Source organism: Tenacibaculum sp. IMCC1 (genome assembly GCF_054906355.1).
On record NZ_CM142818.1, the window covers coordinates 2,423,772 to 2,480,995 of the forward strand.

A 57,224-nucleotide genomic window follows, 5' to 3' on the forward strand; every position below is an offset into this window, starting at 1 on the left:
GTGATTTAACAACTATCGTTCTTTGTGAATTTTTATTTACAAACAATTCCTTTTTTTCCTAAGAATTCAATGTCTCTTAAAAAGCCTTTTTGAATGGTTTCTGCTTGAAAAATAAAAGTTTTATCATGTAGTCTGTTGTCTTCAAAAAATGTTACCTGAAAACGGTTGTCTAAATCGAACAATTCAGGTTGCATTAATTCAAACTTTTGATAACTATTTGCAGGAAGAGTATCTATTTTTCTTCTGAAAATAGAAGTAGTTTTAGTATCTGAAAATCCTTGTGAAACAATTACGACCATTTCTAAATCAACATCTTTTCTGTTTAGAATATATACATTCCAATCCTCTTTACCATCAATTTCATTAGTTTCTAAAACTACTGCGATTTCTACACCTGTTACCTTAGGGATTTCAATATCTTTTCTCATTGAAAACTTTTTAAAATGGAAAGACGAAAGTTTAACGCTTTCGTCTTTTATTTTTTGAATTTATCTTTAAAATTAAATTACAGATTTAAACTGTTCTAAGAAACGTTTGTCATTTTCATAGAACATACGAATATCTGGAATCTGGTATAACAACATTGCAATACGTTCAATACCCATTCCGAAAGCATAACCACTATATTTTGTAGGGTCGATATTACAGTTCTTTAAAACATTAGGATCTACCATACCGCATCCCATAATTTCTAACCAACCAGTTCCCTTGGTAATTCTGTAATCGGTTTCAGTTTCTAATCCCCAGTAAATGTCTACTTCTGCACTTGGCTCAGTAAATGGGAAGTACGACGGACGTAAACGTATTTTAGATTTACCAAACATTTCTTTGGTAAAGTATAATAAGGTTTGTTTTAAATCGGCAAAAGAAACGTCAGTATCTATATATAACCCTTCTACTTGGTGGAAAATACAGTGTGCACGTGCTGAAATATCTTCGTTTCTAAACACACGTCCTGGAGAAATTGTACGAATTGGAGGTTCGTTGTTTTCCATATAACGCACCTGAACTGATGAGGTATGTGTTCTTAGTAATGTGTCAGGATTCTTTTCAATAAAGAAAGTATCTTGCATATCACGTGCCGGGTGATATTCTGGTAAATTTAAAGCAGTAAAGTTGTGCCAATCATCTTCAATTTCTGGTCCTTCAGAAACAGTAAAACCAATACGGTTAAATACTTCTATAATTTGATTCTTTACTAAAGAAATCGGGTGTCGAGAACCTAAGTTGATTGGTTCAGATGGACGCGTTAAATCACCATAAATACCTTTTTCCTCAACAGCATTCTCAATAGCCTCTTTTAAAGAATTTACTTTATCTTCAGCTGAAGTTTTAAGTAAATTTATGGTTTGCCCAAATTCTTTCTTTTGGTCGTTAGGTACATTTTTAAATTCAGTAAATAAATCTTTTAAAATTCCTTTACTTCCTAAATATTTAATTCTAAATGTTTCAATTTCTTCTTTTGAAGTGGTATTAAAAGCTTTTACCTCTTCAATCAATTCTTTTACCTTGTCTAACATAATCTTTCCAAAAGTTAAGGTGCAAATTTACGTTTTTTTGTCTAAAAAAAAGGACTTTTAATAGGGTTTGCATAAACACCAATAAAATAAGGGAAATAAACGGTAAAATAGAAATTAACGAATAGTAAAATAATTATATTTGCATAGTAAAATTGTTAATATTATAAAATAACAGAACAACAACTAAGTTTATGGAATCTAACATACAAGCATTTATGGATTACGTAAAAGAACGTAATGCATACGAACCAGAGTTTTTGCAAGCTGTACATGAAGTAGCAGAAACAGTAATTCCGTTTATAGAAAATAATCCAAAATATCAGGGTAAGAAATTACTAGAGCGTATGGTTGAACCTGAACGTACTATTATGTTTAGAGTGCCTTGGGTTGATGATAACGGAGAAACTCAAGTAAACAGAGGATATAGAGTTGAGTTTAACTCAGCAATTGGTCCTTATAAAGGAGGGTTACGTTTTCATCCTTCAGTAAACTTATCAATCTTAAAATTTTTAGGATTTGAGCAAGTTTTCAAAAACTCATTAACAACCTTACCAATGGGTGGTGGTAAAGGAGGATCTGACTTTAACCCTAAAGGAAAGTCTGACCGTGAAGTAATGGCTTTTTGTCAATCATTTATGACAGAGTTAGCACGTCATATTGGTCCTGATACTGATGTTCCTGCTGGAGATATTGGTGTTGGAGGTCGTGAAATTGGTTACATGTTTGGTCAATACAAGCGTTTACGTAACGAATTTACCGGAGTATTAACTGGTAAAGGAGCTTCTTGGGGAGGTTCATTAATCCGTCCTGAAGCTACAGGTTATGGTGATGTTTACTTTGCAGAAAACATGTTAAAAACCAAAGGAGATTCTTTCGAGGGTAAAACTGTAGTTGTTTCTGGTTCTGGTAACGTAGCGCAATATGCTACTGAAAAAGCAACTCAATTAGGAGCTAAAGTGGTTACTTTATCTGATTCATCAGGTTATATCTATGATGAAGATGGTATTGATGCTGAAAAATTAGCTTTTGTACAAGAGTTAAAGAATGTAAAACGTGGAAGAATCCATGAATACGTAGAAAAATACCCATCAGCAAAATTCTTCAAAGGTGAAAGACCTTGGGGAACTAAGTGTGATGTGGCTTTGCCATGTGCAACTCAAAATGAGTTAAATGGAGATGAAGCAAAAGTATTAGTTGATAATGGATGTATTTGTGTTGCAGAAGGAGCAAACATGCCATCTACTCCAGAAGCTATTGAAGTATTCCAAAATGCAAAAATCTTATTTGCACCAGGTAAAGCTTCAAATGCAGGAGGTGTAGCAACATCTGGATTAGAAATGTCTCAAAACTCTTTACGTTTGTCTTGGACTCGTGAAGAAGTAGATAGTAAGTTACATTCTATTATGAATAATATTCACGAAGCTTGTGTAAAATATGGTACACAAGAAGGTGGGTATGTTGATTATGTAAAAGGAGCAAATATTGCTGGTTTTGTTAAGGTTGCTGATGCAATGTTGGATCAAGGAGCGGTATAATTTTATAGATAATAACATTAAAGCCTCATAGAAATATTTCTATGAGGCTTTTTTATTAGGGGATAATCGGTAAGTAATTACTTACTACTACTTTTCTGTATAGTTAAAGGCATTTTATAAATATGGTTTTTTAACTTAAATTCATTATTTATAAACTTATAATTTAATCTGCTTTTTACATAGTGACAAACTTGTTCAGTATCACAGTTAACATTCAAAATAACTATTTCTCCGTTTTTGTTTATTAAAAATTCTACGGTAGTTTTTACTTCTTTATCTAGAACAAAGTTAGGGTTACCTAATAGTTCAACGATTTTTGTTCTAATTTTCTCTTTTGCAGGATTTTCGTTTGTTGAAAAAACTGAAGTACTCATTAGAGTGACGAACATTAATACAAATAACTTTTTCATTTTTTAGAGTTTTAGGGTTTGTTTTAAGTTTGTTTGTTAAAATTTAACACTGTAAAAGTATTGTAAATGAGGCTTTTAATTGGATGTTGGTAATTAATAAAATATTGTTTTAAAGTAAAATAAATAAGCGCCTTATAACTGTTTTACAAATAATTAATATTGAATATATTTCTTTTTTTAAGTTTCTTTTTTGATGAATTTTAAACAGTTTAGTGATTTTTATTAAAATATATAAGATTGTTTTTTAAAATTTATCGAATACCTAAATACATAAGGTTAGCTTTATGTTATAAAGCTTGCTTGATTTTTGTATTTTCGAATGATAATTTTTTTAAATGACAGCAAATAAGAGAAAAAATAGATATACGATTGCTTTTTATAATGTTGAAAATTTATTCGATACTGTAGATAATCCAAATACTTTTGATGATGATTTTACACCAAATGGTAAACTAAGATGGAATAGGAAAAAGTATGGTCATAAACTTAGAAAAATAACATCTGTTATTAGTCAGTTAGGAAATAACCAATCAGCATATCCACCTGTTATTATTGGATTGGTTGAGGTTGAAAATGCCATTGTTGTAAACAATTTAGTAAAGCACAAAAACCTGTCAAGATTTAATTATGATTATGTTCATTACGATTCACCAGACGAAAGAGGTATTGATGTTGCTTTGATGTATAACAAAGATTTTTTTAAGGTTATATTTTCAGAAACGCATTCACTTTTATTAAACGATGAAGAAGGTGGGGTAGATTATACGCGTGATTTATTAGTGGTTAAAGGGATGCTTAATGATGAAATAGTATACGTTTTAGTTAACCATTGGCCTTCACGTAGAGAAGGGGTGTCAGAAACTGAAAATAATAGGATAAAAGCAGCCCAATTGACTCGAAGTGTTATGGATAAGATTAAAGAAGAAGAAAGTACTGCAAAGTTTATTATTATGGGAGATTTTAATGATAACCCCGTAAATAAAAGTGTTGAAGAGTATTTGATGTCAGATGATTTGTATAACCCAATGAAGCCTTTATATAAAAGAGGTAAAGGAACAACCACTCATTTCAAAGAATGGCATTTATTTGATCAGATTATGTTTTCTAGAGATTTTTTTGATGAGAAAAAAAGTAAGTACACATTTTTAGATGCAAAAATTTATAATAGAGATTGGTTAAAAATATTCAATGGGAAATATGAAGGAAGTCCGTTTAGAACTTTTATAGGACCTTTTTATAAGGGCGGGTTTTCAGATCATTTTCCTGTTTATATTACTCTAGAAAAAGATAGATAAAAAAATCCTGAGAGTTTTCTCAGGATTTGTATTTTGAATAAAATCAATTGTTACTCTACAGTAACCGATTTTGCTAAGTTTCTTGGTTGGTCAACATTTTTATCCAACATTACTGCTATATGGTATGAAAGTAACTGGAGTGGTATTGTAGTTAATAAAGGAGAAAAAGCTTCTTCTGTATCTGGTATTTCAATTACATGGTCAGCTATTTCCTTAACTGTTTCATCACCTTCCGTAACAATTGCTACTATTTTACCGCTACGAGACTTAATTTCTTGAATATTACTTACTACTTTTTCGTAATGTCCTCTACTTGTTGCAATGACAAAAACAGGCATGTTTTCATCAATTAAGGCAATCGGCCCGTGTTTCATTTCAGCAGCAGGATACCCTTCAGCATGAATGTAAGAGATTTCTTTTAGTTTTAAAGCCCCTTCTAAAGCAACAGGAAAGTTAAACCCTCTACCTAAATACAAACAGTTTTTAGCGTCTTTATATACGGTTGCTATTTCTTTAACTTGGGAATCAATTTTCAATAAACTCTCTACCTGAGTAGGAATTTGTTGCATCGTTTGTAAATAAGTATTTACTGCAGATGTTGATAAAGTTCCTTTAGCTTGTGCTAGTTTTAAAGCAATTAGAGAAAGTACTGTTATCTGTGTTGTGAACGCTTTAGTTGAAGCTACTCCAATTTCTGGACCAGCATGCGTATAAGCACCAGCATGTGTTTCCCTAGCAATTGAAGAACCTACTACGTTACAAATACCAAAAACAAAAGCTCCTTTAGATTTAGCAAGTTTAATAGCAGCTAAAGTATCAGCTGTTTCACCAGACTGAGAAATGGCAATTACTACATCTTTTGGGGTAATAATAGGATTACGATATCTAAACTCTGAGGCATATTCAACTTCAACAGGAATACGTGCCATATCTTCAAAAAGGTATTCTCCAACCAATCCTGCATGCCAGGAAGTACCACAAGCTACAACGATAATTCTGTCTGCATTTAAGAATTTAGACATATTATCATCAACACCAGCCATTCGTATAATTCCCTCATTGGCTAGCATTCTTCCTCTATAAGTATCTATAATAGCTTTAGGTTGTTCATATATTTCTTTCAACATAAAGTGATCATAACCACCTTTTTCTATCTGTTCAAGACTTAATTGTAGTTTTTGAATATTCGCATCAATTTCTTTATCACTCTCAATTTTACGAACTTTAATCCCTTTGTCTTTTTTTATAATAGCTAATTCACCATCTTCAAGGTAAATAGCATCTTTTGTATATTCAATAAAAGGAGAAGCATCAGAAGCTACGAAAAACTCTTCGTTGTTTTTTCCAACCCCAATAGCAATAGGGCTACCTAATCGAGCTACGACTAATTCATTAGGTTTTGTTTTGTCAAAAACAGCAATTGCATAAGCTCCAATTACATTGGTTAAAGCTAATTGAACAGCTTTTCCTAATTTACATTCCTCGCTTTTTTTTATTTCTTCAATAAGGTTTACTAAAACCTCAGTATCGGTATCACTTTTAAATTCATAGCCTCTAGAAAGCAATTCTTTTTTAATGGTATCATAATTTTCTATAATTCCATTATGAACAATTACAAGATTTCCAGATTGAGAAAAATGAGGATGAGAATTTACATGATTAGGAACGCCATGTGTTGCCCAACGAGTATGTCCTATGCCTATTTTTCCATTTTTTCTTTTTTCTTCTTTGTTTGTAATTATTTCTAAATCAGAAACTTTTCCTTTGGTTTTTGATAAGTGCATTGTTTCACCATCATACATCATGATTCCCGCACTATCATAACCTCTATATTCCAAACGTTTTAATCCATTAATTACAATTGGATAAGCTTCTCTATGTCCAATATATCCAGTAATTCCACACATACAACTTACTTTTCTTTTGAATATGATATTTTTAAAACAGCTCTTTTAGTTCCGTTAGTAGTCTCATTACCATCTAATAATGTTACAGCCCTTGGGTTCCAGTTATAGGATTTAACAGAGGTTGTTAAAACATTATTAACTACAGGGGCATCTGTAGGATTGTATACTTTTAAAACTAAAGGATCAGTAGTTGTGTTTTCTTCAGCTGATAGTAATTTAGAAATGTAATCGGTAATTCTAAAAGTATATTTTTCAGGGTTATCATCGTCAGTTTTCTTTAAAGACCCCCCAAAAGAAGCAGCGTCAACATAAGCATCTGTTAACTGAGTTGGTGAAATGCCGCCTGTCTCGTTTTTCTTATTTTGATATAAGAATAATTGCTGAGGAATAACATTGGCATCATTGTTAATTGTTTGATTTATATAAAAAGTAAGTGAGGCATCGTTGATTAGCCAGTTATTACTTTTTAACTCTTGAACTTTTGTATCGTCTAAAATTTCAACTTTTGCCATACTTCCTGCTGTTCCTTGAATAACAAAGTTGTTAGTGGGAGCAGGATTTGCAGCAGGAGTCATTTTATAAATACTGTTTCTTACTCCTGCAAGGGGGAAGGAATATTCTTTTTGTATAGTGTCTTTTACTGTAGTTCCATCTACTACTGATTTAGTGTAGTAAAAATCTACTGAAGGAGTCGGAGAAGCTGCGAGATTCAGAGGGACTAAAGAACCATCGTTTCCAGTAGCCATAATTTTTAAACCCCTGAAGTAATTATCAAAAGCCTCTTTTGAAGCAAATTCTCCATTTTCAAATTTATCCCAGAATAAAGTTTTCATTTTTGCTAAATCTAAAGGAATTGCTAAAAATGGAACTTTAAGCTTTTGTGAGTTTTCTGCTTTAACGGTGTATTTATAAGTGGTTGTGTTTGTTAATGAAGAAGATCTGTCAATTCTATCAAAAATGAATGTAGTGTCTGTAGCTTTAGGTTTCATTTCATAAACTCCATCTTCATTTAAAATAGTATTACCTAAGTATTCACTATCAGAAAAAAAAGTGTTTCTTTTAGAAGGGTCACTTGGGTTTAGTGTATTTAAATAGGTTTCATTTTGAAATACTTGTATAGAAGTAGCAATATTTGGGTTACCTAATACCGAATCTAATTTAAAAGTAGTAATACCATTTGTAGTACCCTTAGATGTTGCTTGGTACGGAATTTTTAAAATTACTTTATCTAAATTAAATATGGTATCACCATCGGTAACATTTTCTTTGTTTTTTAAACCAGATAAATAACCAAGTTGAGAAATGATTGACGCTTCAATTTTTTCAGCATTAGGATTGTTATACACTCCTAGCCAATAATCACTAATAGTAGCGTTAATATTATCAGCTTGTACATTTTTTGTGTCTATTGGAGTTATTTTAACATCCAATAGAATTTCTCCTGTTTCAAACTTGTCATTATTAATAACATTTGTCCCAACTTCACTAAAGTCTTTTTCACAAGATGTAATAGTTGCTAAACATAGCAAGCTAATACCAAGTACACCAATTTTTCTAATCATTATTCGCTTAATTCTAAAACGTTCTCTTTATAAAATTCTAAATATGCTTCAGTTAAGGTTTCTTCCGATTGAAAATCTAAAACTTTTACATTATTGTCATTAATATAGGTTTCAACTTCTTCCGGTAAAACTTCACTGCCTTTTATGATAGCATCTGAGTTTTCAATAGCACTTTTCAAAATGTTTAAATGACTCGGTGTTTCGATAGTTGCTACCTTTGATTCCTCAATCTTATCAAAACGAACTTTATTAGCCATTTCTTTATTTAAATCTTCAATGTCGCTGTTGTAAAGCGAAGTTACAATCTTACTTTCTGCAAACAAAGGTTCTTCTTTATAATATTCTCTTAAATATAGAGGTAATAAAGATGCCATCCATCCATGAACATGAATAATGTCAGGAGCCCAGTTTAATTTTTTAACGGTTTCAACTACACCTTTAGCGAAGAAAATCATACGCTCATCGTTATCTTCAAAAAGCTTATCGTCTTCGTCAGAATAAACTGCTTTACGCTTAAAATATTCATCATTGTCAATAAAGTATACTTGCATTCTTTCTTTAGGAATGGATGCAACCTTAATTATTAAAGGCATATCCATGTCGTTAATAATTAGGTTCATACCCGATAGACGAATAACTTCGTGTAACTGATGCCTTCGCTCATTAATCACCCCAAATCGAGGCATGAAAATACGGGTTTGAATTCCTTTAGAATGTGCATTTTTAGCAACGTTAAATGCGGTAGACGATAATTCTGTTTCTGGTAAATATGGTGTTACCTCTGATGAAACATATAAAATTCTCTTATCCTTCATTAAATCGGTCTCTTTTATTGAAGGTGCAAAAATACGAAAATTAATGCAAAAATCGTGTTAAATTGCTAATTTTGCATGCATTTCAATTAAATAACAATGAAAATTTTCACAAGAAAATCTGAAATAAAAGAGTTTTTATCATCTCAAAAAAAGGATAAAAAATCAATCGGGTTTGTCCCAACTATGGGGGCTCTTCATCAAGGGCATTTATCGCTTATTAAAAGAGCAAAAAAGAAGAATGATATTGCAGTAGTTAGTGTTTTTGTAAATCCTACACAGTTTGATAATAAAGAAGATTTAGATAAATACCCCAAGACTTATGAAAGTGATGTGGAGTTGTTAACGTCTGCTAATTGTGATGTGTTATTCTTTCCTTCAGTAGAAGAAATATATGCTGAAAATATAGTTTCTAAAAACTTCGATTTTGATGGATTAGAATATCAAATGGAAGGAAAGTTTAGAGATGGTCATTTTGATGGTGTTGGAACAATAGTAAAAACGCTATTTGAAATTGTAGAGCCAGATACTGCTTATTTTGGTAAAAAAGATTTTCAGCAACTTCAAATTATCAAAAAGCTAGTTGAGAAATACAAACTCCCAGTAAAAATAAAAGGAAGACCAATCTTTAGAGAAGATGATGGGTTGGCTATGAGTTCTCGAAATACGAGATTAACAAAAGAATACCGTGAAGCTGCACCATTTATTTATAAAACATTAAAAAAAGCAAAAAAGAAATTTGGAGTAAAAGATCCAAAAGAGTTAACAAAATGGGTAAAAAAACAATTTAAAAATCATCCGTTACTTGAATTAGAATATTTTACCATTGCAGATGAAAAAACATTGCAAACGGTAACAGAGACTAAAGAAAATATGAAATATCGTGCGTTTATAGCTGTTTTTGCTGGAGACATTCGCTTGATAGATAATATTCGTTTAAAGAGTTAATGTTTGAGCTTAAGAATGAGCTTTGTAATAATGTTAAAATCATCAAAAAACAATCTAGTATTCATTAAAAAACAATTATTTTTGCAGTATGTTAGTACAAGTAGTAAAATCTAAAATACACCGTGTTAAAGTAACCAACGCGGATTTAAATTATATAGGAAGTATCACCATTGATGAAGATTTAATGGATGCTGCTGGAATTATTGAAGGAGAACGTGTGCAGATTGTGAATAACAATAACGGAGAACGTTTAGAAACCTATGCAATTCCAGGACCAAGAAAGAGTGGTGAAATTACTTTGAATGGAGCGGCAGCTCGTAGGGTTCAAAAAGGAGATGTACTTATCTTAATTGTATATGCTTTTATGGAGTTAGAAGAAGCCAAAAAGTTTAAACCACAATTAGTATTTCCTAACGAAGAAAATAACTTGCTAGAATAGTTTGAGTATATCAGTAAAGAAAATCACAAAAATACTATTACCTCTCATTTTGGGAGGTTTTTTAGTTTGGTATTCATTGTCAAAAATTTCAATTGAAACCTTAGTACAATACTTTAAAGATGCTAATTACGGATGGATAGCTTTAGGGCTGTTTTTTGGGGTGTTAAGTCACTTATCTCGTGCTTATCGTTGGAAGTTTTTATTAGAGCCTATGGGGTATAAACCAGATTTTGGCAATAGTACTATGGCGGTTTTAGTAGCGTATTTGGTAAACTATGCAGTCCCAAGAGCAGGAGAAGTGTCTAGAGCCGCAGTGATGACTAACTATGAAAACATTCCGTTTGAAAAAGGTTTTGGTACTATCGTTGCCGAACGAATGGCAGATTTACTAATGATGTTGAGTATTATAGTAATTACACTTTTTGTACAATTTGATTTTATTTATGAGTTACTGACTAAAAATTTTGATCCAATTAAAATAGGAGTTCTTATTGGTGGCTTGGTTTTAGTGTTTATGATTTTTACAAGGTTTGTAAAAAAAGCGCAATCAGGAATTGGACTAAAAATCAAAAATTTTGTAGCAGGATTAATTGAGGGAGTAACCAGTATTTTGAAAATGCAACATAAATGGGCATTCATATTTCATACCGTGTTTATTTGGGTAATGTATGTACTAATGTTTTGGGCAACTATACCAGCAATTGAAGGGTTACAAGTTCCATTAGGTGGTGTTTTAATCGGGTTTATCGCTGGTGGATTTGCGATTGCGGCGACTAATGGAGGGATAGGATTGTATCCTGTTGCCGTAGCTGGAGCTTTGGCTTTATTTGGAATTGCTGAAGAACCTGCAACAGCCTTTGGTTGGATTATGTGGACAGCTCAAACGGCTATGATTATTGTCTTTGGAGGGTTAGCATTTTTGTTCTTACCCATCTATAATAAAAACAAATAGTTTTCTTTTCTTTGTAAGTAAATCTTACAAATCGAATGGCAAAAACCAAAACAACTTTTTTCTGTCAAAACTGTGGTGCGCAACACGCGCAATGGGTAGGGCAATGTGGCTCATGTAAAGAATGGAACACTATTGTTGAAGAAGTGATTCAAAAAGAAGAAAAAAGAAGTTGGAAATCGCCATCAAACACACAAAAAAGAATAGCGAAACCTTTACGAGTTGAAGATATTCAATTGAATCCAGAAGAGCGATTTGGCACCAAGAATCAAGAGTTAGACACTGTTTTAGGTGGCGGATTGGTGAAAGGAGCGGTAGTGTTATTAGGCGGAGAACCAGGAATTGGAAAATCTACGTTGTTGTTACAGATTGCTTTACAAATTCCACAAAAAGTGTTGTATGTTTCTGGGGAAGAAAGCCAGTCGCAGATTAAAATGAGAGCTGAGCGTATCGAAGGGAAAAATCCTAATTGTTTAATTCTTACAGAAACCAACACCCAACAGATTTTTAAAAATATAGAAGAGGTACAACCTGACGTATTGGTGATAGATTCTATCCAAACTTTACATACGGATACAATTGAAGCGTCACCAGGAAGTATTTCCCAAATACGAGAAACTTCCGCAGAATTGATAAAATTTGCAAAAGAAACGGCAACTCCAGTTTTGTTGATCGGACATATTAATAAAGAAGGACATATTGCGGGGCCTAAGATTTTAGAGCACATGGTGGATGTAGTGTTGCAATTTGAAGGAGATCGAAATCATACCTACCGAATTTTACGTTCACAAAAAAACCGTTTTGGTTCTACGGCTGAATTAGGGATTTATGAAATGTTATCGGATGGATTGCGAGAAGTATCGAACCCTTCAGAAATCTTAATTTCAAAAAAAGACGCTGATTTAAGTGGAACTGCAATTGCATCTACTTTAGAAGGAATTCGTCCGTTAATGATAGAAATTCAAGCGCTTGTTTCAACAGCGGTTTATGGAACTCCACAACGAACTACAACGGGTTACAACTTGAAGCGCTTGCACATGATTTTAGCTGTGTTAGAAAAACGTGCGGGATTCAAATTAGGAGCGAAAGATGTGTTTTTAAATGTTACCGGTGGAATTCATGTAGACGATCCAGCAATAGATTTAGCGGTAGTGGCAGCGATTTTATCATCAAATCAAGATCTAGCCATCAATCCAGATGTGTGTTTTGCAGCTGAAGTTGGTTTAGCAGGAGAAATTCGTCCTGTTTCTAAAATAGATCAACGAATTACCGAAGCTGAAAAGTTAGGGTATAAAACCTTTGTAACCTCAAAATACAACAAGATTACGAGCAAAAACCATTCTATAAAACTGATTTTAGTCAGTAAGATTGAAGAAGCTTTTGCAACTTTATTTGCGTAAATTTATTTAAATGTGAGTTAGATTGTTAAAATGTCACGTCGAGTGATTCCGATACTATATCGGAATTGTATCGAGACGTCATTAGTTGGTTCTCGATACACCTCCCTTTGGTCGATACTCGAACTGACAGCATTTTTGTATTGTTTATATTAAATTATTCTTTCTTTTTCTTTCCAAAAAGTCTGTTGAAAAATCCTTTAATTCCTTTTTCTCTGTAAGGAGGACAGTCGATTGAAGAAGAAATCTCTTCTGGAATATCGAAAGGAGTTAAATATTTATTTCTTAACTCAGGATTGTTTTCTATTTCTTTTAGAATGTTAGCTACAATAGGCAGTGCCAAAGAAGAACCAGAGCCATTTCCGCTAGTAAAATACACGTCATTTTTAGAAGTCCCAACCCAGGTTCCGAGAACAATATTTGGTGTGTATGCCATAAACCAAGCATTGGTGTAGTTTTGTGCGGTACCTGTTTTACTGGCTAACGGACTTTTAATTTTATACCTGTTTCTTATGCTAGCTCCTGTTCCTTGCTCTACAGCTTGTTGTAAAATAGTGGTTAAGGTTTGCGCGCCTTCTTTAGTAAATACTCTTTCTGCCTTTTGCTTTTCACTTTCGTAAATGATATTTCCTTCTTTATCGGTAATTTTATGAATCATGTACAAATCATTCATTTTACCTTTATTGGCAAAGGCACCGTAAGCTCTTGTGGCTTCAAATAGCGATAAATCTAACGTTCCTAAAGCAATAGAAGGAGCGTCGTCAGTAACTTCTGGGAATAGTAACTTTTTACAAGTGTCAATCAGCCACTCTTTTTCTAGTTTAAAGTATAGGTTTACACTAGGAATGTTCATAGACTTTATCAACGCATACCACATGGCAACTTTTTTATCAGGAGTTGAGCTATGGTCGGCATTTTTCGGTTCCCAATTATCGTATTCAGGATAGGTTTTTTCCTCGTTTTCAAAATAATCACACGGAGAAATTCTATTTTCTAGTGCTGTAGCGTATAAAAATGGTTTGAAGGCAGAGGCTATTTGACGGTGTGATAACACCATATCAAAAGGAAGTGTGTTAAAGTTATTTCCGCCAACCCAACTGATTACTGCGCCATTCTTCGGATTCGTAACTAATACAGAAGCATTTAGCATTTTATCATAATACCAAAGACTATCAATTTTATTACCAGTAATGGTTTTTGTGCTATCCCAATCAAAAAGTTGAATAGTTCTGTTTTGTTTATCTTTTTCTGTAAACTGCTGCTTTTTTAACCATCTATTTTTTAGTCTGTTTGAAGCTAGCTCCTTATTCAACTGTTGTTGCTTGATGATGAGTTGCTCTTTAGCAGATTTTTCTGCAATTTTTTGAATATCGTAATTCAGTGTTGTATGAATTTTTAATCCGTCGGTTTCTAAATTATAAGAAGTATTGGTGCTATCATTTATTTTTTTTACAATTTCTACTGCTTTTTTCTTCACTTGATAGGTAAAATAACCAGCGGTGGCATTTACATCAAGGTTTTTGTAGTTAAGTGTAATAGGTAGTTTTTGTAAACTGTCGGTAACTTTATTACTTAAATAGGTTTCGCTATTCATTAACTGAAGAACTGTATTGCGACGTTTTTTTGCGTTCTCTGGATTTAATCTTGGGTTGTAATAGGTGTTAGCTTTTAACATTCCTACCAATACGGCTGATTCCTCAATGTTTAATTCGCTAACTGATTTGTTAAAAAATCGATTAGCAGCCGATTCTATCCCAAAATTGTTTTCTCCAAAAGGAACCGAGTTTAAATACAATAACAAGATCTCATCTTTGCTGTACAGTTTCTCCATACGACTGGCAATGATGAGCTCCTTGATTTTGTTGATAGGCATGCTCAAAAAACCATGGTATTGCCTTCCGTATAGGTTTTTAATTAACTGTTGTGTAATGGTGCTTCCGCCACCACCTGAGGCGTCTTGTAGTAAAATACTTCTAAAGAAAACACGTGCATAGCTTTGACCATCGTAACCGTTATGTGAGTAAAACCGTTTATCTTCTGTAGCTATTAAAGCTTCTTTTAAATGATTTGGGATTTGTTCTAGTCGAACATTGGTTCTATTCTCAGCAAATATTTTCCCGATAATTACTTCGTCTGATGAATAAATTAAAGAAGCTTCTTCATTGATGATAGATGTCAATTCTTCTTTATTAGGGAGCTTCCCAAAGACTTCAAAATATACTAACGAAAATAATACTACTACTAAAAGAACTCCAAATAGTATTAATCCTGTAGCATATTTTAACAAAAGAGTTAATTTCTTATTTCCTTTAAGTTGAAGTTGTATTTCTTTCAATATTTTCATTGTACAAAATAACGAATTCTAGTTGGTGAAATTGTGAAGTTAAAAAAATAGATTCTTAAACTTTTGTGAAGCTAAAACTGCAGAACTACTAGTGAAATAGAAGAAGTTTTTATTCGTTTTGTTTTAGTTTTTTTTTTCTTTTCCAATAATTTTTAGATGCAGGAAGAGGTTCATTATTTGGTCCTTTTATAAACATAGGTGGGTTTTCAATTTTTTTATTTTGTTCCATATATTCCTTTAGACTAAACTGAATATCTATTATAGAGTCCGTTGTTTTTTTTAATAGCCATAATAAAACAAAGGAAATAGACAAGTCATTTTCTTTTGCTAAATCCTTTAATTCTTTGAAGTTTCTATTAAAAGAGTGAGAAGATATAATTTTTGTCTTAACTTTCTCTTTCATAACTTCAATTGATAAAGATGATTTTCTAATATCATTTCCATAATGTATTATGTTAGACCTGTGGTCATATAATCGTCCAACAAAGGTTCTGTCCAATTCATTTATTAGGTCGCTAAAATTTAAATTAGATAGTTCGCTTTTACCTCTCACTGACCTAGCTAATTGAGTCCATTTAAATTTATTGTCGCCTTTTAAGCTTAAAAAAACAACCAAATTGCTAACATAATCGAATGTAGATATGATGTGAAAAATAACACTATCAAATAAGGCTGAAATATCTAATTTACGTTGTTCGAAATGACTGTGGATGTTTATTCCTAAATTTTCTTCCGAGTATATTATTGATAACTCTTGGTCAAGTGAGTTAATAAGGTTTATCAGAATATTGATGTGTAGTTTGGTAGCTTTTAATCTGTATTGAATTTTATCGCGTAAAGCATATATTTTATTATCACTAAAATTTGAGTCTAAATAATATTTATAGTCCATTCCTATTGCAATCATATTGCTGTCAATAGATTGGAAATCAATAAGAATTTTTTTCATTTCCAGTTTTAAATCAACTATGTTTTTGTAAGGTCTTTTATTTTTCAATAAGATTTGGTATTTTTTGTATTTACTATAACCGTAGCTATTAATAACTGATCATGTAACATAGCGAAGTTATTAAAAAGAAAATCAGAATCAAATAAAAATTAATAATCAGTTTGCTGATAGAGAAAACTCCTCATAAATTATGAAGAGTTTTATGTTTATAGTGTTATTGATAACGGATATTGAATGAAGTCTTAAGGATAAGAGTTACTCAGTTGAATGAGATTTCTCGCTATCGCTCGAAATGACAGTTTTTATTGCTTGTTTTTAACAACACCCTCCACCGTCGTAATGATAGGTAGATTCTGAGAAAAATATATCGTCTCTTCCTAATGCTTTTAAAGCTGCGGCTGTTTTATCACAAATCGCTAAGGGTTGATTTTTTAATAAGGTATGTCCTGCGCCATCATCAAAATAGTCTTCATCACCAAAGTAAATGGCAGCTTTACCTGTAAATACACATGGACCATCAGCAGGCATTGGATCTTTAATCGCAGCTACTTCAATCGATTCGATATAAATCAATTCATCCGTAGGATAATTTTTGGGATCTAAAATTCTATATGGTTTACGCGCTCTTATTTCAATGGTTCCAAAACCAGCATCCGTCATCATTTTTACGTATTCTGTAATCGGTAAACTTCCGCTTAAACATAAGGCACGTAAACGTTCGTCATTACGCAAGGTTTCGTTCATGGGGTGCTCACACGTAGGGTCGCTCATAACCAAACGTCCGTGAGGCTTCAATACACGGTACATTTCAGCAATGGCTTTCTTTAGTTCTTCTGCTTTAAAAATGTTAAACAAACAGTTTTGAGCAGCCACATCAATCGAATTATCTTCTACAGGCAAGTGTAACGCATCTCCTTTTCGTAAATCGACAAACTCACTTTTGAACCAAGGATTTTGAGCTTCTGCTTCCACAAAATTTTTTCGAGAAGCCTCTAGCATTTCATCTACCACATCAATTCCAATCACTCCGTTTTTCTGACGTGAGAAATAAGAGAATTGTAACAATTCCATTCCGCCACCAACACCTACATATAATATTTTAGGATTGTTGGTTAAATCACGAGCATGTACGGTAGAACCACATCCGTAGTTCATTTCTTGCATGATTTTCGGAATTTTTAATCCTGGTAACTCCCAAATAGGGTTTGTTGTACAGCATAAACCAACATCAGGGGTTAACGCTGCTTCTTTGTATACATTTTTGGTGGTTTCTAAGTAACTCATATTTTTTAAGATTAAAGACCGCTACGCTGTTAGATAAAAGAATAAAGACTTGTGTTGTTTGTCTAGGTTCTTGATTCTAATAGTCTTACTTTATAATTTGTTTTGTTATTTCGAGCCTTTCGACTGCCGCTTAAGACATGCTAAAGCGAGAAACCTCAAGGTTGGATGCTACTTCCATTAAAAAGATTCCTTCACTATGTTCGGAATGATGTTATAATTCATTAATTAATTCTTTAAAAAGCGTGATCATTTTAGGTTCTGCTTTTCCAGCAACTTCAATAATTTCGCTAATATTTACAGGTTGTAAGTTTTTTGGGTCACACTCATCGGTTAATACCGAAACAGCGGCACACGGAATGTTGAGTTGTTTTGCTACGATAACTTCAGGAACAGTGCTCATTCCTACCGCATCTACTTCTAAAATTTGTAGCATTCTATATTCAGCTCTAGTTTCCAATTGCGGACCTACAACACTAGCATATACACCTTCTTTCAGGTCTATGTCGTTAGCTTTAGCAATAGCTTTCATTTTTGTGTTCAGTTTTTTTGAATATGGTTCTAACATATCGGCAAAAATATTTCCAAACTCATTAGCTCCTTTAAAGGCTAGGGGAGAACCACCTTGTAAATTCAAATGATCTTCAAGCAACATCAAATCTCCTTTTTTATAAGAAAGGTTGATAGCGCCTGCAGCATTAGAAACTAACAAAGTTCTAATACCTAGTGCGTGCATAGTTCTAATACCGTAGGTCACTTCCCATAGATTATACCCTTCGTACATATGAAAACGACCAGACATCACTACCACTTTTTTACCCGATAAGGTTCCGTAAATTAATTTTCCTGAATGAAATTCTACAGTTGCTTGTGGAAAGTGTGGAATGTCAGCATACGGTACTTCTTGTTCAATGGTTATTTCATCGACTAATTCCCCTAAACCTGTTCCTAAAACAATTCCTATTTCTGGGTTGGTAATTCCTTTGTGTTGAAGAAATTCTTGTGTTTCTTGTAGTTGTTGTTTTTTTAGCATTTTATATTGTGTTTGTCATTGCGAGCGATAGCGAAGCAATCTTTAAGTTATGACTTCGAGATAGGCAGGTTACTTCGTTCGTATACTCCCTTGTAATGACGGTTAGTTTAAAAATTGATTGAATACTGGGTTGTTTTTGATGTCGTCAAAAACATCTACATCATTTAAGGTTTCTAACAAATGTACTGATTCGTTTTGTAAATCGTTTAAGGTATCTTTTCTAACAGTTGAGGTTCCCCAGTCTTTATTTTGAAAAATATTAGCATGGAGTTTTTTCATGCCTAATAGGTAATAACCACCATCTTCTGCAGGCCCCATAACTACATCATTAGAATTCAATTTTTCAAAAGCTTCATTGATGTGTTCGGAAGTTAAATCAGGTAGATCACTACCAATAATTACAACTTTTTCATATCCAGTAGAAAATGCTTGTTGAAAAGCGTTGTGCATTCGTATACCCAAATCGTTTCCTTCTTGCAGGTGCTTTTGATATACTGGAGCATTCCAAATATCATTTTCACGAACTTTTACCGAGTAGTATACAGCTTTATCGCAAGTTAAATTTTGGGTAACTTGTTTTGTGTGTTCTAATAAGAATTTATAAATATCTAACGCAGCTTCGTCTCCAATTGTTTTAGCTAAACGTGTTTTTACTTTACCTAATTCTGGATTTCTGGTAAATATTAGAAGAAGATTTCTCGACTGCTCTCGAAATGACACTTCATTTTGATTATTCATATATTTTTTCTCCTTTGTGTAACCATTTACTCCATTCTTTATTGAAAGCATGGACTTTTTCTGTAGGTTTGTTTTGTAGGTTAACGATTGTGTTTCCTTGGTTTTTCCATTCGAAAATACCACCATATAGGTTAAAAATGTTGATAAAACCTTCTTTTTGTAGTTTTTCGGCAATGTCTTCTGAACGAATTCCTAAAGAACAATATACTACAATTTTGGTATTCTTGTTTTTAGGAAGTTTTGCTAAGGTGTTTTCTAAATTAAAAAGATCATAACCGACACAAATAGCATTTTTAAGATGACTGACTTTGAATTCTCTAGGTTCACGAGCGTCGAGTATAATTGTGTTGTCACCTTGAGCGGAGTCGAAAGGCTTTTCTTTTTGTAGTTCACTAACAGAAATATACGGAACACTTTCAGTATTATATTTTTTCAATAACTGTTCTAGGTTCTTTTGAGAAAAAGAATTTACGGATATTAATAATATGAGAAAGAAGAGGTTTTTCATATCTAAAAAACATTCACGGTGTTTGATAAAATCTATAGAGAATTAAAGTGATTATATCTCGATACAATTTTTCTTCCAAAATGTCAGAAAAACCACTCGATGTGACATTATTTTACTTTTACATAACTTCATTGTTTTATTAATTCATTGAGCTATGCTACGGTTCCTTGACAACTACTTCCTGCACCAGCGGTACAACCATAACAGTGTTGATTGATAATGATATTTCTGTTTTGTAATAATGCTTCGTTGTATTCAGAAATGTGCTGTGATTTGCTTGCTACTTTTAGATTTAGCATTTGATTGAAATCGCAATCATATAAATATCCGTCCCAACTTACCGATAGTGTGTTGGTACACATTACATTTTCTACTGCCATAGGATTGTAGGCTTCTACTAACGAATACATATAATCTTCATAATTTTCGGAAGCAATTAAGTAATCTAAAAATCGACTGATAGGTAAATTGGTAATAGCAAAAAGTGAATTGAAAATAATATCAAAATCTTCTTTCAAAGCTTTTTTAAAATCAGCTTCCAAAGCTGCTTGGTCTCCTGGTAAGAAAGCTCCTGATGGATTATAGACTAAATCTAGTTGTAAGCCAGTTCCTTCAATTCCATATCCCACAGCATTTAGCATTTTTAAAGCTTCAATAGATTTGTCGAAAACACCATCACCGCGTTGTTTGTCGGTTTTTCCACGAGTCCAGTGAGGCATAGAAGAAACTACATGTACATTGTGCTTTTTAAAAAACTCGGGTAAATCGTAATACTTTTTATTCGCTCTAATAATAGTTAAGTTAGAGCGCACAATAAAATCTTTAATTCCTGCTTTGGAAGCTTCTTCTACAAACCATCGAAAATTCGGATTCATTTCAGGAGCTCCACCCGTTAAATCCAGGGTGTGTGCTCCAGTTTTTCGAATCACATCTAAACATTGCTCCATGGTTTCTGTGGTCATAATTTCTTTTCGGTCAGGACCAGCATCAACATGGCAATGTGCACAAACTTGATTACACATGTACCCTAAATTAATTTGAAGAATTTCTAATTTTTTAGGACGTAATGGAAACTGATTGGTCTCTTTGAGTTTTTTGGCAAACGTAGGTAATTCACCATCAGCAAAAATTCCGTTTGAGATGATTTCAAGCTGGCGTTGCGTATTAGCTAAATCGTTGTTTCTAGATTTTAAAGATTTTTTCATTATCCTTTCTATAAAGCTGAAATAAGGTCAGCTTCTCATCTTTTTTAGTGTTTAATATCCTTCGACTAGTTCCTAATGTAGTTTCAATCAAAATACACTTTGATTGAAACTAATGCTCGGGATAAGCGATTCACATAATTTTGATTTTCAAAATTAGTTTTCTGCTTACATTTCTAATTTATTGACTTTATTCATCATTTGAACCCCGTGTACTAAAGTTGCTCCACTTTTAATGGCAGCTCCTACATGAATGGCTTCCATCATTTCCTCTTTAGTAATACCTCGTTGTAATCCGTCTTTAGTGTATGCATCAATACAATAAGGGCATTGTTCAGTATGTGCAACAGCTAAAGCGATTAAGCTTTTTTCACGTGCGGTTAGAGCTCCTTCTTCAAAGACTTTTCCGTAATAATCAAAGAACTTGTTTCCTAATTCTTCACTCCATTCTGTTATTTTGCTAAACTTTCGTAAGTCAGCTGGATCGTAGTATGTTTTTGACATGTTATTTCATTTCTATTAAAAAAGTAAAAATACCAAATTGTTTTCACTGCTGTTTTACAAAAGGGTAATGAGATTATTTTCCATTTAAAGACCAATCGTATTTTAAATAACTAACCTTTGCTTTTTGATTAATTTTTACATTTGAGTATTGATTCAGAAAATTGATTAAGTCTCCTTTTTTTGTGAAATCTCCTTGAAACCATTCGAATATTTTAGATAATTGGATGTTATTTTCTGAGATTTTATTTCTTGAAGAATCATTGATAAACTTTTTCATTAAAAGAGTAGTTTTTGATTCATAATTTTTTTCTGTGAAGGCATAATTTGGTAATTGAGGACAAGAGCCTGATGCGCAGTTTACAGCGACATGAATTTTTGGGTCGTTATATTTTTTACGTAAAATTTCATGTTCAATTTGATTTAAGGTATAGGTTTTACCGCCAACTTTAGCAAAAGGAATACTCCATGCGTCTTTACCTTTCTTTTTAATATTCATAATGCTTTTAAGAGGATAATTGTCCAAAATTAGTTGAATGGTGTACGCATTATATGCGTTTGCCCAAAAGGCTTTAGCTTTTGAAGCTGACCAAGATTTTTGAGGTTTTATGTTTGCTAACTCATTTAAATAAGCTTGAAGTTTAGCTTTGTCTTGTTTAAACCCTTTGTAGTTAACGCTTCCTTTTGTATTTACATGTTTTTTTAGTAACGCATCAAAAGTGTTGGTTTGAGCAGTAGAATTTAAGAAGAAAGCTAAACTTAACAGTAAAAATATATTTCGCATGATTTTCGATTTTAAAGTTTAGACGTAGGTTTTGAGGGAACATTACAGAGGATGTTTTTAAAAGTTTGATACAAAAAAAGCCTTAACAAATAAATGTTAAGGCTTTTGTACTGAAGGCGGGACTTGAACCCGCACGGGCATTACGGCCCATTGGATTTTAAGTCCAACGTGTCTACCAATTCCACCACTTCAGCGTATGTGCTTGCTTTGTTAATGACTACTTTTAAAATGAAACCTCACTCATATAAGTGAGGTTTCTTGGTACTGAAGGCGGGACTTGAACCCGCACGAGCATTACGGCTCATTGGATTTTAAGTCCAACGTGTCTACCAATTCCACCACTTCAGCATACTCTTTTATAAAAAGGATTGAGCGAAAGACGGGATTTGAACCCGCGACCCTCACCTTGGCAAGGTGATGCTCTACCCCTGAGCTACTTTCGCGTAGTCATTTTTTATTTTAATGAACGTGCATTACTGCGAATGCGGGTGCAAATATAACACCATTTTTTTAATTACAAAGCAGTTTTCATTTTTTTTTAATTTTAATTCCAATAAAATTTTATGGTTGTTCAATAAGAATGGAATATCTTTGCAGAAATTTTTTAAAATTAGAAGTGGATTCTGTTTCATCTGTACATACTAAAACTTCCATAAAATCAATAGTTAAAGACTTTAAACAGTTAACGAAAGTTGGGTTGTCTATTAGTGTGGTTTTTACTTCTATCACTGGATATTTATTAGGGGCAGAATCGATTAATTACACTACAATAATTTTATTAGCTTTAGGAGGATATTTAATGGTTGGAGCGTCAAATGCTTTTAACCAAGTAATAGAAAAGGATATTGACGCCGTAATGCAACGTACTAAAAACCGTCCTTTACCTTCTGGAAGAATGTCAGCAACTGTAGCTTTAATTATTGCTACACTATTTACTGTTGCTGGTATTGCTATATTATACGTAATCGATCCTAAATGTGCCTTATTTGGCGCAATTTCTATCTTTTTATATACTAGTGCTTACACACCGTTAAAAGCTCTAACACCTTTGGCTGTTTTTGTAGGGGCTATTCCTGGGGCTATTCCTTTTATGTTAGGTTGGGTAGCTGCAACAGGAAAATTTGGTATAGAAGCAGGGTTTTTATTTATGATTCAGTTTTTTTGGCAATTTCCACACTTTTGGGCTATTGGGTGGCTTCAGTTTGAGGAGTACAATAAAGCAGGGTTGCATATGCTTCCAATGGATAAGAAAGACAAAGGAGCTGTTGTTCAGATTATCTTTTATACATGTATTATGATTTTAATGTCGATTGCGCCTGTATTAAAGGTGACGGGAGATTTTTATATATATCCTATAACAGCAGTAATTATTTTATTATTAGGAGTGTTGATGTTGTATTACGCGATACAGTTATACAAAACAGAAAAAAATACAGATGCTCGTAAGTTAATGTTAGCGAGTGTTTTTTACATTACAATTGTACCCATTATTTATGTGGTAGATAAATTTTTACACTAATGAGTGAACAAACGTTACAAGAAGAGTTAAAAGTAGCAAAACGTAAATCGGCAAAACCTATGTTGTGGATTTCCATGATTAGTATGGTAATGTTTTTTGCAGGGTTAACAAGTGCTTATGTTGTTAGTATGAACCGTGAAGATTGGGTGACGTTTGATTTACCTCAAGCTTTTTACATAAGTACTGTATTAATAGTGTTGAGTAGTGTTACGCTGTTTTTTTCTCAAAAACTATTAAAAAAAGATAATATACAAGCTTCGTTTACTTTATTACTAATTACTTTAGTCTTAGGGTTAGGTTTTGTATGGTATCAATATGTAGGGTTTAACGAGCTAAAAGCTGTAGGGCTTTACTTTACAGGTCCTGAAAGCACAGTGTCTACATCATTTATTATAGGAATTACGTTTATGCATGTTTTACACCTATTAGCGGGTGTAATAGTGCTTTTTGTCGTTATTTATAATCATTTTAAAAAGAAGTATTCTTCAGCTGATATGCTTGGATTTGAACTAGGTGCAATCTTTTGGCATTTCGTTGATGTGCTATGGATTTATCTATTTTTCTTTTTCTATTTTATTAGATGATGAAAAATGCGTAATTTTGGCGCACTGATTTAACAAAAATTAACAATAAGAGATTTATGGGAGCAAATATTGCTGTAAATTCTGACAACAAAGAGACCTGGGGCGGAGGTGGTGTAAAACCATTTGGAGCTAGTTATGGTAAAATGATGATGTGGTTTTTCATCGTATCAGATGCATTAACTTTTTCGGGCTTTTTAGCAGCGTATGGTTTAACACGTTTTAAATTTATTGATTCTTGGCCTATTGCTGATGAGGTATTTACACACTTTCCTGGATTACACGGTGTACATGCACCGATGTACTATGTAGCATTAATGACATTTATTTTAATTGTATCGTCGGTAACAATGGTGTTAGCTGTAGATGCAGGTCATAAAATGCAAAAGAAAAAAGTAGCTTGGTATATGTTTGCTACTATCGTTTTTGGTATTATTTTCGTTGGGTCACAGGCTTGGGAATGGAAAAACTTTATTAATGGTTCTTATGGAGCTGTAAAGTCTGCAGATAATCATATTTTACAGTTTGTAAAAGATGGTCATCAAATTGCATTAGCAGATTTTGTTCATAACGATAGAAAAGATGAAAGAATACAACACACCAGAGAAAATGGTTTATGGTTTCAAAATGAAGCAACTATTTCTCAGTATTCAGTAGCTCAGGTACAAGAAGCTTTTAAAGCAGATCCATCTTTATTAATAAGAATTGAAAAAATTAATCCTGAAACGAAACAAAAAATTGTTTTGTCAAGAGAAGAAAGTATTGCAAAGTTAGCTACAGCTACAAAAGTTGTTGAAGGTGCTAACTTAATAGAAAATGAGTATGGAAATCCTATCTTTGCTGATTTCTTTTTCTTTATTACAGGATTTCACGGATTTCACGTATTTTCAGGTATTATTTTAAATATCATTATTTTCTTTAACGTTGTATTAGGTACTTACGAACGTAGAGGACACTACGAAATGGTTGAGAAGGTAGGTTTATATTGGCACTTTGTAGATTTAGTTTGGGTATTTGTATTTACTTTCTTCTACTTAGTATAATTAAAAAAACAATAGTAAAAATGGGTCACGCACACGAATCAAATACAAAAAGAATTTGGGTTGTTTTAGCAATCTTAACAATAGTTACAACAGTAGAGGTAGTATTAGGTATTATTAAACCAGCATCTTTACACCTACATGGTTGGGGTACTAGTTGGTTAAACTGGATATTTATAATATTAACAATCGTAAAAGCATACTATATAGCATGGGCTTTTATGCATTTAGAAGGAGAAAAGCCATGGCTTAGGCGTTCTATAGTTTGGACGGGAGTTTTCTTAATTTGCTATTTAGTTACACTCGTTTTAATTGAAGGTGATTACTTATTTGAAACATTATCACCATTAGTAAAATGGTAATCGTATAAAAACAGTTAAAAGGTGGTGTAAACCACCTTTTTTTTATATAAGAACATTAAAAAATGAATAAAACGAAAAGAAACATAGTGTTATTTGTACTGTTTATTGTGCCGCTATTGTTTTATATATTTTTGTCATTAGGAATTAATAACTTTGCTAAGTTACCTGTACTAACAGAAAATGTAATTGATGTCTCGTCAATTAGTAATAAAGATCAGTTTGATAAGAGAATATCAATAGTTACCTTTATAGGAAGTAATGTACAAGACGCAAAAGGAGAATTATTTAATCTCAATGAAAAAATCTATAAACCATTTTATGGATTCAAAGACTTTCAGCTAGTTGTTATTGCTTCTAAAGAAGCAAAAGAAGAAGTAGAAAAACTTCAGAAGGAAATAGGAGTTTATACCAATATGATAAAATGGAACTTTATCTTTGCTAGTGATGCTGAAATTGAGGTACTGTATGATAGCTTTAAAACAAACCAATCATTAGATAGAAATTTACATTCTTCAAAAGCTTTTATAATTGATAAAAATGGGAGCTTAAGAGGCAGAACAGATGATGAAGATAGTTTAGGAGGAAAGTTGTTTGGTTATAATATGAAGTCTGTAGCTGAATTAAACAATAAAATGAAAGATGATGTTAAGGTAGTATTGGCTGAATATCGTTTGGCATTAAAAAAGAATAACGCAGATAGAGAAATTTAAGGAAGACTCACATGAAAAAACAAAATTATTCATACATAGGTATTTCACTAATAGTATTGCTTTTTGGTATTTATGCAATTCCTAAGATTATAGCACATTTTCAAACAGCAAATCTGCATAAATTTAATAAAGTACCCGACTTCGAATTTATCAATCAAGACGGTGAAACAATCACCAATAAGGACTACGAAGGAAAAGTATATGTAGTTGAGTTCTTTTTTGCCACTTGTCCTACTATCTGTCCTTTAATGAATGCACAAATGGTAGAAATTCAAAATGAATTTATGGGGAATCCTAATTTTGGTATAGCATCATTTTCAATTACTCCAGAAATTGACACACCACACCAATTGAAAGAATATGCTAAGAATAATGGTATAAACCATAGAAACTGGCATTTACTTACTGGAAAACCAGAGGATATTGTATATAATTTGTCAAATGAAGGTTTTAAGCTGTATGCAGGGAAAGGAGAAGCTAGCCATGGTGGATTTGAACATTCTGGTTTGTTTGCATTAGTAGATAAAGATGGATATATCCGTTCAAGATATGATGAACATGGAAATCCAATTATGTATTACAGAGCCTTAGATGAACATAATTTCGGAAACCAAATTAGTGAGTTAAAAGAAGATATTAAGTTATTACTGAAAGAGTAACATGAGTGCAACAGAAGAAAAAAAATATAAAAAATTTATTACTATAGTTTCTATCGTAATCCCTATAGCAGTAGCTGCTCTATTTGGAATTAAAATACCTAATGTAGAACCATTGTCTTTTTTACCGCCTATTTATGCTAGTATAAATGGTTTTACGGCTATGTTGCTCGTCGCTTCAGTAGTTGCAATCAAAAACGGAAAAATAAAATTACATGAACAGCTAAATACCACAGCTATTGTTTGTTCAGCACTATTCTTAGTGATGTATGTAGCATATCACATGACTTCAGATTCTACTAAATTTGGAGGAGAAGGAATAATTAAATATGTGTATTTTTTCATCTTAATTACTCATATATTATTGTCAATAATCATTATTCCATTTGTATTGATAACTTTTATGAGGGCTCGTTTGGGTAATTTTCCTGAACATAAAAAAATAGCAAAAATTACATTTCCCTTATGGTTATATGTAGCGGTTACTGGAGTAGTTGTTTATTTAATGATATCACCTTATTATGTTTAAAAAGATTATATTTTTAATATTACTTGGTTTTTCTTTCAATACTTCAGCACAATGTGCAATGTGTAAGGCAGTGATAGAAGGAGGAAATGAAACTATTGCTGAAGGAGTAAATAATGGAATAACTTATTTAATGGTGTTTCCATATATATTAGTCGGACTTTTATTTTACTTTATTTATCGTCACAAAAAGAAAGCAAAAAATTAGTTTTCCTAAAAATCAAGAATTTTTTGTAACATTTTTTTGTTTTAATCGTCACATAGTAGCAATAAATAAAATAACTTACCATATTTACATATTAAGTTATAAAATTGTTTGCTAGCTTTTGTAATTAATAGAAAAGCGATATATTTCTACTTTTAGAAATATCAACTAACTGAGTTTAAATAAAAAATATTGATCTTTTGAAAACTAAAATTGCATTATTTGCAGCTATTTTTACTTCTGTAGCTGTTTTTTCACAAAAACAATGGACACTTAAAGAGTGTGTAGATTACGCATTAAAAAATAATATAACAGTTAAGCAAAACCGCTTAAATATTGAGATTGCTGAAGCAGATGTTAAAAGTAATAAAGCTAATTTTTTACCAAGTATAAATGCTTCAACATCAGGAAACCTTTCTACTGGGTCTTCATTTGACCCTGTATCTCAAAACAGAACAGAAAATACAACCCTATTTGGAGGGGCGTTAGGTGTAAATGCTAGTTATACGGTTTTTAATGGTTTTAAAAACTTAAATCAAAAAAAGCAAGCAGTATTAGGAGTAGAAGGGAGTAAACTAGATTTAGCCAAAGTAGAAAATGATATTTCACTTAATGTAGTTAATGAGTATTTAAATGTATTATTTGCTAAAGAAAATTTATCAGTAGCTAAGGTGCAAGCAGAAATCAGTAAAAAGCAAATTGAAAGAGCAAGAGCTCAGTTTGAAGGAGGAGTAATACCCAAAGGAGATTTATTAAACGTTGAATCTACGGCTGCAAATGATGTTCAAAATGTAGTACTACAAGAAAATACTTTGAGTATAGCTTTACTAAGATTAAGTCAATTATTACAAATTCCTTCCAAAGATTTTAATGTAGCAGATATTGAAGTAGGGTCTCCTTCAGCAGCATTATTATATGATAACGCAAATGTGGTATATGAAAAAGCATTAACTGTTTGGCCAGATATAGAAAGAGCTAAATTAGATGTTGAAAGCACTAAATTAGGTGTTGAAATTGCTAAATCAGGATATTATCCTACTATCAATGCTTCTTTAGGAGCCAACACAAATTATAGGTATTTTTTAGATCCTTCAGCTCCAGCAGGTAGGCTTTTAGATCAGTTAGATGGTAATTTAGGTTTTAGCCTAGGATTTAGCGTTAATATTCCAATTTTTAATGGGTTTAGAAATGATGCTAATGTTGAACGATCTATTGTAAATAATTCAATTAGTGAATTTAGATTGGAAAGTCAAAAATTACAGTTGCAACAAGAAATTGAAAGAGCTTTTTTAGATGCTAAAGCAGCTGCTAAAACATATGAAGCAGCACAAGTATCATTAGAGGCTCAAAAAGAAGCCTTTAAAAATGCACAAGTTAGTTATGACTATGGATCAATGACTCAATTTGATTTTGATCAAGTACGTAATCGATTAGTAAATGCAGAAGGAGCAATGATTAGGGCTAAATATGATTATGTATTTAAAACGAAAGTATTGAAATTTTATTACGGGGAGTCAATTGTTGACTAACTAAGAAAAATTTATTTATTGTTGAAAAAGCCTTGTTAGAATTTTACTAATGAGGTTTTTCTTTATAATGTATCTTTGCCAAAAATAAATTTTCAGATTTGGCAACAATCTTACACATAGAAACAGCAACAAAAAACTGTTCGGTTAGCGTAGCAATAAAAGGAGAGCTTTTAGCTTTACAAGAGTTAAATGATGGAAATTATTCACATGCTGAAAAGCTGCATCCATTTATTCAACAAGTAATGAAAAAAGCAAAGCTTTCTTTTAATGATATTGATGCTGTTGCAGTAAGTAAAGGTCCTGGTTCTTATACAGGACTACGTATTGGAGTGTCAGCAGCAAAAGGATTATGTTTTGCTTTTGACAAGCCTTTAATATCTATTGAAACATTACAATCATTAGCTCATAAAGTTTCTGTAAAGGAAGGAGTTGTTGTCCCGATGTTAGACGCACGTCGTATGGAAGTATATGCAGCTGTATATAATTCTAAATACGAACAGGTAAGAGATATAAAAGCAGAAATCATAAATGAAAGTTCTTTTGAAGAATATTTATCTAAAGGGAAGGTATACTTTATAGGTGATGGAGCAGAAAAGTGTAAAGGAGTAATTGTGAACGAAAATGCAGTTTTTATTGATGGAGAGTTTCCTTCTGCAAAAGAAATGGTTCAGTTAAGTTTAGATAAGTACAAAAAAAACGACATCGAAGATGTCGCTTATTTTGAACCTTTTTATTTAAAAGATTTTGTAGTTACGCCTGAAAAAAAACGTTAACCCTCTTTGTGGATTTCTACTGAGTGAGGGTAAGGAATTTCAATTCCAGCATTATCTAAGGCTATTTTTGTGTTTTCAGTTACATCAAAGTATACAGCCCAATAATCTTCTGTTTTAGACCAAGGTCTCACAGCAAAATTTACAGAACTATCTGCCAATTCAGATACATTTACTGTAGGAGCAGGGTCTTTTAATACTTTTGGGTGCGAGGTAATAACATTCATTAATATTTCTTTGGTTTGTTTAATATCAGCATCGTAAGAAACACCAAAGGTTAAATCTACTCTACGTGTACCTTCGGCAGAGTAATTAACAATGTTTCCATTAGATAAAGAACCATTAGGTATAATTATTTCTTTGTTAGATAAGCCCGTAAGCTTGGTAGTAAATATTTCTATTTCTTTTACAACACCAATTTCACCTTGAGCCTCTATTAAATCTCCAATCTTAAAAGGTTTAAAAAGCATAATTAAAACACCGCCAGCAAAATTACCTAAAGAACCTTGTAAAGCAAGACCAACAGCCAAACCAGCTGAGGCTAAAATAGCAGCAAAAGATGTGGTTTCAACACCCAATTTTGCTATTACTGTGATTATTAAAAGGATTTTTAAAGTCCAATGTAGTAAATTAATTAAGAACTTTTGTAGCGTAATGTCTACTTCTCTTTTAATCATTATTTTTCTTGTAGCTTTAAGTAGTAGTCCAATAATGTAAGAACCTACAATGTAAATAATAATAGCCATAATCGCTTTCGGAGCGTATGTCATTATTAAATCTTGAAATTTTTCAAAATACTTTTCCATTTTTATGGTAAATTTTAGTTGTTAATAAATGATTTTTAATAAGTAGCGGTTAGATTTTTATAGTATTAAACTGATTAAACCTAATAAAGCAGGAATAGACTGAATGACAAAAATACGAGGTTTTTTTGTAGAAAAAGAACCATAAAGACCAGCAATAAAAACACAAATCAAGAAAAATATTCCCACATCAATTTTTTGTGATAAAATAGACCAAGTTAAACCAGCTGCAAGAAAACCGTTGTATAACCCTTGATTAGCGGCTAATACTTTTGTTTCCTCAGCAAAATCTTTTGATTTTAAACCAAAGGTTTTTATTCCTTTAGGTTTGGTCCATAAAAGCATCTCTAGTACAAGAATATATAAATGAATAATAGCTACTAGAGTTAAAAGAGAATATTGTATAATGTTCATGATAATTAATAAAGATGAAATATGCTGCTCGAGCAACTACTAAAACCGCATATGGTAAGTGATTAGTTTATATTGATGTTAATTTACTTCAAAAGTTACTTTTAGGTTTACTCTAAACTCAGTTACTTCATCATCATTAACAACCACACTTTGTGATTGTACAAAAGCAGATTTAATTCCTTTTACCGATTTAGAAGCTTGTTTAATGGCTTTTCTAGTAGCATCTTCCCAGCTTTTTTCAGAGTTTGCTAAAATTTCAATAACTTTCATTACTGCCATAATAATTTTTTTAAAGATTAATACATGTAAATATAAGCTTTTAATAATGTTTTTATGTAGATGAAACATCTAATGTTAATTTAATGTTATGTAAATGTTTTTAATATGTAAATTTTTTGTATATTTGTGTTAAGAGGTATTAACTTTAAAAGATTTACATTATGAAAAAATTAATAATAGCAGTTTGTATGTTGTCGGTTTCATTTATGCAAGCTCAAGACGTGGAACCAAAATATGAAGTTGAAGGAGACTTAGTAAAAGCTACTTATTTTTATAAAGATGGCACTATTAAAGAGCAAGGTTTTTTCAAAGATAAAAAGTTAACAGGTACTTGGACTTCTTTTGATAAAAAAGGAAATAAAGTAACTATAGGCCATTATGAAGCAGGAAAAAAAGTAGGTAAATGGTTTATGTGGAAAGAAGATGGGTTAAAAGAAATTGATTTTAAAGACAATGCCATAGCAAGCGTACAAACTTGGAAGGAAGAGACCAAAATGGCAGTGAAATAAGTTAATATTTTGCAGAATAAGAAAATTAGACCGAGTATTTTAGATACTCGGTTTTTTTATTTTCTACCAAAATCAGCAGGAATTTCACCCCAAGCCTTAGTTTCCCACTTTAATAACGGGTTTTTATAAGAATTCTCTTCCAACCATTTTTCAGCACGTCTAATTAAATCTAAAATTTCTTTATTAGAACTATCAAATGTAATATTGGTTCTGCATTGCTTCTTTTTAACCCAACTCATAGCGATTTTAGAGTCAGAATAAATAGGGAGAGAATCCATATTTTTACTTTTTAACAAAGCAATTCCATGTACAAGAGCTAAGAACTCACCAATATTATTAGTGCCGTTATTAAATGGTCCCATTTTAAATATTTCTTTCTTGTTATGAGTTAATACCCCTCTGTATTCCATTAAGCCAGGGTTTCCGGCACAAGCAGCGTCAACAGAAATGCTTTCTAAGATGGGAGAGCCGTATTTGGCTTTTTCTTTTGCGGAAAGGCTTATTTTTTTAGTATCTTTTCCTTTATAATCATTATAGCTTTTTTTTAAGGCTAATTCAGCTTCGTTTTTATCAGCAAAAGCTTTGTATTGTGCACCAGTAAAACCATTAATTTGCTTTTTACAAGTATCCCAAGATGAAAAAACACCTGTTTTTTTTCCCTTCCAAACTACATAATATTTTTTCTTCTTACTCATTCTGTAAAATAACCTCTTCTATAACCTTTGGGAAATGTTTATATTCTAATTCATGAACTTTCTTTGCTATAGTCTCTGGAGTATCATCAAATGAAATAGCTGTTTTAGCTTGGAAGATAATAGCACCTTCGTCATAATTTTCATTCACGTAATGTATAGTAATACCTGTTTCAGTTTCATTATTTTCTTTTACAGCATTATGTACGTTGATTCCGTACATTCCTTTTCCTCCATATTTTGGTAACAATGCTGGGTGTATATTGATTATTTTATTAGGGAAAGCTTCCACAATTTTAGAAGGAATACGCCATAAAAAACCAGCTAATACAATAATATCAGCTTCAGCGAGTAAAAAGTTTAAAACAGTGTCATCTTTACTAAAGCTTTCTCTATCAAATAAAGATGCATCAATGTTTAGTCGTTCGCAACGGTCAAAAACTTTGGCACGTTGGTTGTTAGAAAGCACATGAGTAACAATTGCAGTTTTAGTTGAATTGAAGTGTTTTATGATGTTTTCGGCATTGGAACCCGAACCAGAAGCAAAAATAACGATGCGTTTCATGTTAAAATTTAGTTGTTTTGTTACTACAAAAAAAAGAATAATTATTAACAATGGTGGTGTATGTAGCAAAATATTCAGGTATTTTTTTTATTTTAGACATCACATTTTTGAGCAAAAATTAGAATTAATAACTAAGATTTGTATTTTTGCCTCGATTTTAAATTTTAAAACAAACAAATTATGTCAGACATTGCATCAAGAGTAAAAGCAATTATCGTAGACAAATTAGGAGTAGACGATAACGAAGTAACTAACGAAGCAAGCTTCACAAACGATTTAGGAGCAGATTCTTTAGATACGGTTGAGTTAATCATGGAATTCGAAAAAGAATTTGATATTCAAATTCCAGATGATCAGGCAGAAAACATTGGTACTGTAGGTCAAGCGATTAGCTATATTGAAGACGCAAAAAAATAAGATTATATGCAATTAAAACGAGTTGTAGTAACTGGACTTGGCGCATTAACGCCAATAGGAAACAATAAAGAAGAGTATTGGAATAGCTTGGTTAACGGAGTTAGCGGAGCAGCACCTATAACGTATTTTGATGCTGCCAAGTTCAAAACTCGTTTCGCATGTGAGCTTAAAGATTTCAACGCGACCGATTTTATAAACAGAAAAGAGGCGCGTAAAATGGATAAGTTTACGCAATATGCGATGGTTGCTTCAGATGAAGCAATTGCTGATGCTAAGCTAAATCTAGATGATGTTAACAAATTAAGAGTTGGTGTTATTTGGGGAGCTGGTATTGGAGGATTGGAAACGTTTCAAAATGAGGTGTTAAACTATGCTGAAGGAGATGGATCTCCTCGTTTCAATCCTTTTTTTATTCCAAAAATGATTGCAGATATTGCCCCTGGGAATATTTCTATTAAAAATGGATTTATGGGGCCTAACTATACTACGGTATCTGCTTGTGCATCGTCTGCAAATGCTATGATTGATGCTTTGAATTATATTCGACTAGGTCATTGTGATGTAGTTGTAACAGGGGGAAGTGAAGCTGCTGTTACAATTGCAGGTATGGGTGGTTTTAACGCTATGCACGCCCTATCTACTAGAAATGAAAGTCCAGAAACAGCTTCAAGACCATTTGATGCTGAACGTGATGGATTCGTTTTAGGAGAAGGTGCAGGAGCTATAGTTTTAGAAGAGTATGAACATGCTAAGGCTAGAGGAGCAAAGATTTACGCTGAAGTTATTGGTGGAGGGTTATCGTCAGATGCTTACCATATGACAGCACCTCACCCAGATGGAATAGGTGTAATTGCAGTAATGAAAAACTGCTTAGAAAACGCAGGTATAAAACCTGAAGATGTAGATCATATTAATACACATGGGACTTCAACACCTTTAGGAGATGTTGCTGAATTAAAAGCAATATCTGAAGTTTTTGGAGATCATGCAAAGAACATTAATATTAACTCAACAAAGTCTATGACTGGACACTTGTTGGGGGCTGCAGGTGCTATTGAAGCAATAGCATCATTATTAGCAATGGAACATGGTGTTGTTCCTCCAACAATTAATCATGTTAATGTTGATGAAAACATCAATCCAGAATTAAACCTAACGTTGAATAATGCTCAAAAAAGAGATATTAAAGTTGCTATGAGCAACACATTTGGTTTCGGTGGGCATAATGCTTGTATAGCCTTTAGAAAACTAGATTAATCTTTTATGAATTTTCTTCGTAGAATTGTTAAACCCCAAAACAAAGAGGATGAAAACTTCTACTACGAATTAAAAGAGCTGCTTAATTTTAAACCAATTAAGTTATCGTATTATAAAAAAGCATTTACGCACAGATCTTTAAAATTAGTAGATAGTAAAGGGCATCCAATAAACTACGAACGGTTAGAGTTTTTAGGTGACGCTATTTTAGGAACTGTAATTGCTTCCTATTTATTTAAAAAAGTACCTGAAGGAGATGAAGGGTATTTAACACAAATGCGATCTAAAATAGTAAGTAGAGAGCATTTAAATAGCTTAGGTAAAGATCTAGAGTTGATCAGATTTATAAAGAGTAATATTTCTAAAGAGCACGTTAGCAATAATATTCACGGAAATATTTTTGAAGCTCTGGTAGGTGCAATTTACTTAGATAGAGGATACAATTATTGCCACCAGTTTATTTACGAGCAAGTAATAATGCCTTATGTAGATATTGAAAGATTAGAAGGTAAAATATCTAGTTATAAAGGTTTTGTTATAGAATGGTGTCAAAAGCAGAAGAAAAAGTATAAGTTTGAATCATACGAAGACTCAGGTAACCAGAGTAAAAAACATTTTAGTGTACGCGTAAGTATTGATGGTAGTATTGTAGCTAAGGGAAGAGCTACCTCTAAGAAAAAAGCAGAAGAAATTGCAGCTAAAAGGGTTTATTTTGCAATGCAAAAACAAATGCTAAAATCTTAACGTATAAACAATAAACGTTTTCATAAATTTTACATAGTATTTTCTATACATTTCTTAATTTAGCAAAAGCAAATAATTGTTTTTATGCCTATTTACGAGGTGAATATAAATGAGTTTTCTAATTATAATTATAGATTAATTGGAATTCATACAACTCTAAGTGAGTATAAATTAGCGTATTTACTAAATAAATTTTTACAAATTAAATTTAATAGAGCAACTTATGATTTAGATTTTGTTACAAAAGGAAATCAATCATCTTATGCAATATATGAGTATACTAATACGAAATTATATCAAGATTGGTTTTTAATAGCAAATGTATATAAGTCAACTCTTGAAGCAGAATCAATAAGCCTTTTTAATCAAAGTGATTCAATTACACGTTTGATACCAGAAAAGAAGAAGGTTGACTTTTTCTTAAAACTAGAAGGAGATTTTGATCATAACTCAATTGTAAAGATTATAGATATAATAAAAAAAATCCCTCAAATAATAACCTCTTATGAAATAGAGGTAGATTCATTAAAATCGAAAGATTTTTTAATTTTTTAATATATGCCACACAACAAGAAAACAAAAATTGTAGCAACATTAGGACCAGCAACAAATACAAAAGAAATTTTGGCCAATATGGCAGCAGCTGGTGTAAATGTTTTTAGAATTAATTTTTCACATGCCGATTATGAAGTAGTAAAAGAACGCATACGTCAAATACGTGAAATAAATGATGAAAGAGGTTATAACGTAGCAATATTAGCAGATTTACAAGGGCCAAAGCTTAGAGTTGGTGTAATGCAAGAGGGAGTAGAATTAAAAGCAGGTGATACGTTTACTTTTACCACCGAAAAATGTGAAGGAACAGAAGAGAAAGCTTTTATGACCTATCAGCATTTTCCAAAAGATGTAAAAGTAGGAGAGAAGATTTTAGTTGATGATGGTAAACTGATGTTTGAAGTAACAGCAACAAATAAAGAAAATGAAGTTATTACCAAAGTAATAGTAGGAGGAGCATTAAAATCTAAAAAAGGAGTTAATCTTCCAAACACTAAAATTTCTTTACCAGCTTTAACAGAAAAGGATAAAAAAGATGTAGTTTTCGCATTAGAGCAAGAAGTAGATTGGATAGCTCTTTCATTTGTTCGAACACCTGAAGACTTACGTTTTTTACGTGATATCATTAAACAGAAATCACGTTATAGAGTTCCTGTAATAGCAAAAATAGAAAAACCTGAAGCTGTTGAAAATATAGATGCTTTAATCCCGTATTGCGACGGTTTAATGGTAGCGCGTGGTGATTTAGGAGTTGAAGTACCAATGCAAGATGTACCATTAATTCAAAAAATGTTAGTCCGTAGAGCCAAGCAAGCAAGAATTCCGGTAATTATTGCTACTCAAATGATGGAAACCATGATTGAAAACTCTGTACCAACAAGAGCAGAGGTAAATGATGTAGCAAACTCTATTATGGATGGTGCAGATGCTGTAATGCTTTCAGGGGAAACTTCAGTAGGAAAACACCCAATAAGAGTTATTCAAAAAATGACAGAAATTATTGGAAGTGTAGAATTTTCAGATTTAATAAAAGTTCCGCAAGAGCCACCTCACATCCGTACCAAAAGATTTATAACTAAATCTGTATGCCATCATGCAGCTCTTATGGCAGATGATATTAATGCGGCAGCAATATCGACTTTAACTAATAGTGGATATACTGCTTTTCAAATTTCTGCTTGGAGACCAAAATCACACGTACTAGCGTTTTCATCTGAGAAGAGAATCTTAGGAAAATTAAATCTTCTGTGGGGTGTTAGAGCCTATTTTTACGATAGAGAACTAAGTACCGATGATACTATTGAAGATATTAACGAAATAGCTAAAGAAAAAGGTTATGTAAAAACAGGAGATTTTATGATAAACTTATCATCAATGCCTGTAAAAGCAAAGGGAATGGTAAATACTTTACGTGTTTCTCATATTGACTAAATAAAGGGAATAAAATATACAAAAGCTCAACTTTAAAAGTTGGGCTTTTTGTTTTAAATTTTGAAAGATCTACAATTGATTTTTTTTTCAGTTATTGATTTATATATTTTTCAGTTAGGAGTTATACTCTTACCAATGATAGGAAGAATGGGGTTAAATCTAATACATATGAACTAAGAAAATTCACAAGATAAATTAACCTTTTACTATATTTGAAACCTCGCTATTCATGCGAGGTTTTTTATTTAAAATAATTTTCAATGCAACTTATCTCCTATATAACCTCTCGTACGCAAATCTCACAAAAATCAATTCAAAATACGATTGAATTATTAAATGAAGATTGTACCATTCCTTTTATATCCCGTTACCGAAAAGAAAAAACAGGTAATTTAGATGAAGTTGAAATAGGCCAAATAGTACAACTTAAAGAACAATTTGAAGCAATAGAGAAACGGAAAGCAGCCATTTTAAAAGCTTTAGAAGAGCAAGAAGTTTTAACCAATGAGTTAAAAGCAAAAATTGAAAAGACAGAAGACTTAACTACACTAGAAGATTTATACCTTCCTTATAAAAAGAAACGTAAAACCAAGGCAGAAACAGCTCGTAAAAACGGGTTAGAACCGTTGGCGAAGATGATTATGAGTCAGCGAGTAAACGATTTGGAATTTACTGCTTCAAAATACCTTTCGAACGAAGTAGAACAAATAGACGATGCTTTAGAAGGTGCCCGTCATATTATTTCTGAATGGATTAACGAACGAACGGATGTCCGTAATAACATTCGTTACCAATTAGAGCGTTTTGCAACCATTGCTACCAAGGTTATCAAAACTAAAAAAGACGAGGATGCTGCCCAAAAATTTAAAGATTATTTTGACTGGGAAGAAAATCTAAATCGCATTCCTTCACATCGATTGTTAGCTATTTTGCGCGCCGAAAAAGAAGGTTTTATTCGTGTAAAAATTAGTATTGATGATGAACGAGCTACTCAAAAAATAGAAGACAGAATTATTCGTTCGCATAACGAATGTGCTGAACAAATTGAATTAGCTATTGCTGATGCTTATAAGCGTTTGCTTTTTCCTGCATTATCAAATGAAGCTTTGTCTATAGCTAAAGAAAAGGCAGATGAAAATGCCATTAAGGTATTTGCTAAAAACCTTCAACAATTACTATTAGGCTCTCCTCTTGGTGAAAAACGAATTTTAGCTATTGATCCAGGATTTAGAACAGGGTGTAAAGTGGTTTGTTTAAGTGCTCAAGGAGATTTATTACATAACGAAACTATTTTTCCACACGCACCTCAACATCAATCAAAAGAAGCAATAAATAAACTTAGCTCTTTAGCTAATGCTTATAAAATAGAAGCTATTGCTATAGGTAACGGAACCGCTTCAAGAGAAACTGAACGATTGGTAAAAAGTGTATATTTTAAAAATCCCGTAGAAGTATTTGTTGTAAGTGAAGCTGGTGCTTCTATTTATTCGGCTTCTAAAATTGCACGAGATGAGTTCCCTAATTATGATGTAACTGTTCGTGGAGCTGTTTCAATCGGTCGTAGATTAGCTGACCCTTTAGCTGAACTGGTAAAGATAGAAGCAAAATCGATTGGGGTTGGGCAATATCAACATGATGTAGACCAAACACAACTAAAAAAATCATTAGACACTGTAGTAGAACATTGTGTAAACAAAGTAGGTGTTAACATTAACACTGCTAGTGCTTCTCTGTTAAGTTATGTTTCTGGTATTGGCCCTAAATTGGCTGAAAACATAGTGAATTACAGAAATGAAAATGGAGCTTTTTCCAATAGAACAACAATAAAGAAAGTCCCTCGTTTGGGAGGAAAAGCATTTGAGCAATCTGCTGGGTTCCTACGAATTAAAAACAGCGATAATCCACTAGATGATTCTGCTGTACATCCAGAGCGCTATGCTTTAGTAAAACAAATAGCCAAAGACGTTGGTAAAAAAGTAGATGATTTGATTGGTAATTCTTCTGTTTTAAAACAAATTAAGCTCCAGCAATATGTAACCGATTCTTACGGGTTACCTACGCTACAAGATATTGTAAAAGAGTTAGAAAAACCAGGATTAGACCCTCGTGAAAAAGCCAAAGCTTTTAGTTTTAACGAACATATTAAAACAATAGATGATGTACAAACAGGCATGGTACTACCCGGAATTGTAAATAACATTACAAATTTTGGTTGCTTTGTTGATATAGGTATTAAAGAAAGTGGTTTGGTACATGTTTCTAACCTTTCTGATTCTTTTGTAAAAGATGTTAACGAACATGTAAGTTTACATCAACACGTTCAAGTTAAGGTATTGGAGGTAGATATTACAAGAAAACGTATTCAATTAAGTATGAGTTTTTAACTAAAAAAAACGAGCTAATTTAATTAGCTCGTTTTTTGTATGCAAAAATACTATTATTTTAGTTATTAATAATCCAAGAAAGATAATACAAACTACCTATGTTTCCTAAACCAGGAGCATGTTGATATTCTTCTCCAAATAAATTTGTTCCACCTATTTTAAACTTCGATTTTAAACTAGGTACACGATAATTTAATTGTGCATCTAAAACAGTTCTTGCTTTTACATCTCCCTTTACAAAAGTAGACACCCATCTGTATTTATCTCTCCATCGTGCATTGATGTTAAATCCAAAATTTTTGAAAAGCTTTTCATTACCAAACTGGATTTTAACACTATGTTTTGGTGTGTTAAAGTTAGGTTCAAAAGATCCAAAATCTAAATCTTCTTTCATTTCAAAATCTGTGAAGTTATAATTTGCACCTATATTAAAGTTTCTAAATAGCTTTGTGTTAAGCCCTATACCCACACCATAAGAGTTTATCTTAGATTTAGCATTGGTTATTAAGTTAAACTCTGTTACACTTCCCGTTCTAACTGCTTCAGCAGCTAAAGGGTCTAATTGTCCTGTTGCTATAACATTTCCAATATTAGGCACTACTACATCTTGAAAGAATACAAAGTCATTATGGATACTATAAAAAGCGTTAAAATCTATATCTAAATTAGTATCATTAATGTTTAAAAGGCTTCTATAACCTAATTCAAATGTTTTTACCTCTTCTGGTTGTATCTCTTTATAATCAGATTTAATATTTTGTCCTTTATCGTTAATAAAATCTAAATCATATACAGACCTTGTTAATAAAGCATTATTAATTATATCATCTCCTGTCGTAATAGAATTTTCTGTTACAGTATTACCCGTAGTAGGATCTTCATATCTACTAACAGTAGGGATGCCTATTCTTCTTAGGTTATCTGCTGTAGAACCTATAGTAGTTTTTCTTGCAGAAGGCAAAAACATATATTGTTCTTGAATTGTTGGGTTTCTAAAACCTGTTTGATAAGATGCCCTAATTATATGTAGTTTTTCTTCTCCTAAAGCATAATTAAGCGCTAATCTTGGAGAATAGTTTGGAGAAAAATTCTCAGATTTATCGTAACGGATAGAACCTGTAAACTTTAATCTGTCATTTAAAAATTTCTTTTGAAGTTGAGTATAAAAACCATATTCTTCAATACTAATTTCTTCGTTAGCATCATTAAATATTGTTCCTTTTGATTCTGGATTATAGTTTCTATAAGAACCTCCTACTTGAACATCTGCCCAATCATTAAGTAAGCTTCTAAAGTTGTAGTTTGCATCTACATGCGCATAAGCACTTTTATCGTAAATTTTACTACCTCCTTCAGTTATTAAGGTTGATGTAATTGAATTAAACCCATTGGTAAATTCAGCAGTACCTGGGTTTAACCTATATTGATCTGCAAATTCTCTAGACATTGCTATAACTCTTGAATCAACATCACTTACATTAAAAGGATTACCTGAAGCTCCTATTAAAGATGAGTTATTATTAACTAAATCCATATACTGTATTGCATAATAATCTCCCCAGCTTGGTCTGTAAGTTGTACCAGATAAAACAGGAATCTTAGCATCAGCTAAAGAATTTAGTCTTTGAGCTGTTCTTGTTAAATCGTAAGTATCACCAGCGTCATTACGTGTATAATAACCTCTTACAAAGAAATTATCTCCTTTTATTTCTAATTTAGATTGTCCAATATAATAGTTACGTTGCGCAAACCTTGAAGCAGCTCCTTGAAACATATTATCTCCCATTGCTATTCTTGTAGCTAATTGAATTTCTAATGATTCATCTTTAAAGGGTCTATAATGTAAAGAGGTTGAAAATTTTAAGTTTTTAGATTTGTAATCTTTAACTAATTCTCTTTCTGAATACCCTTTTCTACTAATATGTGTTCCTATAGGGAAGTTTAATGTAGAATCTTCATCTAGTGATGAAGCATCTAAATACCCTAAATATACAAGCACAGGAGTTGAACTAGCTAAATCAGCAAAATCTTCATCTCCATACATATTTATACCATCATAATCTAAGCTTAAAGGAGCATCAAAACTTCCATTAATAATTTCGTTGGTGTCAATTCTTTTGTTTCTATTGTCGGTAGCATGCCATTCTTCTGCTTCAAAATAAGAGAAGTTTACTTTTGCAGCGAAAGCATCACTAAACTTATAGGCCATTCGAGTACTTACATCATAAAAAGGACTGTTTCCTGCTGCTTCTTGACTGGTCATTCCTCCTTTTGCTAAAACACTTATTCCTGTATGATTAAAAGGATTTTTGGTATCTATTATCATAATACCATTATAAGCATTGGCACCATATAATGCTGAAGATGCTCCTGGTAGTATCTCTACACTTAAAATGTCTAGTTCTGATACACCAGATAAATTACCAGCACTAGTATTTAAAGCTGGTGCTGCTGTATCCATACCATCTACTAACTGAACAAACCTTGAATTATTAAAATCAGCAAATCCTCTAGTATTTATAGATTTGTATCCATAACTAACTTCTCTAGCATCAACACCTTTTAAGTTTACCAAGGCATCATAAAATGAATTAGAGCTACTCTTTTTAATATCGGTTAACCCTAATCTTTCTATGGTAACAGGAGATTCAATAATTTTTTCTGGTGTTCTAGAAGCTGATATAACGACTTGGTCTAATAACAAGTTTTCTTTTAAAACAACATTTACTTTTTTCTCGAAAGAAACAATTGAAACCTCTTCTGTATTAAACCCAAAAGCAGAAATTGTTATTGTTTGAGGTAACGTATTGCTCGGTAAAACGATTGAGAAATTTCCTTCTTCATCTGAAACAACAAATGTTTCTCCATTTGAAATTTTTGCATTGTAAAACGGTTCTAAATATTCATCATACACAGAACCTGATATTTTTACCTGAGCATAACTTGATAGCATAGCCAAGGTAAAAACAATCATTACTAATTGTTTTTTTAACATTTTAAATTTAATTGATTTTTATTCTTCTAATGAAAAGTTTATTGGAAAACCATATTTTACAGGTACACGTTTTCCATTATTTTTCCCTGGTTCGAAGCGAGGTAGCATAGATACCACTCGTTTTGCTTCTTCATTAAGAATTTCTCCTCCGTCAGGGCCTAAAGTTTTAATATTTGTTACATAACCATCTCTATCTATAACGAAACGAATCCAAACTTCTCCTTGAATTTGGTTTCTTACAGCTTCTCCTGGATAGCGAAAATGTTTATTAATGTGATTAACCATCTCTAAATTAAAACAATCAAGTCTCTCTTTTTTCTTGGTATTTTTACATTTATCAAAAGAAGGTATTTTTTCTGTATAATAAAGTTTAGTTGCTTTTGATAACTCTTCTTTAGATAACATTTCTGTTATTCTTGTTAAATTATTTTCATACCCTGATGTTAGGTTTTTATTTTCAATATCTACAGGTTGTGTAGTTGAAACCTCGTTAACATTTAAAGTACTAACTGAATTTATAGCTTGTGCCTTTTTTTTAAGGACTCTTTTTTTAAGATATCTTTTGCTTGCTGATATTTTAACTTTAATTTGTCTATCTGCCTTTTTCTTTGAGTTTTTTACAGGTTCTATAGTACACTTTGTTATACTATTTACATCCATAAAAGAATCATCTGGAGATTCACACACTTCTTTTTGAGCATAAAAACTTAAAGATGACAACAAAAAAATCACTAAAAAATACTTTCTCATATAAATAATTATATATTATTAAAATAATAAGGATTAAGAGTATTCTTACGAATTAGATATCATCGGGGGAACGGCCGGCAAAATTACATGTTTTAAAAATATTATTAGGTATTTTTTTTAAAAAAAACAGCTACATTTACCTTTGTTTTTTTAACGTTGATTATCAATTCTTTACGTGTTTTGCTTACTCCCTAACATTAATAGTTCATTACAAACTACTTCTGTTATATAACGTTTATTACCTTCTTTATCTTCAAAAGAGCGAGAAGTCAATCTACCTTCAATCATTACTTCTTTTCCTTTTTCTAGGTATTTTTCTATTATTTCTGCTGTTTTATTCCAAGCAACAATATTATGCCATTGGGTATCGGTTATCTTTTCTCCTTGTGCATTTTTATAAGTCTCATTAGTTGCAATAGCAAATTTTGCTAGTTTCTTTCCAGAATCTAAAGTGATGATTTCTGGAGTGTTTCCTAAATTACCTATTAACTGTACTCTGTTTTTTAGTGCGTTCATAATATTTTTTTAATGTTAAATAGTTAAGAATTTGCCATTCAAACGAATTGACTCTGCAAAGATGATACAGCATGCAAATTAAAAACGATTAGTAAACATTTGTTTTCGTTTGTAATTGAATGTAATCGTTTAATTATATTTTATACCTTTGAAAACAAACATTTAGCATGAAATTTTATTTAGAAACCGAACGCTTAATTTTAAGAGAATTTAGAGAAAGTGAAACAGAAGGGGTTTTTGAGTTAGATTCTAATCCTAAAGTACATAAATATTTAGGAAAGAATCCTATAACAACTTACAAACAAGCTGAAGACATTATAACCTTTTTTGAAGAACAATATAAAGAAAGGGGTATTGGTAGGTTTGCTGCCTTTGAAAAAGCATCAGGAGAATTCATAGGATGGTCTGGATTAAAACTCAACACGGGAGAAAAAGAAGCATTAAATGGTTTTACTAATTTTATTGATATTGGTTATCGTTTTATTCCGCGTTTTTGGGGTAAAGGTTATGCTTCCGAATCTGCTTTTGCTTGTTTAGACTTCGGCTTTAAAGAAATGAATTATGATATTATTTATGGTGCAGCTGATGTAGAAAATATTGGTTCTAACAAAATTCTACAAAAAATAGGATTACAGTTTATAAACCAGTTTGGTTATAAGGGTGTAGATGTTAACTGGTACGAACTTAAAAAATCAGATTATGGAAAATAAAAAATGTTTAGAGTGTGGTGAGAAAGTAATTGGAAGAATTGATAAAAAATTCTGTTCCGATTACTGCCGAAACGCCTTTAATAATAAAGTTAATAAAGAAAGTAAAAACCTGATACGAAACACCAACAACCGCTTACGAAAAAACTATAAAATTCTTTCCGAATTAAATACTTCTGGTAAAACTAAAGTAACCCGTCGTAAATTATTTGATAGAGGTTTTGACTTTAAGTTTATTACATCTCTTTATACAACAAAAACAGGTAACACCTATTTTTATGTATATGATCAAGGATATTTAGTATTAGAGAATGAATTATACTTATTAGTTAAGCAAGATTAATTATTTCCATGTGTTTCCTTTTAATTTCATGGCTGCAATGAGCACATCTTTTTGACTGATTTGTCCTGCTAACTTACCATTTTGAACAATAGGGAAACGTCTTCTACGTGATTTTAAAAATTTATTGGCAGCATCTAAAATATTCATATTACCATCAATCGTTTCAACTTCTTTCACCATGGCTTTTCCAACTGTGTTGTTCTTACCTGTTGGTGAGTTATAATACCTGCTTTCTGATATTTGTTTTATACAATCACCTTCTGAAATAATTCCTACCAATTCATTTTTTTCATTAACAACAGGTCCTCCCGATATTTTATGCTTAATAAGTATATCTATCGCATCTTCAATAGGTTGTTCTTCTTTAAATGTAATTAACTTTGTGCTCATATAATCCGATACTAGCATTGGCACCTTCTCTTCTTGTGGTGTACTCGATCTCTTTCCTTGAAAACTTTTAATTGCCATAATCTTAAAATTTGCTATTAAATATACTGATTTTTAATTGATTATGTTTTTTCTTCTTAAAAAATAAATTACTTACTTTTATAAATACTAAAGTCCTACTATGAAATCATCAAGAAATTACCTGGCAGTTTTCATTATTATTTTAACCGTTTACTGGAGTTTTTACACTATACTTCCAAGTGCAACTTCTTCAAAAAAAGAAATTAGTGCTACTGAGTTTTCAATTGATAATGCACTGTATCATTTAAAAAATATCTCTCAAAAACCCCATCATACAGGTTCTGAAGAACACAAAAATGTACAAAACTATCTAGTTCAAGAGTTACAAAAACTGAATTTAGAGCCTGAAATTCAATATCAAACTGCTATTAATAAAAAGTGGAGGGCAGCAACTACAACAGAAAATATTATTGCTAAAATTAAAGGAACTGAGAAAGGAAAAGCTTTATTACTTTTAACTCATTACGATTCCAACCCTCACTCATCACTAGGAGCAAGTGACGCTGGCTCTGGCGTAGTAACTATTTTAGAAGGTATAAGAGCTTACCTAGCCGCAAATAAGACGTCTAAAAACGATATTATCATACTTTTTTCAGATGCTGAAGAATTAGGACTTTTAGGCGCACAAGCTTTTGTTGAAAATCATCCTTGGGCAAAAGATGTTGGGTTAGTGCTAAATTTTGAAGCTCGTGGTAGCGGTGGTTCTAGTTATATGTTGATGGAAACTAATGGGAAAAACAAAACGTTATTAACTGAGTTTTTAAATGCAAACCCAAATTATCCAGCTGCCAACTCTTTAATGTACGGTGTATATAAAAAGCTTCCTAACGATACGGATTTAACTGTTTTTAGAGAAAAAGGGAATATTAACGGGTTTAATTTTGCTTTTATTGATGATCATTTTGACTATCATACCGAACAAGATTCCTACGAAAGATTAAATAGAGAAACACTCTTACATCAAGCAGATTATTTTACCACTTCGTTAAACTATTTTGCAAATGCTGATTTAACGAACTTAAACAGTGACACTGATTACATTTATGTAAACTTTCCTTTTACTAAGTTGCTAACTTATCCGTTTTCTTGGGTGCTGCCAATGCTAATCATTGCCTTTTTGTTATTTATAGTGCTGGTTGTAGTAGGTATATACAAGAAGAAGATGACTGTAATAGGTCTTTTAAAAGGTTTTATTCCTTATATACTATCTTTAGTATTCTGCATCGCTATTTCATACGGTCTGTGGCAATTATTGTTGATTATCCATCCACAGTATACAGATATACTTCATGGTTTTACTTATAACGGATATCAATACATTATTGCTTTTGTTCTTTTAAATCTTTGGATTCTTTTTAAAGTATATAATAAGCTAAAAGAAGCCAAAGCTATCAATTTACTAATTGCTCCCATAACTTTTGGATTGGTTATAAATGTTTTAATTTATATGAATTTACCAGGAGCGGGTTTCTTTATTATTCCTGTTTTTGCTTCTTTATTCATTTTAGCAATCTTGCTATTTATGAATATTAACAAAGCATCTAGAGCTGCATTATTTGCAATTATATCTATTCCTACAATTTATATGATTGCTCCTATGATTCAGTTATTTCCTGTAGCGCTAGGTTTAAAAACATTATTTATTTCAGCCATACTTTTAGTGTTTCTTTTCGGGTTGATGCTTCCTGTTTTTTACCAGGAAAAAACTAAAAACGGATGGCAAACATTAACTGGTTTTCTTGCGTTATTATTCTTTGGATATGCAACGTTTAATAGCGGTTTTTCAATTGAAAAGAAAAAACCTAATAGCTTAGTTTTTATTCAAAATTCTGACACTAACGCTTCGCATTGGGCAAGTCATAATAAAACATTAGATGGGTATACGAAACAATATTTTAACGATGAATCTAAACAAGGTGGTGCTGATTTAATGGCTGGAAAAAGTAAATACAACACTTCTTTTAATTATTATCAAAAAGCTGAAAATAAAAATATTCGTATTTCCAACATCAAGATTCATCAAGATACCATTGTTAATAACCAACGAAATATTTCATTAACAATAACGCCTACTCGTAATATTGATAAATATGAGTTGTACACAAATACCCAAATAGAGTTAACTAATTTTACTGTTAACGAAACTTTGTACGATAAAGGAAAAGCTTTTACGGCAGATAAAGGAACGCTATTAATTTATCAAATGGCAAATACTAATAAGGATTTGACTATTTCTTTTACAATTGATAAAAATACCCAACCTGATATTGTAATTAATGAAATATCTAATGATTTATTATCGCATCCTAAGTTTACCATACGACCTAGAAGTGAAATAATGATGCCAATGCCTTTTGTGGTTAACGATGCTATTATTTGTACTCGAAAGCTTAAATTATAAACCAATAAAAGTTTTCTTACGCTATCTAAAAAAGCATTGTTTTTAGGGTAGTTATAAAAGACTTATATCTTTTTTTAAAAACACCTTGATGTTTTTGTAAAAACGTCAAGGTCTTTTTTGTAAGTCTTCTTAGTGTTTTGTTTTTTAATTAAAGTTTTAAAGTGATATTTATTTGTAAACAATTTGTTTTAATTAATTCTAAATAAATTCATTAATGAAAAAAGAGAACCTAAAACTAAGTTTAGATTCTCTTTATAATATAATTTAAAATTGGTGTTCTTTATTCAAAAAAAGTAACAGCCCCATCTTTAATGTCGTACATAGCTCCAACAATCATGATTTCACCGTTGTTATGCATTTCAGCTAAAACTTCACTTTCGTTTAAAATTCGGTCGATAGTTAAATGTACATTCTTTTCGGCAACGTTATTTACAAACTCTATATTAGATGAGTTTCTTAAACTTTCGTCTTTAGGTTCAGTGACAGCTTCAACAGCAGGTTTAATTTTACCTAACATGTTGGTTAAGTTACCTAACTGAGCATTGTCACAAGCTCCTTTAACAGCCCCACAACTAGTATGTCCTAACACAACGATTAATTTTGTGCCAGCTAATTTACAAGCAAACTCCATACTACCTAAAATATCTTCGTTTACAAAATTACCGGCAATTCTTGCGCTAAAAATATCACCTAAACCTTGATCAAAAACTAATTCGGCTGAAACTCTAGAATCAATACAACTTAAAATAGTAGCAAAAGGAAATTGCCCTTCTCTAGTATCGTTGACTTGCTCTAATAAATTACGATTAGCTTTTAAGTTATTTTGAAATCTTAAGTTTCCTTCTTTTAAATATTGTAATGACTTTTCAGGTGTCATAGTGGCTTGTGTTTCTTTAGTATGTGCTTTCATTATATTTTTTATAAGATTATTTATGTCGTTTTAAGAATTTACGAAGTTAAAAAGTTTATGCTGCTTTTGGTCTAAGTTTAAAAAACTTAATAAAACTTTCTGGGTTTTCTACAATACCACGTTCTGAAATAAGTTTAATATTAATATTTCTTTCTTTAGCTTTAAAAGCAAAGTCTTCTAAAATTTCGATAATGTCGTTATCTAAGTATCTAGTTTTTCTTACATCTAATTCTAAATGAGTGTTTTCAGGTAAGCTATCTAATTCTTTTAAAATAGCTCCTTTGTTAAAGAAAGTAACCTCTTCTGCAAGTGTCATTTTTATCTTGTGTATTCCGTTGCTTTTATCCTCAATATGTAAGAAGTGAGAGTTTTGGTAACTTTTTATCAAAATAACAAAAACACCAACAGCTAATCCTAAAGAAATTCCTGTAAGTAAATCAGTAAAAACAATACCTAAAACTGTTACAATAAAAGGAATGAACTGTTTCCATCCTAAAATAAACATTTGCTTAAATAAACTTGGTTTGGCTAATTTATAACCTACTACTAATAATATAGCTGCTAATACAGATAATGGAATTTTATTTAATAAAGTAGGTATTAGTATTACTGAAATTAATAAGAAGAAACCATGTATAATCGCAGACATTTTAGATTTACCTCCTGATTGAATATTTGCAGAACTTCTTACAATTACTTGAGTAATAGGTAGCCCTCCAATTATACCAGATAAAATATTTCCTGTACCCTGTGCTAGTAATTCTCTGTTTGTTGGGGTTACATTTTTTTCAGGATCTAATTTGTCAGTAGCTTCAACACAAAGTAGCGTTTCTAAACTGGCTACTAGTGCAATTGTAAATGCGGTTAACCAAACTTCGTAGTTGGCAATAGCACTAAAATTAGGAAAGGTAAATTGCCCTAAGAAAGAATCAAAACTTTCAGGAATAGGTACGCTTACTAAATGAGATGCTTGTATTGCCAATGTTTCATTTCCTTGTGTTAGAGTAAAAAAGACAATTCCCATAACAACTGCTACTAATGGTCCTTGAATTAACTGAAATATTTTTCCTTTTTTACTTAAAACTCTATCCCAGAGAATTAATATTGCTAATCCAATAAAACCAATAATCATTGATCCTATAGTGATATTGTCAGTAATACTTAAAAGAGCTGAAAAAGTATTCTCTCCTGAAGGTTCAATAAAACTATCAGCACCTTCTGGTTCAGCGTCATATCCGAAAAAATGAGGAATTTGCTTTAAGATAATAATAATACCAATACCAGTAAGCATTCCTTTAATTACAGATGATGGAAAATAATAGCCAATTACACCAGCCTTAAGAATACCAAAAAGAATTTGGATAATTCCACCTAGTACAACTGCAACTAAGAAGTTTTCATAACCACCTAAATTACCAATAGCAGTTAATACAATAGCAGCTAAACCAGCTGCAGGACCGCTAACTCCTATTTTAGAGCCACTCAAGGCACCTACTACAATACCTCCTACAATTCCTGCAATTACACCAGAAAAAAGAGGAGCTCCACTAGCCAAAGCAATACCTAAACATAAAGGTAAGGCAACAAAGAATACGACAATACTTGCGGGCAAGTCGCTTTTAATAGTTTTAAACATGATATATGTGTTTGTTAAACTCTAAATAAAATTTTAGAGTATGTTTTAATTTTAAAAATGATTGATTTATTAGCAATAGAAACTTAAAATATATCAAGGAAAGTAATAGTACTCTTACTGTACATTGAAATATTTTTCATTTTTTTAGCTAATCACCTTATATGAGGTGGTTTACCTGTGTTATTATGCAATAAGTAATTCTGGAGGAGGGGTAAGAATTTTTGGATATTGTGAAACGTAGTTTTTAGATTGAAAACGAACGTTTTTCTTTTTTTGAATTTTCTTATATAAAAAAGAAGTGTAGTCTTCGTTAGGATGAGCTTTTAATTCAGCTACTTTAACGTGTTTAGTATTTTCTTCTTCTTCGCTAAGATTTAAAAATATAGTAATATCTTGATCTTTATCAACTAACGTAATAATCGAGGGCGTAATAATTATGCCTGTGAATAAGACGATGAAAAAGATAGCTATTTTGGATTTCAAGATACTTTTTTATTTGTTCACTGGTAAAAGTAATTAAATTTTTGAAGAAAAATGTTATAGTTCTTTTAAAGTTTTAGTTTTTACCCATCCAATTTTACCGTCAGTTAACTTTAACTTTTTCCAATTATCTACAGAGTCTAATATATTAACTTTAGTTCCTTCGTGTAGTGTAAAAATCTCATTAGAATTATTAGTAGGTTCATTTTTAACAGAAACTTCTTCGCTATAAATAATGGCCTCAATATTGTTTTGGGCTTGGTTATATTGAATGTATGTTATAGCTAAAGAGGATGTTAAAAGTAGAAATGAGATAATACTAGTTGTAAAGTAGGTTCTTTTTTTACTTGGAGTATAGGAAAAATAAAACAGTAAAAATAAAATAGAAGCCATAAAAGAAAATACAATAGTAATTACAGCCCACGTATTATAAGTAAACTTTTGTAAATAGTTTTCATTGAGCTTCTGAAATACTGATTTTGGCAATGCCTCAACTCTATCAAGAGTTAAACGTTTTGCTATAACTAAGTTGTTTTTTGCATCCTCGTTTAAAGGGTTTAACTGTAATGCTTTTTCGTAATTATAAATAGTAGGAGCTATTTTATTGAGTTTATAGTAACAGTTAGCTAAGTTGTAATAAACTTCAGATGAAGCTAGGTTTTCATTTTCTATTTGCTCATATAATTTAATAGCTTCTTCGTACTTTCCTTCTTTATATAAAGAATTAGCACTTAAAAATAAATCATTGGCATTTTGTGCCAACATACTAATTGACACAAATAAGAATAAATATATAACTAAATTTCTCATTATAACTGTCTGTCTAATTGCGTTATTACTTGTTTTGCTTTTTCATATTCTTCCTTCATTTGTGTATTGGTAATTGGAGTATATCTAGCAAAATCACAATTGTTAAATACTTCAATAAAGTTGCTAATAGTTTCTTTGCTAACATTTTTATTAGCTAGTAAATCAGTAATTTTTTCACGACTTATATCAGAAGTTTCTACGCCTAGTTTAGCCTTCAAGTAATTATGTAAAGCTCTTTCTAAGGCTTCATAAAAAGCTTCTTTATTTCCTAATTGTTTTTGTGCTTCCGATAAGTATTTCTTGGCGAGTTTGTCAGCCTTTCGTAGCTTGTTTCCTAGCACATCACTATTACGTTCTTCTCTCTTTTTCTGAATAATAATTCCAATAGGAATTGTTAAAATAGGAAGCAACAAAAGAATATAAAATAATGTAGATTTAAAGAAATCTTCAGTTTTTATAGGTTGTAAGTTAGTAGATGTTTGGATGTATCTGAAATCGCTACCCGTAACTTTTACGTCTTGTTTAGCAACTGCATTAGTATCTGAATCTGTCGGAATTTCTTTTCCTTCCAAAACATCAACATATAAATCATCTGTAGTGATGGTTTGATACACTTTTTCTTTTGGGTTAAAGTAAGAAAAGCTAGTTTTTGGAATTCTATATTTTCCTTTGAATTCCGGAACAACAGTGTAATTATCTGTAATGGATCCAGATAGTCCTGTTCCAGTAATACGAACGCTTTCTTTTCTTTCTGGTTGATAAACCTCTAGTTCTTTAGGGGTTTCAATTTTTGGGAGTTCAAAAAGTTTTAAATTTCCTTTTCCTTTCACAGAAACCTTAATTTGCGATGATTCGTTAGCCTTTAAGGTATTCTTGCTTAAAGAAACATCGAATGAAAACTGACCAACAGCACCAGTAAAGTCTTTTGGTTTGTTATTCATAGGTAAGGCCTGAGCATTAACTATTTTCTTAGCAGAAGAGAATTCTTTACGGACTTGACGTGTAATTACGTTTCCAAAAAAGTCAGCTCTTCCAGTAGGAACTGCTACAACAATATCCATCTTCATAGGGTCTATTGTTAGCTTACCAGATGTTGTTGGAATTAATAAAGCTTTGTGTAATACAGCATAACGATATTGCTCTCCATTGTATGTTCCAGTTTTAACAGGCATTCCGTTACGTTTAATTTCTTGGTTCCAGAAACCATTGTATTGTGGAGCTTCTGTTATGGCATTATCGTAAATTCCAACATTATCGCTAAAATATAATCGATATTCTACATAAATACCTTCACCAACATAAGGTTGAGATTTGGAAACTTCAGCAACTAAATGAATGTTCTGTTCTGCAATGTAATTAGGATCGTTCGGGTTTTTAGGGATGTCTACAGCATCTAGAACGATAACTTTTATAGGGTTAGAGGTGAGTGTCTTTCCATCAATTTCAATACTCGCAGAAGGAATGTTAAATTCTCCTTTTCTCTTAGGTTGTAAAATGTAAGTGTATGATTGATTAAAGGAAACCTTACCGTTAATCCAAGATTGACTTACTGATTGACTAGGACCACCAACTATTTTAAAGTTTGTGAAGCTTGGTGCTTTGAAATTATCGGCTCCTTGTTTGTTTATTGAAAACTCAATACGTAATCGTTGGTTTACACCTAACTTATTTTTACTAACGGTGGCCGTTAATGCAGCATCTTGTGCATGAATGGTAAATGTTATAAAACTAACTAATAACGATATGTATATTTTTAACTTCATGTTAATTTTCAAAATTGTCTAAAAATAAATAAGATTTTAAAAACTGTAAAATTACCAGTCTTTTTCTTGTTTTACTTTTCTTCCTTTTGATTTTTTCGCATTCATTTTTTTCTGCGTCTTGTTTTCCTCATTGTTTAAACTCTCTAACAATTGTTTCATTTGTTCAGGAGTCATCTTACCTTGTTGAGGTTTAGGTTTTTGATTTTGTTTGTCTTTTTGGTCTTGATTAGGTTTTTGTTGATCTTTTTGATCGTCATTTTTCTGATCTTTTTGATCATCTTTTTTATCCTTATCGTCTCCTTTTTGATCTTTATTTTTATCGTTTTGTTTGTCTTTGTCGTTTTTTTTCTGCTGATCTTTCTGATCTTTATTTTTTTCGTCTTTATTTTTATCCTTGTTATCTTTTTGATTTTGTTGTTGCTTTTTAGCTTCTTTTTGAGCAACAGCTAAATTATAACGTGTTTCATCGTCATTTGGGTTTCTACGTAAGGAATTTTTAAAAGCTTCAACTGCTTGTTCATACTGTTTTTGCTCCATCATTGCGTTACCAATGTTATGATATGCTTCAGCCTGAGCCATCTTGTCTTTTGAAGTTTCAGTGGTTACTTTAAACTGTTCTACAGCTTCTTTGTATTTCTTTTCTTGGTATAAAGTATTACCAAAATTATAACTTGCTTTTTCATACTTACTATTCTTACCTAAAGCTTTCCGGTAAGCAATAGCAGCATCACTAAACTTTTGTTTATTGTATAACTTGTTTCCTTCTCGTAACAAAGCACGTGCTTCACGTTGTAGTTTAAGTGTGTCTTGCTGTGCATTGACCGCCGTAGAAACAGTAAGGACTATAATGAATATTAAATTTTGTAAACTTTTCATACTACATATTAAGATTCTTCGTTAAATAAATCTACTTTCTTCAACCATTTGGTTTTCTTATCAAACAAAAACATATCTAGAATCAAAAACAATAGTCCAATACCTACAAACCATTGAAATTGGTCTTTATAATCAGAAAACTGTTTTGTTTCAAATTCATTTTTTTGTGCGTTTCCAATAATCTTCTCAATGGCTTCTACTGGATTTTCAGTTTTATTACCATCAAAATATTGTCCGTCAGAAGCATCAGCAATTCCTTGTAAAACATCAGGTTTTCTTTGGGTAATTACTGTTTCTCCCATTCTGTCTTTTTTATAACCAATAAGCGCGCCATTTAATTTGATAGGTATTGGACCTCCTTTTTCGGTTCCTACACCTACGGTATATACTTTAACACCTTCGTTAGCGATGTTTTGGGCAACTTGTTTAGTTTCTTCTTGATGATCTTCACCATCTGAAATAATTATTAAAAAACGATTTGTTTGTTCGTCGTTATCATAATAAGTATTTGCCAAATTTAAAGCTTCATTAATGGCTGTACCTTGACTTGAAACCATGTCTGGGTTTGCATTTTGCAAAAACATTTTTGCTGCAGCATGGTCGGTAGTAATAGGGAGTAGGGGATATGCATTACCTGCATAGATAATAATACCAACTCTATCACTTCCTAACTTGTCAATAGTTTTAGATATAATTTGTTTTGCTTTTTCTAATCTATTAGGTGCAATATCTTCTGCTAACATACTTTTAGAAACGTCTAAAGCAAACACCACATCAACACCTTCTCTTTTCACGGTTTTTAGTTTTGTTCCCATTTTAGGATTAACTAATGATAGAATTAAAAATGATAATCCTACCAAAAAGAAAACAAGTTTTAGTACCGATTTAAAGGTTGATGTATTTGGTGCTATTTTAGATAAAAGCAACGGGTTAGCAAACTTTTTTTGAGTTCGTTTTTTCCACCATAAAACTAATAGGAAAACCACAATTATTACAGGAATAATTGCAAAAAGATAAAAATATATTGGTTCTTCTAGTTTGTACATCCTTCGGATAGTTTAATTGTTGATGCGTTTAATCGTTTAACTGTGATTTTCGTAAAGAATTCAACATGTTAGAAATTTTGTATATTGTATTTCTTAATTTTAAATAGTCTTCTTCATTTAAAAAGTTTAAATCTCTTGAAACAATTAATTGACTTAGAATTTCCATTGTTGAACTATATGCTATAGATGTAAAATGAGCTTTGTCTTTGTTTGTTATTCGTGTTGTTCCTTCTGCTAAATTAGAAGAAATAGAAACAGAGGCTCTTCTTAGTTGGTTTGTTAAACCAAACTTTTCTGAATCAGGAAAACTTTCTGTAACAGAATATATTTTTTTAGAAAGCTTAACAGCTTCTTTCCAAACTTCTAATTTTTCAAAAGAGAAAATATACATTTTTAACTTTTAAACAGTTTAACAATTACACAGTTTTATATAAAACTTTTAAATAACGTGTTTTTTAGGGTGAATTCTAAAAGTAAAAATATCCCTGCTAAGAAAACTAAAAAACGATATTTTTCAGAGTAATTATAATACTTGAACTCTTCGATTTTAGTTTTTTCTAACTTGTCAATCTCGTCATAAATTTCTTTTAACTTGGTGTTATTAGTTGCTCTAAAATATTTACCACTAGTTTCGCTGGCAATGTGCTTTAGCAAATCTTCGTCAATTTCAACAGGTTGATTTTTAAATGAAATTTTTCCTGTTCTTGGGTCTTTAGCCCATGGAAAAGGAGCCATTCCGTTAGTTCCAATTCCGATAGTATAAACCTTAATTCCGTTTCCTTTTGCTAAATCAGTAGCTGTTTTAGGATCAACAAAACCAGCATTGTTTACACCGTCTGTCAATAAGATAATAACTTTACTTTTGGCTTTACTATCTTTTAGTCTATTAACAGCGGAACCTAGACCCATTCCAATAGCAGTTCCTCCTTCTAACTGTCCCCATTTAATTTCTGAAATTGTTCTTTTTACAATAGATTTATCACTGGTAATTGGAGTTTGTGTAAAACTTTCTCCTGCATATACTACGATACCAATACGATCATTAGGGCGTCGGTTTATAAAATCGGTAGCTACTCTTTTTAAGGCCTCTAATCGGTTTGGTTTAAGGTCTTTTGCTAGCATACTAGCCGAAACATCAACAGCCATTACGATATCAATACCTCTATTTGTTTTTGTTTTCTTACTAACAGCTACATTTCTAGGGCGTGCTAAAGCAACTATTAAGCAGGTTAATGCCAGTAGTCTTAAGAGCGGCAGTATGGATTTGAGTTTGGGTAAAATAGAACTTTGTATTTTAAAACCTTTAGTACTTGGTATTCTAAGTTGAGCACCATCTTTTTTTCGAGTATAAAAACTCCAAAAAGCTAATAGAGGAATTAATACTAACAACCATAAAAACTCGGGACTATGAAACTCGAAATTATTCCACTTCATCATCTTCTTCTTGTTTTTTAGGTTTTA

At 31.7% G+C, this 57,224-nt stretch carries 60 protein-coding genes and 3 tRNA genes (1 of these 63 only partly in view); 26 read left to right on the forward strand and 37 right to left on the reverse strand.

The window, feature by feature from the left end:
• Positions 1–32: 32 nt before the first annotated feature.
• Together ACXIHB_RS11360 and pheS are read right to left on the reverse strand one after the other, a co-directional pair.
• A complete protein-coding gene (locus ACXIHB_RS11360) occupies positions 33–428 on the reverse strand; it encodes a hypothetical protein (protein WP_073182467.1) in 396 nt (131 codons plus the stop codon).
• A 72-nt stretch (positions 429–500) separates the two neighbouring features.
• Entirely contained in the window at positions 501–1,520 is a 1,020-nt protein-coding gene (pheS, locus tag ACXIHB_RS11365) for a phenylalanine--tRNA ligase subunit alpha (RefSeq protein ID WP_462098276.1), read from the reverse strand.
• 191 nt (positions 1,521–1,711) lie between these two features.
• Here pheS and gdhA point away from each other — a divergent pair, with 191 nt between their 5' ends.
• On the forward strand, positions 1,712–3,055 hold the full coding sequence (gene gdhA / locus ACXIHB_RS11370) for an NADP-specific glutamate dehydrogenase (RefSeq protein WP_047788213.1): 1,344 nt from the start codon (positions 1,712–1,714) through the stop codon (positions 3,053–3,055).
• Between the two features lie 77 nt (positions 3,056–3,132).
• On the opposite strand, the gene ACXIHB_RS11375 is transcribed toward gdhA, so the two are convergent.
• The gene (locus ACXIHB_RS11375; RefSeq protein ID WP_125064411.1) at positions 3,133–3,465 is read right to left on the reverse strand and encodes a hypothetical protein; all 333 of its coding nucleotides are present in this window, start codon (positions 3,463–3,465) and stop codon (positions 3,133–3,135) included.
• A gap of 335 nt (positions 3,466–3,800) precedes the next feature.
• Between ACXIHB_RS11375 and ACXIHB_RS11380 the strand changes: the two genes are divergently transcribed.
• Complete coding sequence (locus ACXIHB_RS11380; protein ID WP_173359276.1) at positions 3,801–4,760, forward strand: endonuclease/exonuclease/phosphatase family protein; 960 nt, start codon at positions 3,801–3,803, stop codon at positions 4,758–4,760.
• Positions 4,761–4,810: 50 nt separating this feature from the next.
• On the opposite strand, the gene glmS is transcribed toward ACXIHB_RS11380, so the two are convergent.
• From glmS to ACXIHB_RS11395, 3 genes are read right to left on the reverse strand one after another with little or no spacing between them, the layout of a single operon-like run.
• Positions 4,811–6,667: a glutamine--fructose-6-phosphate transaminase (isomerizing) gene (glmS, locus tag ACXIHB_RS11385; protein ID WP_173359277.1), complete on the reverse strand. Its 1,857-nt coding sequence runs from the start codon at positions 6,665–6,667 to the stop codon at positions 4,811–4,813.
• Between the two features lie 5 nt (positions 6,668–6,672).
• Positions 6,673–8,229 (reverse strand): DUF4270 family protein, encoded by a 1,557-nt coding sequence (locus tag ACXIHB_RS11390; protein WP_462098277.1) that lies wholly within the window; start codon positions 8,227–8,229, stop codon positions 6,673–6,675.
• Entirely contained in the window at positions 8,229–9,044 is an 816-nt protein-coding gene (locus ACXIHB_RS11395; RefSeq protein ID WP_159488958.1) for a glycogen/starch synthase, read from the reverse strand. Before ACXIHB_RS11395 ends, ACXIHB_RS11390 begins: the two co-directional genes overlap by 1 nt.
• Positions 9,045–9,140: 96 nt before the next feature.
• Between ACXIHB_RS11395 and panC the strand changes: the two genes are divergently transcribed.
• From panC to radA, 4 genes are all read left to right on the forward strand, one after another.
• Positions 9,141–9,989, forward strand: coding sequence for a pantoate--beta-alanine ligase (panC, locus tag ACXIHB_RS11400; RefSeq protein WP_462098278.1), 849 nt, complete (start codon positions 9,141–9,143; stop codon positions 9,987–9,989).
• An 88-nt stretch (positions 9,990–10,077) separates the two neighbouring features.
• Entirely contained in the window at positions 10,078–10,428 is a 351-nt protein-coding gene (gene panD / locus ACXIHB_RS11405) for an aspartate 1-decarboxylase (protein ID WP_028891458.1), read from the forward strand.
• A 1-nt stretch (position 10,429) separates the two neighbouring features.
• Positions 10,430–11,380, forward strand: a complete 951-nt coding sequence (locus ACXIHB_RS11410; RefSeq protein ID WP_462098279.1) for a lysylphosphatidylglycerol synthase transmembrane domain-containing protein — start codon at positions 10,430–10,432, stop codon at positions 11,378–11,380.
• A gap of 35 nt (positions 11,381–11,415) precedes the next feature.
• On the forward strand, positions 11,416–12,777 hold the full coding sequence (gene radA / locus ACXIHB_RS11415) for a DNA repair protein RadA (RefSeq protein ID WP_047788221.1): 1,362 nt from the start codon (positions 11,416–11,418) through the stop codon (positions 12,775–12,777).
• 154 nt (positions 12,778–12,931) lie between these two features.
• On the opposite strand, the gene ACXIHB_RS11420 is transcribed toward radA, so the two are convergent.
• From ACXIHB_RS11420 to ACXIHB_RS11475, 12 genes are all read right to left on the reverse strand, one after another.
• Entirely contained in the window at positions 12,932–15,118 is a 2,187-nt protein-coding gene (locus tag ACXIHB_RS11420) for a transglycosylase domain-containing protein (protein WP_462098280.1), read from the reverse strand.
• Between the two features lie 109 nt (positions 15,119–15,227).
• Positions 15,228–16,115 (reverse strand): hypothetical protein, encoded by an 888-nt coding sequence (locus ACXIHB_RS11425; RefSeq protein WP_462098281.1) that lies wholly within the window; start codon positions 16,113–16,115, stop codon positions 15,228–15,230.
• 267 nt (positions 16,116–16,382) lie between these two features.
• Entirely contained in the window at positions 16,383–17,351 is a 969-nt protein-coding gene (arsM, locus tag ACXIHB_RS11430; protein WP_462098282.1) for an arsenosugar biosynthesis arsenite methyltransferase ArsM, read from the reverse strand.
• Positions 17,352–17,562: 211 nt separating this feature from the next.
• Positions 17,563–18,381: a purine-nucleoside phosphorylase gene (locus ACXIHB_RS11435; RefSeq protein ID WP_462098283.1), complete on the reverse strand. Its 819-nt coding sequence runs from the start codon at positions 18,379–18,381 to the stop codon at positions 17,563–17,565.
• A gap of 102 nt (positions 18,382–18,483) precedes the next feature.
• Entirely contained in the window at positions 18,484–19,119 is a 636-nt protein-coding gene (locus ACXIHB_RS11440; RefSeq protein ID WP_462098284.1) for a TIGR04282 family arsenosugar biosynthesis glycosyltransferase, read from the reverse strand.
• Positions 19,112–19,627 (reverse strand): rhodanese-like domain-containing protein, encoded by a 516-nt coding sequence (locus tag ACXIHB_RS11445; RefSeq protein WP_047788227.1) that lies wholly within the window; start codon positions 19,625–19,627, stop codon positions 19,112–19,114. Before ACXIHB_RS11445 ends, ACXIHB_RS11440 begins: the two co-directional genes overlap by 8 nt.
• A gap of 152 nt (positions 19,628–19,779) precedes the next feature.
• Entirely contained in the window at positions 19,780–20,835 is a 1,056-nt protein-coding gene (gene arsS, locus ACXIHB_RS11450) for an arsenosugar biosynthesis radical SAM (seleno)protein ArsS (RefSeq protein WP_253055792.1), read from the reverse strand.
• Between the two features lie 162 nt (positions 20,836–20,997).
• Positions 20,998–21,333, reverse strand: coding sequence for an arsenosugar biosynthesis-associated peroxidase-like protein (locus ACXIHB_RS11455; protein WP_047788229.1), 336 nt, complete (start codon positions 21,331–21,333; stop codon positions 20,998–21,000).
• Between the two features lie 73 nt (positions 21,334–21,406).
• Positions 21,407–22,114, reverse strand: a complete 708-nt coding sequence (locus tag ACXIHB_RS11460; protein ID WP_462098285.1) for a DUF547 domain-containing protein — start codon at positions 22,112–22,114, stop codon at positions 21,407–21,409.
• A gap of 108 nt (positions 22,115–22,222) precedes the next feature.
• Positions 22,223–22,308, reverse strand: a tRNA-Leu gene (locus ACXIHB_RS11465).
• Between the two features lie 65 nt (positions 22,309–22,373).
• A tRNA-Leu gene (locus tag ACXIHB_RS11470) sits at positions 22,374–22,462 on the reverse strand.
• A 23-nt stretch (positions 22,463–22,485) separates the two neighbouring features.
• Positions 22,486–22,557: transfer RNA gene (locus ACXIHB_RS11475), tRNA-Gly, on the reverse strand.
• A gap of 137 nt (positions 22,558–22,694) precedes the next feature.
• Here ACXIHB_RS11475 and cyoE point away from each other — a divergent pair.
• From cyoE to tsaB, 10 genes are all read left to right on the forward strand, one after another.
• Positions 22,695–23,633, forward strand: a complete 939-nt coding sequence (gene cyoE, locus ACXIHB_RS11480; RefSeq protein WP_462098286.1) for a heme o synthase — start codon at positions 22,695–22,697, stop codon at positions 23,631–23,633.
• Positions 23,633–24,217, forward strand: a complete 585-nt coding sequence (locus ACXIHB_RS11485; protein WP_047788232.1) for a cytochrome c oxidase subunit 3 — start codon at positions 23,633–23,635, stop codon at positions 24,215–24,217. The genes cyoE and ACXIHB_RS11485 overlap by 1 nt, the downstream gene beginning before the upstream one ends.
• Before the next feature lie 56 nt (positions 24,218–24,273).
• A complete protein-coding gene (locus ACXIHB_RS11490) occupies positions 24,274–25,257 on the forward strand; it encodes a cytochrome c oxidase subunit 3 (RefSeq protein ID WP_047788233.1) in 984 nt (327 codons plus the stop codon).
• A 20-nt stretch (positions 25,258–25,277) separates the two neighbouring features.
• On the forward strand, positions 25,278–25,616 hold the full coding sequence (locus tag ACXIHB_RS11495) for a cytochrome C oxidase subunit IV family protein (RefSeq protein WP_047788234.1): 339 nt from the start codon (positions 25,278–25,280) through the stop codon (positions 25,614–25,616).
• A gap of 62 nt (positions 25,617–25,678) precedes the next feature.
• A complete protein-coding gene (locus tag ACXIHB_RS11500; RefSeq protein WP_462098287.1) occupies positions 25,679–26,326 on the forward strand; it encodes a hypothetical protein in 648 nt (215 codons plus the stop codon).
• A gap of 11 nt (positions 26,327–26,337) precedes the next feature.
• Entirely contained in the window at positions 26,338–26,985 is a 648-nt protein-coding gene (locus tag ACXIHB_RS11505; RefSeq protein WP_047788236.1) for an SCO family protein, read from the forward strand.
• Between the two features lies 1 nt (position 26,986).
• The gene (locus ACXIHB_RS11510) at positions 26,987–27,511 is read left to right on the forward strand and encodes a DUF420 domain-containing protein (protein WP_047788237.1); all 525 of its coding nucleotides are present in this window, start codon (positions 26,987–26,989) and stop codon (positions 27,509–27,511) included.
• Positions 27,504–27,716, forward strand: coding sequence for a hypothetical protein (locus ACXIHB_RS11515; protein ID WP_047788238.1), 213 nt, complete (start codon positions 27,504–27,506; stop codon positions 27,714–27,716). Before ACXIHB_RS11510 ends, ACXIHB_RS11515 begins: the two co-directional genes overlap by 8 nt.
• A gap of 197 nt (positions 27,717–27,913) precedes the next feature.
• Positions 27,914–29,242, forward strand: a complete 1,329-nt coding sequence (locus ACXIHB_RS11520) for a TolC family protein (protein ID WP_047788239.1) — start codon at positions 27,914–27,916, stop codon at positions 29,240–29,242.
• 98 nt (positions 29,243–29,340) lie between these two features.
• Entirely contained in the window at positions 29,341–30,015 is a 675-nt protein-coding gene (gene tsaB / locus ACXIHB_RS11525) for a tRNA (adenosine(37)-N6)-threonylcarbamoyltransferase complex dimerization subunit type 1 TsaB (RefSeq protein WP_047788240.1), read from the forward strand.
• Here the strand turns inward: tsaB and ACXIHB_RS11530 are convergent.
• From ACXIHB_RS11530 to ACXIHB_RS11540, 3 genes are all read right to left on the reverse strand, one after another.
• The gene (locus tag ACXIHB_RS11530) at positions 30,012–30,818 is read right to left on the reverse strand and encodes a mechanosensitive ion channel family protein (RefSeq protein WP_462098288.1); all 807 of its coding nucleotides are present in this window, start codon (positions 30,816–30,818) and stop codon (positions 30,012–30,014) included. The two genes, tsaB and ACXIHB_RS11530, sit on opposite strands and share 4 nt — an antisense overlap.
• 57 nt (positions 30,819–30,875) lie before the next feature.
• Positions 30,876–31,229 carry a DUF1304 domain-containing protein gene (locus ACXIHB_RS11535; RefSeq protein ID WP_047788242.1) on the reverse strand — a complete coding sequence of 118 codons (354 nt, stop codon included), beginning with the start codon at positions 31,227–31,229 and terminating at the stop codon, positions 30,876–30,878.
• Positions 31,230–31,307: 78 nt separating this feature from the next.
• Positions 31,308–31,508, reverse strand: a complete 201-nt coding sequence (locus ACXIHB_RS11540) for a dodecin family protein (RefSeq protein ID WP_047788376.1) — start codon at positions 31,506–31,508, stop codon at positions 31,308–31,310.
• A gap of 161 nt (positions 31,509–31,669) precedes the next feature.
• Between ACXIHB_RS11540 and ACXIHB_RS11545 the strand changes: the two genes are divergently transcribed.
• The gene (locus ACXIHB_RS11545; RefSeq protein ID WP_047788243.1) at positions 31,670–32,017 is read left to right on the forward strand and encodes a toxin-antitoxin system YwqK family antitoxin; all 348 of its coding nucleotides are present in this window, start codon (positions 31,670–31,672) and stop codon (positions 32,015–32,017) included.
• Between the two features lie 56 nt (positions 32,018–32,073).
• Here ACXIHB_RS11545 and ACXIHB_RS11550 read toward each other — a convergent pair whose 3' ends face one another.
• Both ACXIHB_RS11550 and purN read right to left on the reverse strand, forming a co-directional pair.
• The gene (locus ACXIHB_RS11550) at positions 32,074–32,712 is read right to left on the reverse strand and encodes a ribonuclease H1 domain-containing protein (protein ID WP_173359287.1); all 639 of its coding nucleotides are present in this window, start codon (positions 32,710–32,712) and stop codon (positions 32,074–32,076) included.
• Entirely contained in the window at positions 32,705–33,274 is a 570-nt protein-coding gene (purN, locus tag ACXIHB_RS11555) for a phosphoribosylglycinamide formyltransferase (RefSeq protein WP_462098289.1), read from the reverse strand. Before purN ends, ACXIHB_RS11550 begins: the two co-directional genes overlap by 8 nt.
• Before the next feature lie 180 nt (positions 33,275–33,454).
• On the opposite strand from purN, the gene ACXIHB_RS11560 reads away from it, so the two are divergent.
• The 6 genes from ACXIHB_RS11560 (at position 33,455) to ACXIHB_RS11585 (ending at position 40,062) form a co-directional block, all read left to right on the forward strand.
• A complete protein-coding gene (locus ACXIHB_RS11560; RefSeq protein WP_028891431.1) occupies positions 33,455–33,691 on the forward strand; it encodes an acyl carrier protein in 237 nt (78 codons plus the stop codon).
• 6 nt (positions 33,692–33,697) lie between these two features.
• Positions 33,698–34,948: a beta-ketoacyl-ACP synthase II gene (gene fabF, locus ACXIHB_RS11565; RefSeq protein ID WP_159509347.1), complete on the forward strand. Its 1,251-nt coding sequence runs from the start codon at positions 33,698–33,700 to the stop codon at positions 34,946–34,948.
• A gap of 6 nt (positions 34,949–34,954) precedes the next feature.
• Positions 34,955–35,692 (forward strand): ribonuclease III, encoded by a 738-nt coding sequence (rnc, locus tag ACXIHB_RS11570; RefSeq protein WP_047788247.1) that lies wholly within the window; start codon positions 34,955–34,957, stop codon positions 35,690–35,692.
• Positions 35,693–35,776: 84 nt separating this feature from the next.
• On the forward strand, positions 35,777–36,247 hold the full coding sequence (locus ACXIHB_RS11575; protein WP_047788248.1) for an IPExxxVDY family protein: 471 nt from the start codon (positions 35,777–35,779) through the stop codon (positions 36,245–36,247).
• 3 nt (positions 36,248–36,250) lie between these two features.
• The gene (gene pyk / locus ACXIHB_RS11580) at positions 36,251–37,678 is read left to right on the forward strand and encodes a pyruvate kinase (protein WP_462098290.1); all 1,428 of its coding nucleotides are present in this window, start codon (positions 36,251–36,253) and stop codon (positions 37,676–37,678) included.
• 260 nt (positions 37,679–37,938) lie between these two features.
• Positions 37,939–40,062 (forward strand): Tex family protein, encoded by a 2,124-nt coding sequence (locus ACXIHB_RS11585; protein WP_462098291.1) that lies wholly within the window; start codon positions 37,939–37,941, stop codon positions 40,060–40,062.
• A gap of 58 nt (positions 40,063–40,120) precedes the next feature.
• Here ACXIHB_RS11585 and ACXIHB_RS11590 read toward each other — a convergent pair whose 3' ends face one another.
• From ACXIHB_RS11590 to ACXIHB_RS11600, 3 genes are all read right to left on the reverse strand, one after another.
• The gene (locus ACXIHB_RS11590; RefSeq protein WP_462098292.1) at positions 40,121–43,057 is read right to left on the reverse strand and encodes a TonB-dependent receptor plug domain-containing protein; all 2,937 of its coding nucleotides are present in this window, start codon (positions 43,055–43,057) and stop codon (positions 40,121–40,123) included.
• An 18-nt stretch (positions 43,058–43,075) separates the two neighbouring features.
• Positions 43,076–43,807, reverse strand: a complete 732-nt coding sequence (locus tag ACXIHB_RS11595) for an energy transducer TonB (protein ID WP_073182492.1) — start codon at positions 43,805–43,807, stop codon at positions 43,076–43,078.
• 171 nt (positions 43,808–43,978) lie between these two features.
• Positions 43,979–44,323 carry a single-stranded DNA-binding protein gene (locus tag ACXIHB_RS11600; protein WP_462098293.1) on the reverse strand — a complete coding sequence of 115 codons (345 nt, stop codon included), beginning with the start codon at positions 44,321–44,323 and terminating at the stop codon, positions 43,979–43,981.
• Between the two features lie 167 nt (positions 44,324–44,490).
• Here ACXIHB_RS11600 and ACXIHB_RS11605 point away from each other — a divergent pair, with 167 nt between their 5' ends.
• Together ACXIHB_RS11605 and ACXIHB_RS11610 are read left to right on the forward strand one after the other, a co-directional pair.
• On the forward strand, positions 44,491–45,033 hold the full coding sequence (locus tag ACXIHB_RS11605) for a GNAT family N-acetyltransferase (protein WP_462098294.1): 543 nt from the start codon (positions 44,491–44,493) through the stop codon (positions 45,031–45,033).
• On the forward strand, positions 45,023–45,373 hold the full coding sequence (locus ACXIHB_RS11610; protein WP_047788252.1) for a hypothetical protein: 351 nt from the start codon (positions 45,023–45,025) through the stop codon (positions 45,371–45,373). The genes ACXIHB_RS11605 and ACXIHB_RS11610 overlap by 11 nt, the downstream gene beginning before the upstream one ends.
• Here ACXIHB_RS11610 and ACXIHB_RS11615 read toward each other — a convergent pair whose 3' ends face one another.
• Positions 45,374–45,841 carry a CBS domain-containing protein gene (locus ACXIHB_RS11615; RefSeq protein WP_159610817.1) on the reverse strand — a complete coding sequence of 156 codons (468 nt, stop codon included), beginning with the start codon at positions 45,839–45,841 and terminating at the stop codon, positions 45,374–45,376.
• Positions 45,842–45,941: 100 nt separating this feature from the next.
• Here ACXIHB_RS11615 and ACXIHB_RS11620 point away from each other — a divergent pair, with 100 nt between their 5' ends.
• A complete protein-coding gene (locus ACXIHB_RS11620) occupies positions 45,942–48,242 on the forward strand; it encodes a M28 family peptidase (protein ID WP_462098295.1) in 2,301 nt (766 codons plus the stop codon).
• Positions 48,243–48,522: 280 nt separating this feature from the next.
• Here the strand turns inward: ACXIHB_RS11620 and ACXIHB_RS11625 are convergent, their stop codons facing one another.
• From ACXIHB_RS11625 to ACXIHB_RS11670, 10 genes are all read right to left on the reverse strand, one after another.
• Positions 48,523–49,152: a carbonic anhydrase family protein gene (locus ACXIHB_RS11625; RefSeq protein WP_159610825.1), complete on the reverse strand. Its 630-nt coding sequence runs from the start codon at positions 49,150–49,152 to the stop codon at positions 48,523–48,525.
• Between the two features lie 55 nt (positions 49,153–49,207).
• Positions 49,208–50,788, reverse strand: a complete 1,581-nt coding sequence (locus ACXIHB_RS11630; RefSeq protein WP_462098296.1) for a SulP family inorganic anion transporter — start codon at positions 50,786–50,788, stop codon at positions 49,208–49,210.
• A 183-nt stretch (positions 50,789–50,971) separates the two neighbouring features.
• Positions 50,972–51,271 carry a hypothetical protein gene (locus ACXIHB_RS11635; protein WP_047788267.1) on the reverse strand — a complete coding sequence of 100 codons (300 nt, stop codon included), beginning with the start codon at positions 51,269–51,271 and terminating at the stop codon, positions 50,972–50,974.
• A gap of 54 nt (positions 51,272–51,325) precedes the next feature.
• Entirely contained in the window at positions 51,326–52,078 is a 753-nt protein-coding gene (locus ACXIHB_RS11640) for a CDC27 family protein (protein ID WP_253055466.1), read from the reverse strand.
• Entirely contained in the window at positions 52,078–53,841 is a 1,764-nt protein-coding gene (locus ACXIHB_RS11645; protein WP_073182500.1) for a BatD family protein, read from the reverse strand. Before ACXIHB_RS11645 ends, ACXIHB_RS11640 begins: the two co-directional genes overlap by 1 nt.
• A 51-nt stretch (positions 53,842–53,892) precedes the next feature.
• The gene (locus tag ACXIHB_RS11650; protein ID WP_047788270.1) at positions 53,893–54,717 is read right to left on the reverse strand and encodes a tetratricopeptide repeat protein; all 825 of its coding nucleotides are present in this window, start codon (positions 54,715–54,717) and stop codon (positions 53,893–53,895) included.
• A gap of 8 nt (positions 54,718–54,725) precedes the next feature.
• Positions 54,726–55,763, reverse strand: a complete 1,038-nt coding sequence (locus ACXIHB_RS11655) for a VWA domain-containing protein (RefSeq protein WP_172644826.1) — start codon at positions 55,761–55,763, stop codon at positions 54,726–54,728.
• A gap of 28 nt (positions 55,764–55,791) precedes the next feature.
• Complete coding sequence (locus ACXIHB_RS11660) at positions 55,792–56,154, reverse strand: four helix bundle protein (protein WP_047788271.1); 363 nt, start codon at positions 56,152–56,154, stop codon at positions 55,792–55,794.
• Positions 56,155–56,189: 35 nt separating this feature from the next.
• Positions 56,190–57,197, reverse strand: coding sequence for a vWA domain-containing protein (locus ACXIHB_RS11665; protein WP_462099340.1), 1,008 nt, complete (start codon positions 57,195–57,197; stop codon positions 56,190–56,192).
• Positions 57,184–57,224: the end of a hypothetical protein gene (locus ACXIHB_RS11670; RefSeq protein ID WP_253055464.1), read on the reverse strand. It continues 877 nt past the right edge of the window; the window shows 41 of its 918 coding nt (coding positions 878–918); its start codon lies beyond the right edge, outside the window — the gene reads right to left on this strand; it ends in the stop codon at positions 57,184–57,186. The genes ACXIHB_RS11665 and ACXIHB_RS11670 overlap by 14 nt, the downstream gene beginning before the upstream one ends.

Bases quoted from the DNA above. Each gene is read 5' to 3' on its own strand.
- arsM (WP_462098282.1), bottom strand. From the start codon at position 17,351: ATGAGTTACTTAGAAACCACCAAAAATGTATACAAAGAAGCAGCGTTA.
- ACXIHB_RS11505 (WP_047788236.1), top strand. From the start codon at position 26,338: ATGAAAAAACAAAATTATTCATACATAGGTATTTCACTAATAGTATTG.
- ACXIHB_RS11650 (WP_047788270.1), bottom strand. From the start codon at position 54,717: ATGAAAAGTTTACAAAATTTAATATTCATTATAGTCCTTACTGTTTCT.
- ACXIHB_RS11545 (WP_047788243.1), top strand. From the start codon at position 31,670: ATGAAAAAATTAATAATAGCAGTTTGTATGTTGTCGGTTTCATTTATG.
- ACXIHB_RS11575 (WP_047788248.1), top strand. From the start codon at position 35,777: ATGCCTATTTACGAGGTGAATATAAATGAGTTTTCTAATTATAATTAT.
- purN (WP_462098289.1), bottom strand. From the start codon at position 33,274: ATGAAACGCATCGTTATTTTTGCTTCTGGTTCGGGTTCCAATGCCGAA.
- ACXIHB_RS11615 (WP_159610817.1), bottom strand. From the start codon at position 45,841: ATGGCAATTAAAAGTTTTCAAGGAAAGAGATCGAGTACACCACAAGAA.
- ACXIHB_RS11585 (WP_462098291.1), top strand. From the start codon at position 37,939: ATGCAACTTATCTCCTATATAACCTCTCGTACGCAAATCTCACAAAAA.
- ACXIHB_RS11660 (WP_047788271.1), bottom strand. From the start codon at position 56,154: ATGTATATTTTCTCTTTTGAAAAATTAGAAGTTTGGAAAGAAGCTGTT.
- ACXIHB_RS11625 (WP_159610825.1), bottom strand. From the start codon at position 49,152: ATGAAAGCACATACTAAAGAAACACAAGCCACTATGACACCTGAAAAG.
- pyk (WP_462098290.1), top strand. From the start codon at position 36,251: ATGCCACACAACAAGAAAACAAAAATTGTAGCAACATTAGGACCAGCA.
- ACXIHB_RS11510 (WP_047788237.1), top strand. From the start codon at position 26,987: ATGAGTGCAACAGAAGAAAAAAAATATAAAAAATTTATTACTATAGTT.
- ACXIHB_RS11530 (WP_462098288.1), bottom strand. From the start codon at position 30,818: ATGGAAAAGTATTTTGAAAAATTTCAAGATTTAATAATGACATACGCT.
- ACXIHB_RS11490 (WP_047788233.1), top strand. From the start codon at position 24,274: ATGGGAGCAAATATTGCTGTAAATTCTGACAACAAAGAGACCTGGGGC.
- ACXIHB_RS11645 (WP_073182500.1), bottom strand. From the start codon at position 53,841: ATGAAGTTAAAAATATACATATCGTTATTAGTTAGTTTTATAACATTT.
- ACXIHB_RS11515 (WP_047788238.1), top strand. From the start codon at position 27,504: ATGTTTAAAAAGATTATATTTTTAATATTACTTGGTTTTTCTTTCAAT.
- ACXIHB_RS11640 (WP_253055466.1), bottom strand. From the start codon at position 52,078: ATGAGAAATTTAGTTATATATTTATTCTTATTTGTGTCAATTAGTATG.
- fabF (WP_159509347.1), top strand. From the start codon at position 33,698: ATGCAATTAAAACGAGTTGTAGTAACTGGACTTGGCGCATTAACGCCA.
- ACXIHB_RS11485 (WP_047788232.1), top strand. From the start codon at position 23,633: ATGAGTGAACAAACGTTACAAGAAGAGTTAAAAGTAGCAAAACGTAAA.
- panD (WP_028891458.1), top strand. From the start codon at position 10,078: ATGTTAGTACAAGTAGTAAAATCTAAAATACACCGTGTTAAAGTAACC.
- pheS (WP_462098276.1), bottom strand. From the start codon at position 1,520: ATGTTAGACAAGGTAAAAGAATTGATTGAAGAGGTAAAAGCTTTTAAT.
- ACXIHB_RS11630 (WP_462098296.1), bottom strand. From the start codon at position 50,788: ATGTTTAAAACTATTAAAAGCGACTTGCCCGCAAGTATTGTCGTATTC.
- cyoE (WP_462098286.1), top strand. From the start codon at position 22,695: ATGGAATATCTTTGCAGAAATTTTTTAAAATTAGAAGTGGATTCTGTT.
- ACXIHB_RS11500 (WP_462098287.1), top strand. From the start codon at position 25,679: ATGAATAAAACGAAAAGAAACATAGTGTTATTTGTACTGTTTATTGTG.
- ACXIHB_RS11620 (WP_462098295.1), top strand. From the start codon at position 45,942: ATGAAATCATCAAGAAATTACCTGGCAGTTTTCATTATTATTTTAACC.
- ACXIHB_RS11445 (WP_047788227.1), bottom strand. From the start codon at position 19,627: ATGAAAAACCTCTTCTTTCTCATATTATTAATATCCGTAAATTCTTTT.
- rnc (WP_047788247.1), top strand. From the start codon at position 34,955: ATGAATTTTCTTCGTAGAATTGTTAAACCCCAAAACAAAGAGGATGAA.
- ACXIHB_RS11595 (WP_073182492.1), bottom strand. From the start codon at position 43,807: ATGAGAAAGTATTTTTTAGTGATTTTTTTGTTGTCATCTTTAAGTTTT.
- radA (WP_047788221.1), top strand. From the start codon at position 11,416: ATGGCAAAAACCAAAACAACTTTTTTCTGTCAAAACTGTGGTGCGCAA.
- ACXIHB_RS11600 (WP_462098293.1), bottom strand. From the start codon at position 44,323: ATGAACGCACTAAAAAACAGAGTACAGTTAATAGGTAATTTAGGAAAC.
- panC (WP_462098278.1), top strand. From the start codon at position 9,141: ATGAAAATTTTCACAAGAAAATCTGAAATAAAAGAGTTTTTATCATCT.
- ACXIHB_RS11380 (WP_173359276.1), top strand. From the start codon at position 3,801: ATGACAGCAAATAAGAGAAAAAATAGATATACGATTGCTTTTTATAAT.
- ACXIHB_RS11420 (WP_462098280.1), bottom strand. From the start codon at position 15,118: ATGAAAATATTGAAAGAAATACAACTTCAACTTAAAGGAAATAAGAAA.
- ACXIHB_RS11375 (WP_125064411.1), bottom strand. From the start codon at position 3,465: ATGAAAAAGTTATTTGTATTAATGTTCGTCACTCTAATGAGTACTTCA.
- ACXIHB_RS11360 (WP_073182467.1), bottom strand. From the start codon at position 428: ATGAGAAAAGATATTGAAATCCCTAAGGTAACAGGTGTAGAAATCGCA.
- ACXIHB_RS11605 (WP_462098294.1), top strand. From the start codon at position 44,491: ATGAAATTTTATTTAGAAACCGAACGCTTAATTTTAAGAGAATTTAGA.
- ACXIHB_RS11460 (WP_462098285.1), bottom strand. From the start codon at position 22,114: ATGCGAAATATATTTTTACTGTTAAGTTTAGCTTTCTTCTTAAATTCT.
- ACXIHB_RS11610 (WP_047788252.1), top strand. From the start codon at position 45,023: ATGGAAAATAAAAAATGTTTAGAGTGTGGTGAGAAAGTAATTGGAAGA.
- ACXIHB_RS11550 (WP_173359287.1), bottom strand. From the start codon at position 32,712: ATGAGTAAGAAGAAAAAATATTATGTAGTTTGGAAGGGAAAAAAAACA.
- ACXIHB_RS11455 (WP_047788229.1), bottom strand. From the start codon at position 21,333: ATGTCAAAAACATACTACGATCCAGCTGACTTACGAAAGTTTAGCAAA.
- ACXIHB_RS11435 (WP_462098283.1), bottom strand. From the start codon at position 18,381: ATGCTAAAAAAACAACAACTACAAGAAACACAAGAATTTCTTCAACAC.
- ACXIHB_RS11390 (WP_462098277.1), bottom strand. From the start codon at position 8,229: ATGATTAGAAAAATTGGTGTACTTGGTATTAGCTTGCTATGTTTAGCA.
- gdhA (WP_047788213.1), top strand. From the start codon at position 1,712: ATGGAATCTAACATACAAGCATTTATGGATTACGTAAAAGAACGTAAT.
- ACXIHB_RS11665 (WP_462099340.1), bottom strand. From the start codon at position 57,197: ATGAAGTGGAATAATTTCGAGTTTCATAGTCCCGAGTTTTTATGGTTG.
- ACXIHB_RS11535 (WP_047788242.1), bottom strand. From the start codon at position 31,229: ATGAACATTATACAATATTCTCTTTTAACTCTAGTAGCTATTATTCAT.
- ACXIHB_RS11395 (WP_159488958.1), bottom strand. From the start codon at position 9,044: ATGAAGGATAAGAGAATTTTATATGTTTCATCAGAGGTAACACCATAT.
- ACXIHB_RS11590 (WP_462098292.1), bottom strand. From the start codon at position 43,057: ATGTTAAAAAAACAATTAGTAATGATTGTTTTTACCTTGGCTATGCTA.
- ACXIHB_RS11495 (WP_047788234.1), top strand. From the start codon at position 25,278: ATGGGTCACGCACACGAATCAAATACAAAAAGAATTTGGGTTGTTTTA.
- ACXIHB_RS11655 (WP_172644826.1), bottom strand. From the start codon at position 55,763: ATGTACAAACTAGAAGAACCAATATATTTTTATCTTTTTGCAATTATT.
- ACXIHB_RS11560 (WP_028891431.1), top strand. From the start codon at position 33,455: ATGTCAGACATTGCATCAAGAGTAAAAGCAATTATCGTAGACAAATTA.
- glmS (WP_173359277.1), bottom strand. From the start codon at position 6,667: ATGTGTGGAATTACTGGATATATTGGACATAGAGAAGCTTATCCAATT.
- ACXIHB_RS11540 (WP_047788376.1), bottom strand. From the start codon at position 31,508: ATGGCAGTAATGAAAGTTATTGAAATTTTAGCAAACTCTGAAAAAAGC.
- ACXIHB_RS11440 (WP_462098284.1), bottom strand. From the start codon at position 19,119: ATGAATAATCAAAATGAAGTGTCATTTCGAGAGCAGTCGAGAAATCTT.